Here is a 57,671-nt window from a genome sequence, read left to right as displayed (position 1 = left end):
AAGTCCATAACTCGATCATTACTGTTTAATTCTCCGAGTATCTTACCTGTATACGGATCAACAAATATGGTCAGTGATTCTTTTTGATAAGTTATGCTGACTTCACTGGAACGCGTTTTTTTTTCTCCAGGCCGATAGCTTGTAACCTCTGCTCCGGTATAGTGGTTTTTTACAATATTTAGCTGTTCAGAAGCAGGTATTCTCTCCGTTTTAATGGTTACCTCATTTAAGTCTTGATACAGTATTTGTTCAATTTGAGGTTTAAATAAGTAAACAGATCCAGTTACTGCCAATATAATTAAAAAGGGAGCAAAGATTAAGCCGGCATAAAAATGCCATCTCCATACAGTTTTATAGAGGTATGCTTTTGTTTGTTTTCCGTTTGTTTCTTCCAATTGTTGTTCAGATGTTTCAGACTCCACTTTTTCCTCCTAGTATACAAATGTTATTAGGTCAATCTCTTGCTTATATCGGCTATTTTTATAGTTTGATAAACTATGTTAATGGAGAAGTGTTTACAAGAATTTACAAAATCTTAAAACAATCAGTAGTCTTTTCCGTTTATAATGAATATAGTTCCTAATTTCAGCATGTCTTGTTCGACCTTCCATTGAACAAACAATAGTAGAAAACCACCGGGCTAGTGTCCGGTGGTTTTTTTTCTAAGAGGCATTATTAGTTTTTTCAAGCAGGTTATAAATAAATCCGTCACGTACAGATTGCGTACAGTATAGGAAATAAGGAGATTGTGTCATCTCCATTAAGATAGAGATAATCTGCACTGCTGGTATGATTATATCTTTTCTCTTCTTGGATAGTCCCTTAATATTGGCACGCTCTGTTACACTTAATGAGGATAACTCTTCATATACAAGATGAATATCCTGTATGGACATATTTAATGAATTTTTCTTGCATTTAGCTTTATGTATGCGTGATAAATTTTTAGCACTTCCGCCAATCCCGATAACAGGAAGTCCTGCTTTGGACAACCATGGGAGAGTTTGAAGCTGTTCGACAAGATACGCTTGAAGCCGCTCCGTTTGCTGTGCTGTCACATTTTCACCTTTTGTGAATTGGTCGTTTAAGTTGACTGCGCCAAAAGGGAAGCTGTGGTATTCGACCATTTGGCGGTTTCGGAACAGAGTAATTTCGGTGCTTCCGCCGCCAATATCAATGGTAATGCCATCTTGCAAATCTGTTGCTTGAATGATGCCAAGAAATCCAAAATACGCCTCTTCATAGCCGCTTAGAATCGAAAAAGGTATACCTGTTTCCTGTTGAATCTCTGCTAAGACATCCTCTTTGTTGGCTGCATTGCGGATGACAGCTGTCGCAAAACCAATAATTCGGTTCACTCCACTTTCCTCGCCATGTTTCTTAAACTCTTTTAAAATTTGCAAGGTAAAGTCTATTCCTTCTCGTGTAATGTTACCTTGACTATTTACGTAGCTGATGAGACGTGCAGCCACTTTGACGCGCTTTGCTTCTTCCGTTTTTACTAAGTTGTTTTCAATTTGATAGATAGCAAATTGAATGGAATTTGAGCCGAGATCAATGATGGCAATTGAGTTATCTTTCAATTATCGAATCCTCCCTTTGTAATTGTTAATATGTATATCTTATAAGAAAATGTAAAGAAAAAATATTAAGCTTTTGTAAAGTACGCCTATCCATTGTACCCCTAAGAATCCGATAATAATCTTACATTCTGGAAATCTTGCATATATCTACAAATATTTACAAAAATTTTACAAAGTAACCTGATATTCATCTGAATATTCGTGGTATTCTAATTATAGAATATTAGCAATAATTGTTAAGGGGATGTAAAAATGCAAACTCATCATGAGCAATGGAGCACCACTAATTTAGATAAACCTTCCTATTACAATAATCGAGAGTTGAGCTGGCTGGATTTTAACAGCCGAGTGCTGGAAGAAGCTGTGGATGACCAGAATGCTTTATTGGAAAGATATAAATTTTTATCGATTTTTAGTTCAAATCTGGATGAGTTTTTCATGGTGCGTGTCGCAGGACTGATCGATCAAGTAAAGGCTGGGTTTAACAAACCCGAAAATAAGGCGGGACTTACCCCAAAAGAACAGCTATGTGCTATTTCTCAAAAAGCCCATTTACTAGTAAAAAAACAAGATGAAGTATATCGAGATTTATCAAGAATTTTAGACAATGAACAGGTGAGCATCATTACAATTGATCATGCTGCACCACAGGAATTGGATATTCTGGAGGATTTTTTTGATGAACAAGTGTACCCTGTTCTGACGCCAATGGCGATTGACGCTTATCGTCCATTTCCAATGCTGTTAAATAAATCTCTAAATCTAGCAGTAATAATTGAAGAGAAGTCGCTGGAAAAGCGGAAGGAGCAGGAGCTGAACGGCAACTTAGTGATTGTGCAAGTTCCGGCTGTTATGGACCGCTTAGTTGAAATAACGCAAAAAGGAAAGCAAAGAAAGTTTGTCCTTTTGGAAGAAGTGATTTCCCGTTTTATTTATAAATTGTTTACAGGCTATAAAGTGGAATCTGTCACTTCCTTTCGAATTACCCGAAATGCAGACTTAACTATACATGAGGACGAAGCAGAAGATTTATTACTGGAAATTGAAGAAGAGCTGAAAAAACGAAAACGGGGAGCTGCTGTCCGTCTAGAATACCAAATGTCTCAAAGCAATCAAGGGGTTATAGATTATCTTAGAAAAGTGCTTGAGATACATTCAAAGGATGTTTATGTTGTCCAAGCTCCTTTAGACTTGACGTTCTTATTTTCATTTTATAAGAAAGTCGCAGCCACTCATGAACATTTAACAGCAAGAACCTTTATTCCTCAGCCTTCTGTTGATTTAGAAGGAGAAGGAGACATGTTTGAAAAGATTGCTGACCATGATGTTTTACTGCATCATCCTTATGAGTCTTTCGAACCAGTTGTGGAGTTTATGTCACAGGCAGCAGATGATAAGAATGTATTGGCAATAAAGCAAACCTTATACCGTGTCAGTGGAGATTCGCCGATTATTGAAAGTCTTAAACGAGCAGCGGAAAATGGAAAACAAGTAACTGTCCTAGTGGAGCTCAAGGCCCGTTTTGATGAGGAAAACAATGTTCAGTGGGCTAAGGAATTAGAACAAGCCGGCTGTCATGTTATATATGGAATGACGCATTTAAAAACCCACAGTAAGATAACTCTTGTTATCCGCAGGGAAAAAGGTAAAATTCAACGTTATGTTCATTTGGGAACAGGAAATTATAATGATGCCACAGCCAGAATTTATACTGATATGGGGCTTCTGACAAGCAATGATAAAATAGGCATTGATGCCATCAATTTCTTTAATTATTTAAGCGGATATATGGAAAAGCCATCTTATCATCATTTATCTGTTTCACCTTATGGTATTCGGGATACGTTCATTGAGCTGATTGACAGAGAAATTGCCTATCATAATGAATATCAAAATGGCAGAATTATTGCAAAAATGAACTCTTTAACAGATAAAATAATTATTAAGAAATTGTATGAAGCATCGATTGCTGGTGTAAAAATTGACCTCATCATAAGAGGAGTATGCTGCCTGCGTCCCGGTATTGAAGGAGTCAGTGAAAATATTAAGGTTCGAAGTATCGTAGGAGAATTTCTCGAACATACGAGAATTTTTTATTTCCATCAAAATGGGAATGAAAAGGTATATTTGTCATCAGCTGATTGGATGACGCGCAATATGGAAAACCGAGTAGAGATACTATTCCCAATTTTAGAGAATCATTTAAAAGAGAGAATCCATGAATGCCTGCTTCTGATGCTTCAAGACAATTGCAAGGCTCGCGAGCAAGATCGCAATGGCAAGTATAAATATGTGCCAAGAACCAATGGAGAAAGGCATATAAACAGCCAGAGGATCTTTTGTGAAGAAGCCATTCAATATAGGACCAAAATTAAAACAGCAAACTTGGAAACTATGAAGAATCGCACAAAGTTTTCAAGTTTAACAGACTCCTATTTTTTTCGTCTTAAAGAAATTGTTCCATTACTAAAGAGATAATCTACAGAGCATTCCTTATTTAAGAGGAATGCTCTTTTTATTGAAATGAAATGGTTGTTTATCAATAATAATAAATTAAAAAACAATATTATTTTATTGTAAAACGATAAATATTGTGGTAAATTAAAAACACATTAATTAGTGAGGTGTTTTTTGGTGAACAAAGTGTCAACGCTGTTTTTAAAAATAGCTGTAATTTTTATTGGACTTCCAATTCTTGCTTTATGTATCTTTGCGGTTCCAGCTATCGGGAGATTTGCTGAAGAGCTGCTGCCGGATATTTCCTTTATAAAATTTCTTGTTATCGCCTTTTTTTATGTTTCGGCAATTCCTTTTTATATCGCTCTATACGAGGCATTTAAATTATTAACTTATATTGATAAAAACAAAGCCTTCTCAAAAATATCAGTGAAATCCTTAAAGGTAATTAAATTTTGTGCCATTACAATAAGTGGCTTATTTGTACTAGGATTGCCGCTCTTTTATTTCGTTGCAGATGCTGACGACGCACCAGGAATAATAATTATTGGCTTAGTTATTATATTTGCCTCTTTGATCATTGCGGTCTTCGCCGCTGTTCTGCAAAGGCTTCTTCAAGAAGCTATCGAGATAAAATCAGAAAATGATCTAACGGTCTGAGGTGAAAAAAATGGCGATTATTATAAATATTGATGTAATGCTAGCAAAAAGGAAAATGAGTGTTACCGAACTTTCAGAGAAGGTTGGAATAACGATGGCTAACCTGTCTATATTGAAAAATGGAAAAGCGAAAGCGATTCGATTGTCAACGTTAGAGGGGATTTGTAAGGCATTAGATTGTCAGCCTGGAGACATTTTAGAATACAAAAGTGATGAAGATACAGAGTAGATAATAATTTTTAGCAGGAGGCTGCTCATGAATGTAACAATTGAAAAATGGAGACAAAGATCAGCGTTGAAGCAATTGCTACTTTTTGGTTGGGAGCAGGCTCTGTCATGCTTGTTTCCAGTCGTTATCTTTGCCTCCTTGGCAGTTACACAATATTTTCCGCTTCCCTTTCTGCCAAGGTATGACTGGCTGCTGTTAATCTGCCTGTTTATGCAGTGGATGATGGTACGGTCTGGAATGGAAACAAAGGATGAGCTAAAGGTTATAACCTTATTCCATATTATCGGTCTTGCCCTTGAACTGTTTAAGGTGCATATGGGCTCGTGGTCTTATCCTGAAGAAGGATATTCTAAGATTTTTGGAGTTCCGTTATACAGCGGCTTTATGTATGCAAGTGTAGCGAGTTTTCTGTGTCAGGCCTGGAGAAGGCTTAAGGTGGAGCTTATTAAATGGCCGCCATTTTGGGCAGTGGTTCCACTCGCATTTGCGATTTACTTAAATTTTTTCACCCATCATTATTGGATCGATCTGCGTTGGTGGTTATCTGGATTAGTTTTAATTGTTTTTTGGAAATCATGGGTAGTCTACGTGGTGGATGGAATTCGTTACCGCATGCCACTATCACTGTCCTTTGTACTGATTGGTTTTTTTATATGGATAGCCGAAAATATTGCCACTTTCTTTGGAGCTTGGCAATATCCAAATCAAAGAGAAGCATGGAGCCTTGTTCATCTTGGCAAGGTAAGCTCATGGCTGTTATTAGTGATAGTAAGCTTTTTAATTGTTGCAACACTCAAGCAGGTTAAAGGGAAGAGTACAGAATAAAAGTGGAAAAGGCAGCATATTTTGCTGCCTTCAGCTTGTCGCTAAAGTTATGAGATTGGTTGGAGCGGTAGGGGGGAGACTGTGCGTGAACAGAGAAAAAGCGGCTCGGCGCATTAACCACTGCATCAAAAAACTAATCATCCTGTTGTAACAGGACAGGAGATATCTACTGCCTAATAGGCTGAAGACAATTATCAAGATTAAGTGCAGTCTATTTTATTCTATTTCAGAAAGTACTTTTTTTAGTAATGCTGGCGGTAAGTCATAACTTAATCGTCCATTAAGACTGCTATGAAGTTCAATGGTAATTTGCCTTGAATCTTTATTAGCCTTTTTAACTCTCAGTACCATTCGTGGGTCTGTATATATTTCAACTGTATTTTCCCTTTGTTTTATTGTATGTTCCCCATATTTTTTTATCATGGAACTTCCTCCTATTAGACTGCAGCGATTGCAGTCTTCTTTTATCAGCATTCTTTTTATATTATACATAAACTACCATCAGTTGAAGGCTGTGGAATTAAATTTCATTATTTGGAAAAATTCCATTATCGCTTTATGAAATCTTAGTAAAACGGAAATAATAACACTATATAAATATAAAGAGTCTTGGTCAGAATGTGATGGTGTTCATAATGAATTTCCAGAAATATATATTGTTAGCTGTTATTTTATTATCCGCTGCAGGGTGTTTGGCAATTATCCGATTTGACTGGAAGCGATACGGTCTTATTTATTTAATTAGTGCAGTTACAGGGAACTTGTTATGCTTTTCTTTAACGTATATAGGATTTTATACTTTTTTTAACTATTTGCTTGAAGATTATTCGATAACTCCAGTGCTGCTCGTTTCCACACTTTTTCCATTGATTGCTTTATTTGCAATAAGGTATAGTCCAAAACTATGGATTTGGAAAATACCTTTTTATTGGGGAATTATCCACTTAGGTTTAGTTGGGGAAGTTATCTTAAAAAACTCTGTTATCTTTAAATTTGAAGCGGAATGGGATTTGTGGGACAGTTATACGCTTTGGTGGATAAATTATTTGTTATTTGAGTTATTAGGCGGAAAGATCGTACCATCAGAAAAAAGAAAACCATTGAATGCTGAGTCCTTGCGATATGGTGCATGGGCTTGGATTTTACTGCATTTTATATTCATCACAACGATATTTTTAGCAGGTATATATGTGGGAGTAACTGTCTTTAAATAATAGAAATCATAAAAAATGATTGTCAAGATTTTTAGAGCATGATACTATTAGTTGAAATTAAATCCCTTTAATCTGGTCCAGAGAGTCCAAAAAGGCGAAAAGTGAACTCATACATATTCTTTCATGATGTCTATGACTACCCTTTTGTCCTTTGGATGAAAGGGTATTTTTTATAACTATACTTTAATTAAGTCCTGTGAGGCTTGAAAGGAGAACGACAAAATTGGATTATCGCAAAAAAACAGTAGTCGCATCAGTAGCCGGATTGACATTAGAGGGCATGGATATTATGTTTATTTCCTTTGCAATGTCAATGATTATCGCAGATTTTCATATTGATATGGCTGCAGGCGGACTAATTTCCTCAATTACTAACATAGGTATGCTTGCTGGAGGAGTTATCTTCGGCATATTGGCTGATAAATTCGGGAGAGTCAGGGTCTTTACGTACACTATTCTTCTATTTGCAATCGGGACAGCATTAACAGGTCTGGCGCAGAATATTGAACAAGTATATATCTTTAGGTTTATTGCAGGTCTTGGTGCAGGCGGAGAATATGGTATTGGCATGGCACTTGTGGCGGAAGCTTGGCCAAAGAATAAACAAGGGCGCGCTTCTTCTTATGTAAGTGTAGGTGCCCAGTACGGTGTTATTTTAGCAGCCTTGCTTAGTGCGATGATTCTTCCTGCATGGGGATGGAGAGGGTTGTTCTTCGTTGGTTTGGCACCAGTAATCTTTGCCTTTATTGTTCGCAAAAAGCTGGATGAATCACCAGAATGGCTGGCTTCACAACAGAAAAAGCAAGCTGTGAAAAAGGAAGGGAAACTAAAGCAATTATTTGCTAGCCCTAGAATTACTGCAACAACCATTGCATTAGCTGTGATGGCAACTGTGCAAATTGCCGGATATAACGGTCTGATGATATGGCTGCCATCCATGCTGCAGCAATCTCAAGGACTTTCTGTTTCAAGCTCTGCCCTTTGGACAATCAGCACAGCAGCTGGAATGATTGCTGGGATGCTGACATTTGGACAATTTATTGATCGTCTTGGCATGAAGCTCTCATACGGAATCTTCTTATTCGCTTCGGCAATTGCGGTATTTCTTTACTCCTTTGCATCAGGCAGTATCGGTCTATTAGTAGGCGGCGCGATTGTAGGCTTCTTCTCGAATGGAATGTTTGCAGGGTACGGCGCATTAATCAGCAAGTATTATCCAGTAGAAATACGCAGTACAGCAACAAACACAATTTTTAATTTCGGAAGAGCTTTAGGGGGATTATCTCCAATACTAGTAGGTTATATACTACAGCATGCCAACGTTACAGCGGCAATGGGATATTTGGCCCTGCTTTACTGCATTTCCTTCATTGCGATGCTTAGCTTGCATAAAAGAGCAGGAAGTGAAAGTAAACTTAAACCTTTAGCAAAAACAGTTTAATATGGAAACAAGCCATTCTCCGCATTAGAGAATGGCTTGTTTATTTTTTCAGAGAAGAAATCAGCTGTGGCCGACTATTGCATGCGGAACGTAAGGCTCTTCAAGGAAGGTGATGTCTTCAGGAGTTAGTTTAACATTCAAGGCACCAGCAGCATCCTCAAGATGGGACAGCTTTGTAGCACCGATAATAGGTGCTGCCACTTGTTCTTTTTGCAATATCCATGCAAGTGCAATGTGAGTGCGAGGAACACTATATTTTTCTGCCAACGATGCGACACGCTCAATAACTAAGCGGTCTGCACTCGATGTAGCATCGTATTTAGACTTCTGAATCTGGTCTGTCTCTGAGCGATGTGTTGTAACAGACAAGTCACGGGTTAATCTTCCAGAGGCGAGCGGGCTGTATGGAGTAATCGCTATTTTTTCTTCCTTGCATAGTGGCAGCATTTCTCGTTCTTCTTCACGGTAAATAAGATTTAGATGGTTTTGCATGGACACAAATTTAGTCCAGCCATGTTTTTCCGCTGTATGCAATGCTTTTTGGAACTGCCAGGCAAACATGGCAGACGCGCCAATATATCTTGCTTTTCCTGCCTTTACAACATCATGCAAAGCTTCCATCGTTTCTTCAATAGGGGTATGATAATCCCAACGATGAATGATATACAGATCCACATAATCTGTTTCTAATCTTTGCAAACTTTTATCCAATTCACTCATAATTGCTTTTCGAGATAACCCAGAACCATTAGGTCCTTGGTGCATTTGACCGTGTACTTTCGTCGCGATAACAACCTCATCACGATTAGCATAATCCTTTAAAGCGCGCCCAAGAATTTCTTCACTGGAACCAAGTGAATATACATTGGCTGTATCAAAAAAATTAATTCCTAAATCAAGGGCCTTCTTAATAACAGGGCGGGAGTTCTCCTCATTTAAGACCCATTGATGCAGCCACTTGCTGGCATCACCAAACCCCATACATCCAAGACATAATCTAGATACATCTAATCCTGTATTACCAAGCTTTACATACTCCATTTGCTTCTTCCTCCCTGTCTTTATGTGATATAGGATTATTATCGCATAAAGCAGGTGAGGTCTTTAGCCCAATACTATCAAGTGTTTGCCTAATCCTCTCATAAAACTAAATGAACAGCAGAAATGTTTCTGCTGTTCATGTTTTCATTATTCTAAAATCCGCATATGCAAATTAGTCAAAGATTGACCTGTTGCAGAAGCGGTTAAGTTTGCTTCTAAGTCAAAGCCTTCAACCGGTTCTATGCGGGAAAATTTAAGCAAAAAAGTCTCTAGCACAATTCTCATTTCCAGGCGGGCAAGCGGTGCTCCTAAACAGAAATGAGGTCCATTGCCAAAGGTAAGGTGTTTTTTGTTGTTTGACCGGTGAATATTTAGCGTGAAGGGATTTTCGAACATATTTTCATCCATATTGCATGCACTCATCCAGGCAATCACGACATCCCCTTTTTTCAGCTCTACACCTAATAGATTGTTATTCTGTTTAACAGTCCTGTCTCTTCTTGACAAGTGAAACCGATAACGGAGCATTTCCTCGACTGCATTTGGGACGAGCTCGAGATTGCTCCGCAGCTCTTCGTATAAGGCTTCATCATCATACAGCAATGAATAGAAGGTATTAGCAATGGCATGACTCGTAGTTTCAACGCCTGCACCTAACAGCACCATTGTAGCTTGGACAATTTCTTCATCAGTAAACCTGTCTCCATCCACTTCGGCACGGATGAGGTCGGAGATAATATCATTTGTTAAATTTGTCCGTTTTTGAACAACAATCGGATAGAGGAATTGAAAGTATTCCTTGGCAGCCTGTTGCTTCTCGAGTTCAATATCCGTTAGCCGCTGTCTGTCGTACGGCTGGAAGAGAATATCCACCCATTTTTTGAACTGATCACGATTGTTAACTGGCACACCAAATAAATCAGCGATAACAAGACTAGGGAAAGGGGCAGCTAGAGCTTCAACAATATTAACAACATCGTTCGCTTTTATATCATCAACCAGTTCTGCGGCAATCTGCCTGATTCTAGGTTCCCATTCTTTTAAGCTCCGAGGAGTAAAAGCAGAGGCTAACAGCGACCTGCTTTTTCTATGCTGCGGAGGATCAAGATTGGTGATGTTTATTGGTGATGGTTTATCGGAATTACTTTCGTTCTTGGCTCCAACAAAAATCGTTGTTCTAGTACCGGCGCTGGAAAAATACTCATGGTTGCTTAACACTTCTTTGACATGCTCATATTGAAACACATTCCATGTATTGGTTTCCTTATGAAAAAAAATAGGATGCTCCTTTAGCATTTTTTGGTACCAGGCAATCGGAAAAAATTCGTCTGTACGTGATTGGAAATTGGTGATTTCTTTAATGGGGATTACTTCTTTTATCATTTTGCAGTTTCTCCTCCTTTAAATAGATCAAATGTTTTTATATAATCATGTCCGTTTAGCATCTGTAACTGCTAACAGCATGTCATTCACGTTGTTGTGCGAGAAAAGCATGTGCGCCTATTTCTACTATACTCTAATTTGAGTAGTAAAAAGTAGCGATTACGATGAAAATTAACAAAAATAGGTAAAAAATCCTGAAATCTTAAACTAGCAAACTTGTTATTGTAAGCGTGTTCTTTTATAATCAGGAAAAGATGTTAGAAAAAACTAACTTGGTTATTTTTAGGAGTGATTTAGTGGATTTAAATAAGTATATATCCGGAAAAATTTCTCTAAATGATTATGTTCATCGTATAAACCAGGGTGGAGCTGCTTTTCATGTTCATTATTGGGGAGTTATGCCTAAGCATTATGATAATCAGCTGCATAAGCATTCTTTTTTCGAAGTATGCTTTGTTGTCGAGGGAGAAGGCTTTTATATCGATGAACAGTGCAGTTATCCGCTCCAAGGTAACACCATCTTTTTATCAAGACCAGAAGTGCCACATCAAATAAAAAGCGAGCAGGGGCTATCACTCTTGTATGTAGCCTTTGAACTAATGGAATCAGAGTCGACAGAAAGCTGGGTTAATATAATGAATTCAGCTAAAAAATGCGCACCGGTGCTTTTACATAATAGTGATACAGAGACCGGCTATTTGTGGAAATCTCTGCTTATTCAGGCTACAAAGCATAAGCATGAATTCTTTGAAGAGATGCTAGTTACTATTGCCGGTTCGCTTATCATTTCGATTCTTCAGGATTTTGTTCCTGATTTGAATAAAAGCAGTCAGAAAGAAGAGCCAGATCAGCATTCTGATCTTCTTACACAGGCACGCCTGTATATTCATGATAATTTATCTAATTGCTTAAAGCTGACAGAAGTAGCAAGGCATCTGCATATATCTGGAAGACACTTGTCTAGGGTTTTTGTTTCTGAATTAGGTATGAGCTTCTCGAAGTATGTGCAAGATGAAAGGATTAAGAAAGCGAGCATGCTGTTAAAAAAGACAAATTTATCATTAAAGGAAATTGCTGAAGAGACAGGATTTATGAATGTCCAATATTTTACGAGAGTTTTCACCTCGATGATGCAAACCTCACCAGGGCGGTTTAGATCAATGTTTATCAATATACATACAACAACATATTCTGATACTTGACCTCCATGAAAAGGGAGGTCATTATTTTTTCTGAGTGGAAAGATGTCTTAAAAGTATAAAAACATGTCTTCAAAATTTAAATACTATTCATTAAATCTTTACTATAATTACATACGTAAACACAGTGTTAATGTATGAATGCGAACAATAGTGAAAACGTATTCAATTTGGATGAATTTAAAAAGGGAGGAAGGCATTCAATGAAATTATCTTATGTAACGGACAGTATGGCACATTTATCCTTTGAGGCAATGCTTGATGAAGTAGCTGAGCTTGGAATTGATACTATTGAAATGACGACAGGGGGCTGGTCTCCTGCACCACATTTAAATCTTAATGAACTATTGGAAAGTGAGCAAAAAAGAAACCACTTCTTGAATAATCTTGAGAAACGCAATATAAAACTATGTGCCTTGAATTGTTCTGGCAACCCTTTGGATCCAGGCGAATTAGGAAAGCAGCATCGAGAAATCACCGATAAAACGATGGAATTGGCAGAGCTATTAGGAGTTAAAAAGGTCATTATGATGAGCGGCCTGCCTGCTGGAGGTCCGGAAGATAAAGTTCCTAATTGGATTACCTATACAGTCAGCTGGCCGCCGGTATTAAAAGAAATACTAGATTACCAGTGGAATGAAGTTGCGATTCCTTATTGGAAGGAGCTTGTGAAAAAAGCAGAATCATGTGGTGTTGAAAAAATTGCACTTGAAAATTTCAGCTCACAATTAGTCTATAATCCTGAAACATTATTTAAACTCCGCAATGAAGTTGGTCCAATTGTTGGTTTAAATCTTGATCCTAGCCATCTTATCTGGATGGGTGCAGACCCAATTCTAGCTGCCCGAGAACTAGGAGTGGCGATACATCATGTTCACGGCAAAGATGTGCGAATCGAAAGACATCTATCTGCTGTTAATGGCATTTTGGAAACAAAGGAAATAACAGATGTAGCCAATCGGGCTTGGAATTATGTAGCTGTCGGCTGCGGGCAAGACTTGCAGTGGTGGAAAGAGTTTTTCTCTGTTGTGAAGATGATGGGATATGACGATGAAGTTTCTTTAGAAATGGAAGATTTGACGATGTCCGTAGAGGCTGGAATAAAAACATCAATTGATGCTCTCCAGCAAACGCTGAGTTTTTAATAATCATACCAATTTATATCTGAATATTCAAAATAAAGGAGTGGTTAAAAATGTTAAATGGGGAGAAAAAAATAGCAAGACCGATACGTTGGGCAATGGTAGGAGGAGGCCGACTTGGACAGGTTGGTTATAAGCATAGAATAGGTGCATTGAGGGACAATACGGCATTTGAATTGGTCGCTGGCGCCTTTGATATTGAGCCAGCAAGAGGGAAGGAGTTCGGCATAAATTTAGGGGTGGCGGGAAATCGCTGCTATCCTGATTATAAAACTATGTTTGAAGAGGAAGCCATGCGAGAGGATGGAATTGAGGCTGTTTCCATTGCCACCCCAAATGGAACACATTATGAAATATGCCGTGCTGCGCTCGAAGCAGGGTTGCATGTTATTTGTGAAAAGCCGTTGTTTTTTTCATCAGCAGAGGGTGAAGAGATTAAGAGACTTGCAGAGAAAACAGGCAAAATTGTCGGGGTGACATATGGCTTCTCTGGAAATCAAATGCTGCTGCAGATGCGAGCAATGATTGAACAAGGAAAAATCGGTGATATTCGAGTTGTTGATTTGCAGTATACACATGGTTTTAATTCAAATGATAAATCAGATAAAACGAGTGCTGCTCAAAAATGGCGTATTGATCCTAAGGTAGCAGGACCAAGCTTCGTTTTAGGAGATTTATCCACACATACGTATTATATGTCCCAGTTGATTATGCCCGACATGAAAATAAAAAGGCTGCTTTGTGATCGTCAAAGCTTTATTGAAAGCCGTGCTCCACTTGAGGATAATGCTTTTGTACTCATGCAGTACGAAAACGGAGCAGTTGGCAGGCTGTGGACATCCTCCATTAATGCCGGCTGTATGGATGGTCACAGAATCCGGATAGTAGGGACGAAGGCAAGCTTAGAATGGTGGGACAGCAAACCAAATGAATTGAGATATGAAGTTCAAGGAGAACCTATTCAGACTTTAATTCGAGCAATGCCTTACTTGGATGACGCTTGCAATGCTGATGAGAGATTAGGTGCACTCCATCAGGAAGGCTTATCAGAATCCTGGGCAAATATTTACTTGAAGTTCGCAATTGCCATAGATGCGAAAAACCGCAATGATGAAGAAATATTAAATAGTCTAGTGTATCCGGATATTGAAGCTGGTATTGCAGGCATTCGCTGGATTGAAAATTGTGTTCGTTCTGCAAATAACGGTGCCGTTTGGGTAGAATATGAAAATCAACAAAAGCTTTCGTCCACACATTAATTGGGTTCTTAGGCAGGGGGGAGCAGTTAATCAGACTGCTTCCCAACAATCCCTATCATCAGCAGCAGGTTATAAATGTAAGCGCTTTATATAGTTTGGAGATAAACCTCTCAACCGTAATTCCAATATTGTATAAAGGAGTAATCAGTATGACAAATATAGAGATGTCTGAACAAATCGTTCAAGCAAAGCCTCCCAAGCAAAAAGATCCGAAAAAATTTCTGAAGCGCATAACAATTGTGTCTACATTTGGAGGACTTTTATTTGGATATGATACAGGGGTCATAAACGGGGCACTCCCCTTTATGGCAGACAAGGATCAATTAAATTTATCTTCTTTTACAGAAGGGCTTGTAGCAAGCTCATTAGTATTAGGAGCAGCCTTTGGGTCCATTTTTGGCGGCCGCCTGGCAGATACGAAGGGCCGTCGCAGGATTATCTTATATCTTGCTGTGCTGTTTTTCTTTTCTGCAGCTGGCTGTGTTATCGCACCAAACACAGCTGTTATGGTTGGTTTCCGTTTTCTGCTCGGGCTAGCAGTCGGCGGGTCTTCTGTTGTAATTCCCTCTTACTTGGCTGAGATGGCTCCCTCTGACAGACGTGGAATGCTCGTTACCCAAAATGAATTAATGATCGTTACAGGTCAATTTTTAGCATATATATTTAATGCTCTAATTGGAAATATATTTGGAGATACAGGGCATGTATGGCGATATATGCTAGTTATTGCGACATTACCCGCAGTTGCCTTGTGGATTGGTGTGCTCATCCTGCCTGAAAGTCCTAGGTGGCTGGCTTCAAGGGGCAGATGGGCAGAAGCGCTAAAAATCCTTAACAGAATTCGTACAGAAAGCATTGCCGAGCAGGAAATGAAGGAGATAAAAGCAAATCTTTCTGCTGAACAGAAGCACAAAAAGCTGGGTTTTCGTGATTTAGGAACTCCATGGATTCGAAGAATTGTATGGATAGGAATTGTGCTTGGATCAGTTTCCCAGCTAGTCGGCATCAACTCTATCATGTATTACGGAACCCAAATTCTTGAAAATGCTGGGTTTGGCACTAAAACAGCTTTAATCGCCAATGTCGCAAATGGCTTGATCGCTGTGATTGCGGTTATCGTTGGCATGTCGCTGTTGAACAAAGTGAATAGAAGACCCATGCTGCTTACGGGCTTGATAGGCGTTACTGTTGCTCTCATTTCCATTGGAACTTCTGCACACTTCCTGGAGGGTTCAGCAATGCTCCCATACATCGTTTTATCAATGACAGTCTTATATTTAGCGTTTTTCCAAGGTGCAATTGCCCCATTAGTATGGCTTATCCTTGCGGAAATTTTCCCAATGCGGCTCCGTGGAATAGGGATGGGGCTGGCAGTGCTGTTCTTATGGCTTTGTAATTTTCTAGTAGGATTGTTCTTTCCTGTACTGCTTGCAGGTATTGGACTTTCTGCGACCTTCTTCTTATTTGCCTTGTTTGCCATTATAGGTGTGATTTTTGTAGCTAAAGCTGTGCCTGAGACAAGGGGACTTTCCTTGGAGGAAATTGAAGATAATTTTAAAAGCAAGGAATTTAGTTAATATAAAGAATCCCTGCTAAAGCAGGGATTCTTCACAATTACATATAGAAAAATAGTTTAATTGTCTGCTTCTTGTTGTTTGATCCAAGCATCAATATGGTCCAGATTAAATAGCATCGTATCCCCTATAAGCCGTTGATGGGGAATGGTTCTGGCCTTGATTAATCCGTTGACATCTTCCTCAGAAAGGGGATAGCTCACCGATTGCAGGTAAGCAATTAGATTTTGTATTCCAACTGCCTTTCTCAAAAAATCACCTCCCACAAATGCCTCCTTACTAATTCAAATAAAGAGACTTCAGTATGAGGTATTTTTTAAGACTCGGCTGCTAATTATATACCCAAAAAAATATTTTTGAAAACTTTTTCACCTTGGTAACAAGGGAGTTCTGACAACTGTCTAATAGACGAAGATACCTGCTAAATATAGATAATTTACAAATTTATTGAATGATATTTAGGAGAGAACTCAACATATGTTTTGCCTGTTCACTCTAACTTTTTATAAAAATCCGGTTGACATTATTTAAAATTAGCAATATAGTAAAACACATCTTAACTAACAAAAACCGAATATACCACTTCTTATCCAGAGAAACCGAGGGATCAGGCCCTATGACGTTTCGGCAACGGGTTTAATAAACACCGTGCTAACTCCTGCAAATGTGTGACAACACATTTGAAAGATGAGAATGAGGATTTATAATTAAAGCCCTCTTTTTTCTTCTGGATATAGGAAAAAAGAGGGCTTTTTGTTGTTGATTAATGCAAAGGAGAGTGAATAGATTGATTGAATTCAGTCAAGTGGCGAAAACATTTGTATTAGGCAAAAGGAAAGTGGAAGCAGTTAAAGATGTTTCCTTAACTATTCAGAAAGGAGAAATTTTCGGAATCATTGGTTTTAGCGGTGCGGGCAAAAGCACATTGCTGAGACTTGTAAATCAGTTGGAAAGCCCGTCTAATGGATCAATTAAAATTCAAGGGGAAGATTTATCAAGCTTCAGTGCAAAAGAAATACGCAAACTAAGAAGACGAATCGGCATGATTTTTCAAAACTTTAACTTGTTTACCTCTAGAACAGTAGCTGGTAACATTGCTTATCCTTTAAAGTTGGCAGGCAAGCCAAAGGCGGAAATAAAGGAAAGAGTCGATGAGCTGTTAAGATTCGTTGGGCTGACAGATAAAGCGAATGACTATCCGGAACAGCTTTCAGGTGGACAGAAGCAGCGGGTCGGCATTGCGAGGGCACTTGCTAATTCGCCGGATATCTTAATCTGTGATGAAGCTACTTCGGCATTGGATCCTGACACGACGGCAGACATTCTACGGCTTTTAAAAAAGGTAAATAAAGAGTTTGGAATCACCATTTTACTTATAACACATGAGATGAATGTCATCCAAACTATATGTGACAAGGTTGCTGTTATGGAAAACGGTGAGGTCATCGAAACTGGCAATGTGTTTGATACGTTTACAAATCCACAGCATCCGACAACAAAACGGTTTATCCAATCCGTTCAACAAGATCGTCCGTCTGATTCGCTGCTTCAGCAATGGAAACAGAGTGGCGGAAATAATCTTTATCGAGTTATTTTCAAAGGAGAACTAGCGAATACACCATTGCTTTCACAAATATCACGTAAGAACAATGTGGATGTCAATATTGTTTATGGCTCTGTTCAAGAACTGCAAGAGAAGTTTTTCGGCAATTTACTAGTTTCCTTCGAAGGGGAAGCAACAGCTATACATACAGTCGTTTCCGAATTAGAGAAGACTGTCACAATTGAGGAGGTGATTATAGAATGAAGGTCGATTGGACGACGTTTTGGCCACGAATTGTAGATTCGACAGGCGAAACCATTCTAATGGTCATTATGACTTTGATTTTTGGTTCAATTCTGGGTATTTTGATAGGTTTACTTTTATTTGTAACAAGAAAAGGAAATATTCTTGAAAATAAGCTTGTATTTCAGTTGCTGAATATACTCATTAACATTATCAGACCGATACCTTTCATTATTTTCCTAGTAGCAATAAGCCCGCTCACTCGGACAATAATAGGAACAACAATCGGTACATGGGCAGCAATTTTCCCGATGACGATTGCCGCTGCATTCGGTATAGCTAGGGTAGTTGAAAACAATCTTATCAGCATTGATCCTGGTGTCATTGAGGCAGCGAAGGCAATGGGTGCAAGCCCGCTGCAAATCATCTTCACTGTGTTAATACCAGAAGCGTTAGGACCGCTGATTCTCGGTTTAACCTTTGTGACCATCAGTTTAATAGATTTTTCCGCTATGGCAGGAACTGTTGGCGGCGGGGGATTAGGATATGTTGCCATGACGTACGGCTATCAGAGATTTGATGGCAGTGTCATGCTGGTAACAGTTATCATCCTGATTTTGCTCGTTCAGCTTGCACAATGGATTGGAAATACATTATCTAGAAAAATTATGCGCAGATAAATAAAAAAGAAGAGGGGAAAAGAACATGAAAAAATTAGTGAAACTTTTTGTTGTATTACTTGCTGTGTGGGCACTTGCAGCATGCGGAAATGAGTCAGCTTCAGGAGATTCGAAAACAGTAAAAGTAAAAATCGGGGTAACAGGCACAGATGGTGAGGTATGGCCGTTAGTTAAAGAAAAGGCGGAAAAAGAAGGGATAGAAATAGAACTAGTTGAGTTCTCAGATTATACGCTTCCGAACCAGGCGCTTGCTAACAAGGAAATTGATATCAACTCATTTCAGCATATTGCTTTCCTAAGCCAGTTCGCAAAAGAAAATAATGCTGATTTAGTACCGATTGGTGCTACAGTCATCGCTCCAATGGGAATTTACTCTGAAAAAATTAAAGATGTTAGTGAACTAAAAAAAGGTGATAAGATTGCGATCCCTGATGATCCATCAAATCAGGCTCGTGCATTAAAGCTGCTTGAATCTGCAGGATTAATCAAACTTTCAGATGACTTCGGACTGTTTGGTGACCCAACTAAAATTGTGGAAAATCCGAAAGACCTTGATATTTACCCAGTTGTGGCACAACAGACTCCACGTGTCTTACCAGATGTGGCAGCATCTGTAATTAATAACGGTGTAGCTGGCCAGGCTGGATTCGATCCGGTCAAGGATCCAATTTATTTAGAAAATGCGGATGACGAAAGTGTTCTTCCATATGTAAATGTGTTTGCAGCACGTGCTGAAGATGCTGATAATGAAACATTCCAGCGCATAGTCGAGATTTATCATGAAGAAGACGTGATAAAAGCGGTCGAAGCAGATACAAACGGCGGCTCCATTGTAGTCGACACACCGAAAGAAGACTTAGTGAAACAATTTAAAGGATTGTAGGAGGAGATAAAATGGGCAAAGTGTACAATGGCTTAGACGTGATTAATCATTCTGTTGACAGCAATAAGGATCTTTATGTAGAAACCAGTCAAGCGATTCATTCAAGACCGGAAATCGGCAATCAAGAGTTTTTTGCAAGTAAAACCTTAGTAAATTTATTGGAAGAGGCGGATTTTGCAGTAGACACAGGAGTGGCTGGCCATGAAACTTCCTTTTACGCAGTAAAGGACAGTGGGGTGTCTGGTCCGACAGTTGCTTTCCTTGCAGAATATGATGCACTACCAGGTCTTGGCCATGCTTGCGGTCATAACATTATTGGAACAACTAGTGTTGCCGCAGGAATTGCACTTGCCGAAACACTGTCAGAAACAGGCGGCCGTGTCCTTGTTCTCGGAACACCGGCAGAAGAAGGCGGACCAAATGGAAGTGCTAAAGGCAGCTTTGTGAAACATGGCTATTTAAAGGATGTCGATGTTGCCTTAATGCTCCATCCTGCTGGGAAAACTTCCTTGACGAGTGAAACACTTGCTGTTGATCCTCTAGATTTTCATTTTTACGGAAAAGCCGCACATGCTGCAGGCTCACCTGAAAAAGGCATTAATGCGCTTGATGCTGTCATCCAGTTATTCACCGGCATTAACGCATTAAGGCAGCAGCTAACTTCTGATGTGCGGATACATGGAATTATTACACATGGCGGCGATGCTCCTAATATTATTCCTGAATATGCATCTGCACGCTTCTTTATCCGCGCTGAATCGTGGAAAAAAACGGAAGAGGTTGCCGTGAAAGTTCGTGCCATTGCAGATGGCGCTGCATTAGCAACAGGTGCGACTGTAAAAGTGGAAAGATTCCAAAATGAGGTAAAGGATTTTGTCATTAATTCTGTATTAGATGATATTCTTAAAACGGAGCTAGAAGCGGTTGGCGAAGTTGTTTCTGTGGAAAAATCAACAGGCAAAGGTTCAACCGATGCTGGAAACATCAGTTATGAAGTTCCGACTGCTCACGGACATATTAAAATAGGGCCAGATGATTTGATTGCACACACAAATGAATTCAGAGAAGCGGCTCGTTCTAGTATTGGCAATGAAGCCATTACTAAAGGAGCAAAGGCACTTGCTGCAACAGGTTATCGTTTGCTGAAGGACTCTGTGCTGCTTCATCAAGTCAATAAAGCTTTTAACACAGCAAAAAAAGCGAAAAATTAATAACATCAATATATAATCTTGTTAGGAAAGACAAAAGCTCTGGGCATTTGCCGTTTCTTAAAAATCTATTATTCATATAATCATATTGAGGATATCGTCCATTCTCGTTTCAAGAAGCTTTCAATAGCGCTTGGATCCATCATCATATTATTATTTCTTTAGGTGCTCCCTATTTTGGAGCACCCTTTTTGTATATTTTATAAATATTATGTTGAAAAGAAATCGAAAATAAAATTTTTAAATTGGATGGAAGCAGGGGAAAGATATCGCCCATCTACCCAGGCTAAAGCAATAATTCGTTCGTAATCAGGAGGATCAATCGGTATTTTCACCAAGTGATTCAGGCTGGTGTCTTTCATATCAGGAAGGATGGATATCCCCAGTCCTGCTGCGACTAAGCCGGCAATCGTGTCTGGTTCATCTCCCTCAAAAGCTATTAATGGTTGAATTCCCGCTTCCTTAAACATTGCCTCTGTCAAGATTCGCATAGCGTACCCCTTTTTTAGCAGGATGAATGGTTCATTTATTAGCTGAACTAATCTTATACTGTTAGACTGTGCAAGGTTATGTGCCTTTGGTACGTAAACGAATAGCTGCTCACTAAAAAGCTTGGACCATGCAATAGGAGTGTGTATTTCAACAGGACTTATTAGACAAAAATCTAGTTCTCCTTTTTGCATATCTTCTAATAAGGAGTGCGAAGGGTTTTGCTTTAAAGCTATATTAATAGCAGGAAACTCACTGCGAAAAGCAGCGATTAAATCAGGAATTAAATTAGTGCTTAATGTGTGCAGAAAGCCAAAGGAAACAGTTCCTCTGCCAGGTTCAAGTAATTCGTGTATCTCTCTTTTTCCGAGTTCAAACTCCAGCATCATGGAGTCAACGTGCTTTAAGAACAGCCTGCCGTATTTGTTAAGCTTGATGGAACGGCCTTGCCGTTCAAATAGCGGTGCCCCTATTTCTTCTTCAAATCGTGCGATGGAGCGACTTAATGCCGGCTGTGTAATAGAGAGTGCTTCAGCAGCTTTTGTGACATGCTCCATTTGGGCGAGGGTTCGGAAGTATTCAAATTGTTGCCATTCCATTATTACAACTCCTTCTCTTATTACATATATGCATCGAAAATATGATTATTATGAATTATACATCATTATTAGCAGGTGTTAACATGAAGAGGAAAAAGTATAGAGGGAGTTGTACAAAAGAGATGGCTTACATAAATTATGGAACACCTTTATTTCGTAAAACTAGCATTGCGTTTTTTGCTGCAGGATTCAACACATTTGCCATTCTGTATTGTGTACAGCCATTAATGCAGGAATTTTCATCAGAATTTAAGTTGTCTGCTACTATGGCAAGTTTGGCTCTGTCTGTAGCAACTATTTGCTTAGCCGTAAGCATGCTCCTATTTGGATCATTATCAGAAGTATGGGGGCGAAAACCGGTTATGGTTGCCTCCATGCTGGTTGCCTCCATTTTATGTTTGCTGACTGCGTTCAGCGCCAATTATTACTATTTGCTTTTCTTACGGGCATTAACGGGAATTGTTTTGGCTGGAGTGCCTTCAGTGGCGATGGCATATCTTGGTGAGGAAATGGAATCCAAAAGTCTAGGAAAAGCGATGGGATTGTATATTAGCGGTAACGCCGTTGGTGCAATGGGAGGAAGAATTATTTCAGGTATTCTAAGTGAATTTTTCAGCTGGCATGCTGCAATCGGCGGCATAGGGGTAATAAGCATTGCTGCTACTCTTTCTTTTGCCTTAACTCTGCAGCCTTCTCGAAATTTTCAAGCGCGTAAGCTTAACATGAACGTTTTAGGCAGGTCTCTAATAAACCACTTAAAGGATCCAGGACTGCTTTGTTTATATGGTCTTGGTTTTTTATTGCTTGGAAGCAATGTAGCGCTGTTTAACTATATTGCCTATGTGCTCACAAGTAAGCCATATTCTTTGCAGCAAGGTGTAGTCAGCTGGATTTTTCTATTATTTATTATTGGCATGTTCAGTTCGATATGGATTGGCAGGCTTGTGGACCGCTACGGACGACATTATATCTTAATTGCGAATCTCTTTCTAATTATAATAGGAGCTTTGTTGACACTGCATGTGGGCTTTTGGGTCTGGAAGATAATGGGCTTAGCACTGACTACTTTTGGTTTTTTCGGTGGCCATTCGATAGCGAGCGGCTGGGTCAGCCAGAGAGCAGCTGCTAACAAAGCCCAAGCTTCTTCTTTGTATTTGTTTCTGTACTATACAGGTTCAAGCATGGGTGGAACACTTGGCGGAGTTTTATGGTCTCACCTTGGCTGGAGCGGTATCGTTATCATGGTTATTGCGTTTACTTTTATCGGCATTGTGCTCGCAGCAGCCCTTCTCAAAATCACTGGATTCACGAAACCTGCAGCCAAGTCGAAACAGCTGCATATTTTCAAATAAAGGGTGCTAGACTGGCTGCACCCTAGTCGTGTCAGTTTATTGATTGCTTTCAATTTGCTTTAGCACCCTTCCACCTAATGTTGATGAGGCATTATATAAATATTGCAGAACAGTGCTTCTAGTTTCATCCGAAACTCCTGCAAGATCATTTGCAAGATTTTGGACTAGATGGTCTTGCTGGATAGGTGGAAGGGTATGAAAATAGTGTCCAGCCTGTGTGAAATCATCTTGCTTTTTGATATCGCTCCGTTGAAGCCTGCCGCTTACCTGTCTTCCTTTGCCGCTTGTAATAAGAGAGGAAGTATCCCATTCACTTTGTTGATTTATCGGTAAATCGCGGAATCCTGGACCGAGCCGGCGCCGCTGTGAGTCCCAGTATATATTGGAACGGCCCTGCAGCATTTTATCATCAGACAATTCGGCTCCTTCTAATAAATTTGAAGGAGAAAAAGCCACTTTCTCCACTTGTTCCATATAGTTGTCTGGATTGCGGTTTAATATCATGCGGCCGACGGGGATAAGGGGATACTGCTGTTCATCCCAAACCTTCGTATCATCAAGCGGGTCATATGGAAGACTTTGCTCATCGTTTGTATTCATCAGCTGTACATAAAGGATATATTCTACCTTCTTACCTTTTGATATAGCAGAAAACAAATCCTTACCGGCAATATCAGGATCTGCACCGTTCCAATATGCTGCCTCTTTGTTATCGATAAACTTTATCCCGGAAGACGGAAGCCAATGATATTTCACATAGCGGCGCACACCTTGGGCATTTTTCCACACATATGTACTTACACTGTGGCCGGGAATATGGCGCAAACTTTTAACTGTCCCTGCATCTGAATATAACCTTACTACGAAATGGATGGATTCAGGCGCCCGTGCAACAAAGCTCCAAAACCTTTCCGGATCAATCAAATTATTTACAGGAGAGGGAAGAAAGGCTTTTATTGATTCAGGGAAGCGGATGGCATCTCGGACAGAGAAGACAGGAATATGGTTGCAAATTAGATCAAAAACCCCTTCATCTGTATAAAATTTGGTCGAAAATCCTCGCACATTCCGAGATGTGTCTGGTGTGCCTTTTGTGCTGACTGCAAGGGAAAACCGAACAGTAACAGGGACCTGCTGCCCCGGCTCCTGTAAAAAGCAAAGCTTTGTATATTCACTCATAGAATAGATGGTTTGAAAATAGCCGAAAGCCCCGTAACCTTTCACATGTACAGGTCTCTCCAATATTTTTTCATGGATAAAGTTTTCCAAAGTTTCGTGAAGAATATTATCCTGCTCAAGAACAGGGCCTCTGTCTCCGACTGTTTCTGAATGCAGCGCCCCAGGTAAATCGCCTTGCCAATCTGCAGGGCTGCGGCCGTTTTTGTTTGAGGTACTTCTTTTGTTCAAATGATTAGTATCTTTCAATATAATCCCCCCTGTTGTTCGTGAAGATAATTACCCGTTTATCGATGATATCGATACAAGTTATTCCATTTAAAGCGTCTATATGACTGATATAAATTGTCTTCTTACCTGAAAAAACGGATATTCGCACATGTCTTGAACCAAATTAATAGGTAAGTAGCTGACTTTTTTTCCCTGATTGCTAAACGAAGAAAGCATGGTATAATAGATATATTAAATTTGTATGTACAAATTTAATATATAGCTTACAATTTAATAGATATGCATAAAATGGAGGTCGACAATGAAGTTTCCACATGATTTTTTATTTGGTGCAGCATCTGCTTCTTACCAGGTGGAAGGAGCATGGAATGAAGATGGCAAAGGAAAGACAAACTGGGATGTATTCTCGAAGATACCAGGCAAGACTTTCGAGGGAACAAATGGAGACGTCGCTATTGACCATTATCACCGCTACAAAGAAGATATTAAATTAATGGCCGAAATGGGGCTGGAATCATACCGTTTCTCTGTATCATGGGCAAGAATATTGCCTACCGGGGACGGAGAGGTAAATCCTAAAGGCTTGGAATTCTATAATAATCTGATTGATGAATGTTTAAAACACGGAATTGTACCATTTGTGACACTATATCATTGGGATTTGCCAATTACTTTAGAAGAGGATGGCGGCTGGACGAACAGACGCACTGCGGATGCATTCGTTAAATATGCTGAAATCTGCTTCCGTGAATTTGGTGATCGTGTAAAGCACTGGATTACCTTCAACGAAACAGTTATGTTTACCGGATTAGGCTACTTAAAAGGTGCACATCCGCCAGGCATTACAAATGATGAAAAGAAATACTTCCAAGCAACACACTATGTGTTTTATGCCCATGCAAAAGCAGTAGAAGTGTATAAAAGCTTAAAGCAATATGGCGAAATTGGTATTACTCACGTATTTTTACCTGCCTACAGTGTAGATGAAAAGCCAGAAAATATTGCAGCTGCTCAGCATGCGAATGAATATGAAACTTTTTGGTATTATGATCCGATTTTAAAAGGAGAATATCCTGCGTATGTCGTTAAGCAACTAGAGGAAAAAGGCTGGACTCCAACCTGGACAGAAGAAGAGCTGAACACATTGAAAAGTAATGCTGAAAACAATGACTTTATCGGCTTAAATTATTACCAGCCAATTCGTGTTGAAAAAATCGCCGAAGGTTCTCTAACAGTAGAACATTCACGGGAATCATCTACTCTTGCACCAGGAAATCCTTCCTTTGACGGATATTACCGCACAGTGAAAATGGACGATAAAACATATACAAAATGGGGCTGGGAAATCTCACCGCAAGGCTTTCTTGATGGGCTGCATATGTTAAAAGGGCGTTATGGCGATATAAAAATGTATGTCACAGAAAATGGCCTTGGTGATGAGGATCCAATTATTGATGGGGAAATAGTGGATGTTCCAAGAATAAAATATATCGAAGAGCATTTAAAGGTTGTCAAACTTGCAATAAGCGAAGGCATTAACTTAAAAGGCTATTATGCATGGTCAGTCATTGATTTATTAAGCTGGCTAAACGGATACAAGAAGCAGTATGGCTTTATTTATGTGGACCATTCTGACAATCTGAACAGAAAGAAAAAGCTCTCGTTTCATTGGTACAAGCATATTATTGAAACGAGGGGAGAAGAGCTGTAAGAAATAGGACGAACGAAACCTCCTAATTATGTTAGGAGGTTTTTTTCTACATGCTTAAACTCCAATTTATTACATTTTCATTTTAATCAAGGAGGTTATTGTTTACAATAGAACCATAACCAATTATTACATATTTTTTAAAGGAGATAATATGGCAGTCAAATATAGAGAGATAGCAGATTCTTTAGAAAAGGATATTAGAGAAGGCATATTTGATGCATCTAATAAGCTGCCGACTGAGGAAGAGTTGGCAAAACAATTTGAGGTAAGCAGAAGCACGGTCAGGAAAGCTGTTACCCAGCTAGTCAATCGGGGATATATTTATCAGGTGCAGGGGAGCGGCATGTTTTTAAGGAAAAAGTCGGAAACAGATTATATTAATCTAGGCAGTCTGCGGGGACTGACAAAGGATTTGTCAGCGAAAACAATCGAAACGAAAATACTGGAGCTTCGTGTTATAGAAGCAGAAGAAGAGGTTGCAAATAGGATGCAATGCGAACCTGGCACAAAATTGTATTATACAAAACGCATCCGAATAGTAAATGAAGAACCTTTCTCGATTGAACTCAGCTACTTTAAAAAAGACATCGTTCCTTATTTAAATAAGGATATTGCCATCCAATCTATCTATACCTATTTAATTGATGACTTAAGACTGAACATCGGGTTTGCCGACAAAGTTATCAATTGTGAATTAATGGATGAGGAAACCGCCTTTTTGCTTAACCTGAACGCGGGAGACCCTGGGTTAATTATAGAAAATACCGTATCGCTTACGAACGGCAATATATTTGAGTTGTCTAAATCTATCTTTCATTATCAAAAAGCAAAAATCCTGGATAGGGTTAGTTTTAAGTGAATACCTTTAAATAGCAAAAAAGTACATCCATTACAACAGGATGTACTTTTTTACGGTTAAATGTGGACTGCTTCCTTGTTAGAAGTTACAGTGAAGCTTCCTTTAGACAGCTTTACAACAACATCTGATTTTTGGGCAATATTCTGATCATGTGTGACGACAACCACACATTTTCCTTCATTATGGGCAAGATCCTTCAGGATTCCAACAATTTCTTGAGCGGTTGTTTCATCCAGATTCCCTGTAGGCTCGTCTGCCACAATAAGGTCTGCATCGCAGCAAAGCGCTCTGGCAATAGAGACACGCTGCTGCTGACCGCCGCTTAATGTTAGAACCTTTTGACCGGCTTGTTCAGCAGTAATACCCATTTTTGTAAGCATTTCTAGGGCATATTCTTTTTTGTTTTTATGACTTGATCCTGTAATTTCCATAGCTGTTGTCACATTTTGCAAGGCTGTCATATAAGGCAAAAGATTATACGATTGGAAAACAATTGAGACATACTTATTGCGAAACTTGGTGAGTCCGATTTTTTTTATGTCTTTTCCTTCATACAGAACTGCACCTTCCTTAGGCACATCAAGGGCGCTTGCAAGGGCAAGGAAAGTAGTCTTTCCTGAGCCTGAAGGGCCAATAATCGTATAGAAAATCCCTCTGTCAAATGCTACATTTATATTCTTTAAAATATCGACTTTCTTGTTTTCATGTTTATACCAGTAACTGATATTCTGTAATTCTAATAATGAACTCATTACTCCATCTCCCATCAATCAATGTTAATCCTGTTTGCTTAAGATAGTTTTAGGCTGCAGCCTCAGTACGGACAAGGATGGCAGCAAGGCTGAAATAACGGCAATTAATGCACCAATCATCGCTAATAATCCTAGGTCCTGACCTGTTGCGCTGACATCCAGCTCATCAATCGTTTCAACGCCAGCTGTTGAAGCTGCAGTCGATGTCATGACTTTGCCGAAACCGCCGCCGCCTCTGAAGGATTCTGGTGTGGTACTTGTCTCACTTGAAGCAATTTCTTGGCTCAGCAGTTGATCACTGACTTTGCCAGCAACGGCATTCCCGCTTACTGTTGCAATGCCAAGTGACAGAACGGCCACTAAAAGAATTTCGACGATAAATTGACCTGCTAGCTTCCAGCGCTGTTCACCTAGTGCAAGCAGCACACCCATTTCGTATTTTCTCTCCCTAATGGACATCATTACAATCAACCCTAAGATGATGGCGCCGGCAATGGAAACTAGATAAACAATATTTTTCGAGAAACTTGCAACATTTTCAATTGGACCTACCATTTGTTGATAAAGGTCATCGTTTGCATCCAGTTTGAATGAATCAAAATCAATGCTGCTTTCCGATTTAGCTTGAGCAACGAATGCTTCCATGTCAGCTGGATCATCAATATAATAAACAGCATTATCAATCGTACCTTCATAATCCGCGCCTTTCAGGTCAGATGCAGCTGTATATGGAACATAAATTTTGTTATAAGGAATCATGGCAGTAAAGTCCATTGCTTGGTCAGAGCCAGTGGAAGTGGTAGCGTAAATACCTTTGATTTCTAGCTCAATAGAAATGGAATCATCTTGCGGGTTTGTGACAGTTAGCGTATCACCGACCTGCAGATCATTTTCTTCCGCAAGAGTCTGCTCGATTACGGCTACATTTTTGCCGACATCTTCATCTGTAAGATGCTCTCCATCTATAATTTCAGACGTGCTGTCCATAAAATCAGTATAGGAATCAGTAAAGGTTACACCTTGCAGACTGACATCTCCCTGCATACCGCCGCCCATTCTGACAACACCTTCTCCTGTTTCTGTTTCTTCCTCCGTTTCAGTACTTGTACTATTTTCAATCGGATCAAAGCTAGAAGCTAAACCAGTAGTTGATGAATAGAAATTATAGCCTTTAATTTGGTTATATGTTGTTAGTTCTTCTGCTGCTTTGACTTCAATTGGCGTAGACTGGAATCTAACTCGTTCACCATCCTCAGAAGATTGTGACTGCATCTGCTCACGCAATTTCTCCATGTCCACTTGTAAAGTTACATCGGCACCGAGCTGCTTTCTCGCGAGATCACTTGATTTTTTTGCCGCCGTTTGAATAGATAAACCTGCCAGTACGAGTACACAAATAACCGAAAATACAAAAATCTGCAGCAGGCTTTTCCCCTTTCTAGCTTTAACACTTAAAAATGCTCGTTTTAAAAAATTCATGTTTTCTCTCCTTTATCTGTTTTTCACAAACACCACTATATATAGAAATGGTGAAAACTTGGTGAAAAGGAAAAAGACAGGCGATAACCTGTCTTAGAAGGGAAGTTTGCTAGATTATGATACAGAATTACTTTCCTCTAATGTAACTTCCGATTGCTTATGGAATCGTGCTTTCCATAAGATGAAGAAGGATAGCAACACTAACAGCAGACAAACTAGATTAACAAAGCGAAATCCTATATAAGTAGCAATAAATCCTCCACCTAAATTTCCGACTAATCTCCCAATGGTAGAGCCATTAGAATAAATAGTTGCTGATATTCCAGGAGAAGAGGGCAGCAATTCTGTGAAATAACTTAGCCCATTTCCCATAACAATTGCTACAAAAACAGCTTGGAGGAGCTGTGCGGCTATTAAAATCCACGAATGAGACGCAGTTGCTAAAATAATGTAGTAAGCACCGGCTATGAAACAGCTAATAATCATTAACGAATGATTGGATATTTTTTTTCCTAAAGCACCGAGGCCAATCATAATGGGAATTTCTAAACCTGCACAAACACTGACCACAATTCCGACAACTGCGTGACTTCCGTGCAGCTCGTTCACAATGAACAGTGGTGTGTTAATTACGTTTATAGCATTTACTGCAAAAAGAAGGATGAAGGCGATAAAGGGGTATCTTATTTGTTTGTTTTTTAGAGAAGATGCGGGAACCGGCAATTTATTATGTCTTTTCGTATAAACAGTGTTCCTTTGATTGCTCAGAAAAAAGAATACTAGAGATGCAATAATTAGAAAGATAACAGAGGTTCCAAGAAATAACCCTTTATAACCAGCCAATCCTAAAATAATCGTCCCGCCTAGGGGCCCAATAAGAAAACCTAATGAAACAAGGGAACGCAAAGTAGACAGTGCAAATGTTTTATCATCACTCTTGCTTGCATTTGCCGACTCCTGTGCGAAAGCAAAGATTTGCGGCATCGCAGCAGCACCTAATCCGTTAAATACAGTAACCACTAATAACAGCAGAAAATAGTTATGAAATAGAAGGTAAGACACATAACCTAAAGCGGATGAAAGCATAGCTATGATTATCACCAATTTTCGGTTGAGCCCGCTATCTGACCGTTTTGCAATGAAAGAGTTTATTAATACACCACTCAGCGAGCTTACAGCCATAAAGACCCCAAATGCCCCTGCGCTCATTCCTAGTTCCTCAGTAGAATACAGAGATAAGTACGGCATCGTAATGGAAATTCCTGTACCGACAAGCAGCATACAAACCATGAAAAGACAATACCCTTTGATTGTGAATAGTTTTTTTATACGTATCAGCATTTCTTTTCCCCACCTTTACATAACTACAGAAAAATTAGCAGCACTTAATCATTTAAAATATACTTTTCAAAAGCATAAGCCACCCCATTTTCATCATTTGATAGTGTGGTAATATCACTATGCTTTTTTACTTCTTCTTCGGCATTTCCCATGGCAATCGCCAGCCCAGCTGCCTGAAACATAGGTATATCATTTATTTCATCTCCGATAGCTACTGTATTTTCGATTGGAATATTAAAAAAGCGTGCCATTGCTTTTAAGCCATTTCCTTTATTTCCGTTAATATGTGTAACTTCAAGATTGAATGGCGAAGAAGAGGCTACATAAATTTCTTCAATTAACTCTAATTGGGATCTCAACCGATCTTTTTGAATCGGATCAAGTCCTAGGATAAGAAACTTTATAACCGTAGATTCATTATTTAGTATTTCTTCAGGGTTATGAAAGAATGACTGACCGTAAACATGTGGAGGTGTTGTGAACATTTTGTAATCCTTGTGATCAAGATACTCATTTGGGACAAGACCAGATGCCAAAACTTTTTCATATCGATCAAGCCAGTCTTTATGGGCAAATGTACGAATATTTGTACAGACTTTATATGGCATTGATTCTTTTTCTAGTTCTAACATAATTTTTTGACATTGAGGAAGGGGAAGAGAGGTTAGTTCTATTAATTGGCCATTAGCATATATTTCCGTGCCGTTATTTCCACCAACATGTAAATCTAAATCATATTTAGCAAGTTCAGATATAACCGGTGTAGCTGATCGGCCTGTTAAAGCCATAACGATATGGCCTTGTTCCTGTGCTTTTCTGATTGCTTGTATCGTTTCGTTACTCATTTCTTTTTTTGAATTCAACGTAGTACCGTCCAAATCAAGTGCAATAAGCTTCATATAATTCTCTCCCTGCGTTGTGAAATTGTAATAGCAATAAAGTAAGCGTTATCATTAAAATATTGATTTATATAGACCAATATGACTTGGTAATTCATTATCATTTTTTTACCGTGAATCGTCAATACGAGTTACTGAACAATTTCTGTCAAAATGTTTAATAATAAACAAATTCAGTGAAATTAACAATTGATACAATTTTACACATGTTTTATTAAGTTACATGCAGCTTCCATGTCATGCTAGTAATGCAAAAATGGGTAACCACCAGGTTACCCATTTTTGCTCTTAAAGATTTCTATCTAATAAGATCCCCACTTGCAATGCCATTTCCTCTGGTGATATTGGCATGTCATTTATAACCCACCACTCCACTAAACCCGCGTACGATGTCACAATAAATTGAAGCAGAACATCTTCATTTAATTCCTTATTTTTAGCAATAGCTGTATCAACTTCATCCTTAAATTCTTCTATAAGAAATTCATGAAATTGACTGCGAAAATAAGGAGCACCTTTGCTTTTAAGCATAGTAGAAATAAACAAATAATGGCTCTCGAGGTATTTAAACCAAGGTAGATTAGCTTCACTGTATTCCGAATCTGCCGTGGCTTCACATAATTCCCGAAGATTATTAATATGTTCTTCAATAAGCTTTTCCAGCAAATCATATTTATCTAAGTAATGAAGATAAATAGTCCCCCTGCTTACATTTGCTCTGTCAGAAATATCTTGGATGGTAACATCATCAAACTTCTTTTCAGACATTAACTCTATAAGAGCTTTTTTTATTGCTTCTTGTGATTTCAGTATTCTTCTATCTATTTTAGCCAAAATTACCTCACCACTCTAAAATATTCTCTCTATGATTATATGATAAATTAAATGGTTGGATAAGTACTATTTAGGTTTAAAAATGTCAATAACCTTAAATACACTTGTTTCAGTCTTACTTTTATGGAGCAAAGTCAGCCGCTGTTCTCAAGATGAAAATACTATAATCATTAGAACAGGAATAATGGAACAAACGGAAAAGTCATTTGTCTTTCCTGCAGTAAAATGGAATAGCTAGAAGTTTAGAATTACTGCAGCGCATGTTGATTCTGTTGAAGATATAATAGGAGAAATACAAAACTTTTCTTCAGAAGAACAATTCCCAACACCTATAATTATTCCAACTATTTTAACAAAGGTATAACCTAGTGGGAAATAAAGGATATAAATACCTCTGAGGCGATTTCCATTAAATCTGGGATACGTACATAAAAGCTATACCTGAATAAATACTGAAAAAGCGAATTTGACATTCATGAGTCAAGTCCGCTTTTTCTATGAAGTCTGTGTTTTCAAATAAACACTCTACATAATAAGCAGCAATTTAGTAAAAATTACTTTATATATCACTATTTGGAGGAATATTTGGATGGCGGAAACCTTAAAGAAAATAAGTGTTAATAATATAAAGAAATCTTTAGGAGATCCAGCTGACTTAATAATACGCTCCATTACATTAAATCTAAACGATAAAAAGCTGAATTGTTCTCTTGTATTTATTGCAGGTATTGTAAATGAAAGTGATATAGAAAATTTCATTATCAGACCTTTACAGCGGGTTTCTCCAACTACACAAGTAATTAACTTAATGGCAGTTATGGAAAAAGAAATGATTCAGGTAAAGTCGGTAGCGGTTATCCAGTTATATAAAGACGCGCTAAAAGACTTACTGAATGGAAAGACTTTGATTTTATTGGAAGACATAGAGGATGTGCTTGTTGTTGACACTTCTAGCTGGAAGGAACGTTCTTTAACGGAAGCAGAGGGACAACGTGTTGCGAAAGGGCCTTTAATTGGCTTTAATGAAAACTTAGCAACAAATATAGCAATCATGAGAAAAGCTCTTAAAAACGAACAGCTGCGATTAGAAAATTATACATTTGGCAGCGAAACGAATACTGATATCTGTGTTATCTATTTAGACAATATCGTCGATAAAGAGATATTGGCCGAATTAAATAATAGATTGGCAAAAATAGAAACGAGTAAGATATTGGATGCGAATTATATAGAAGAATATATACGGGACCAGTTTCTCACGCCGTTTCCGCTAGTGTTGACAACGGACCGGCCTGATGTAGTAACAGGTGAAATTACCGATGGGAAAATTGGCATTCTGATTGAGGGGTCACCGTATGCGTTAGTAGTACCGGCATTATTTCTGCAATTTCTGCAGTCGCCTGATGATTATTATTTTGTTAATGGCGGTGTCACAAGACTGCTTCGAATACTCGCCTTGGCAATGGCTATATATCTGCCAGCATACTACTTGGCATTTGTTACATATCATCCTGGCCTGCTGCCATTTGATTTAGTATTGAGTCTAGCTTCTCAAAGGGAAGGTAAGCCATTGCCCTTAGTGGTGGAATTACTGCTGTTCATGTTTCTGTTTCAAATTATTATTGAAGGAGCATTGCGTTTACCGAAAGGCTTAGTTTCGGTTGTATCAATTGTTGGAACCATAATAATTGGTCAATCTGCTGTTGAAGCTGGCTTAGTACAGCCAGCTACATTACTGGTTGTCAGCATGTCCTATATATTTAGTTTTGTAGCTCCAATAATTACATTGGCTACTGCAGTGCGGACATTAAGGTACGGATTTATCATCATAGCTGCTTTTTTAGGTTTATATGGAATCATTCTTGCTACTTTAGCATTAACTTTTCATTTAAATCATTTGCGTTCATTTGGTGTACCTTATTTTGCTCCACTGTTTCCTTTTAACTTAAAGGATCAGAAGGATGCGATTTATCGTTTTCCATTAGATAAACTTTCTAACAAGCATCAATTTCAGCATGAGGAATTTGTTAGAAAAAAAAGAGACTAATAAAGGACAGGAAGCATGATGAAAACATTAGGTATTATTATATTCCTTTCGTTGTTTGCGGTACTTTCTCTTGGCAACATAAATCGTAATGAGTTAAATGAAATAGCGCTCGTCTATGCAGTAGGAATAGACATGGAATCAGATAATTATGCTGTTTCCTTGCAAGTAATCAATCCGCAGCCTCCTATTAGTCAAACAGATAAAATGCCGGTCATTGTATACGAGGCTAAAGCGAAAAGCATAGGAAAAGCAATTGAAATGGTTTCAAAAAAAATTTCCAGACAGTTAAGTCCTGCACAAGTCCAGTTAATTGTAATCGGGGAAGAATTAGCTGAAACGAAAGGTATAAATAATGTGCTCAATTATATATTACGTGAGCCTGGATTAACTTCCATATTAGATATTCTAATTACAAAAGACATAAGTGCCTATGATGTATTGAAAGTGGTTTCATTTATGGAAGATATCCCTGGAAATGAAATTGTAAAAGCTCTTAGAAATACGGAGGAAAACTGGGGCTCACATCAAAGAGTATATCCAACCCAAGTAAAGGCAGACATTCTTTCAAGAGGAAAGGAGGCCATTATTCCTACCATTTCTTTATATGGGAAGGAACATTTAGCCGAAGAAAAAGCCCTCTTAGAATCAACGGCACCAAAATCATATCTAGAATTTTCAGGATTAACGCTTTTAAATGAAGACAAAAAGGTTGGCTGGTTAAATGATAACCAAAGTAGAGCGTATTACTTAATAAAAGATAGGTTAAAACATAGTTATTTCAGCTCTTATTGTCCTAATGATGACAATAAGGAGGAGTTTGGGTTAACCATTATTCACTCCAAAACAGCTATCCATGGAAAGATAACGAAGGGAAAACCGAAATTTACGATTAAAGTAGAGGTAACAGGGGATTTAGACGAATTAAATTGCGATCTGGACATTTCAAAACCAGCAGGAATAAAAAAAGTGGAAGATCTGATGGAAAAACAAATAGAAGAAGGTTTAAAGGACTTACTTGTTCAATCACAAGCCATGAATGCCGACTTTATCGGTTTTGGGGATGTACTTCGTATTGACGATAAGGATAGTTGGAAGGAAATTGAAGATAGTTGGCAAAGTGAAATATATGCCACTTCAACATTTGCTATTGAGACAAAGGTAATCGTCCGGAACTTTGGAGATCTTAATATAGCTAATTAACTAAAGGGCAAAAGAGGTGGATGATATGGAGATCAAAAGAATAGGATCATTAGAATTAGCATCCATGATTATTTTGTTTCAGTTGGGAAGTTCTATAGTATTAGGCATGGGAATGGAAGCGGGGAAAGATGCCTGGATTGCAATCGGGATAAGCACGCTGATTGGGATAGCCATCCATTTCTGTTATATAGCTTTATATAGAGCAGGCGGTGCAAGCAAAACCTTCACAAGTATTTTACAGGAAGCTTTTAGTCGTCCGTTGGGCATTTTTTTAGCTGGATTATACTATCTGTATTTTTTATATTTAGCTGCTAGGGTGACAGCTGATTTTGCTTTTTTTATTAATGAAGTGCTTTTGTGGAGTGTTAGAGCTTGGGTTATTAAATTATCCATCCTTTTGTTAGTGGCATATGTTTGCTATTTAGGAATAGAGACATTGGGGAGATCTTCGGAAGCTTTAACTTTAATGATGATTTCTTTTCTACTGTTGGTTATCGTCTCCATGTTTTTCCTTGAAGAATTCGACTTAAACAATTTAAGGCCCATCTTAGAAAATGGTTATAGCCCAATCATAAAAGCTGTATTTCCGACCTTAATCACTTTTCCATTTGGTGAAGTAATCGTTTTCCTTTGTTATTATCAGTATGTAAAGTCCTTTCCTTCCTTCCAAAAGCACGGCTGGCTGGCGGTCCTTATTTCTGGATTCATTCTTATGGTCATATCTATTTTAAATATTGGCTTCTTAACGGCAGAATTAGCTAAATTCTTTATCTTTCCTTTTATGAAAACAATAGAGCATATTAATTTTTTGAATTTTATTAGGCATTTGGAATTATTAGCTGTGTTAATTTTTACAATCGGCGGCCTTATAAAAATCAGTATTTTTTCATTTGCGGGAATACAGGGGCTTGCAGGGATATTTAAAATAAAAAAAGACCAGAAGATGATTATTCCATTCTTACTGACTGTTTATATCATTAGTGTTGTATTTATGAAAAACTTCAGTATTCATCTTTTTATTGGCTTAAAGATTGTTCCGTTATATATTCATCTTTTTTTTCAGCTGTTTATGCCAATTTTATGTTTATTCCTATTAGTAATAAAATTACTTTGGAGAAAGAGAAAAAGACTGAGGCAGACTCACAGTTAGGATGAAGTTTTTCAAAAACATTACCGTCAGTGTGAAGGAAATATACTGGCTTTGCAGAATCTAAACAAATCAGAAACTTTAATCAAGGAGGAATACATGATGAGAATTATTGTAAATAGTATCTTTGTCCAGGATCAAGACAAGGCATTAACGTTTTATACAGAAAAGCTTGGTTTTGTAAAAAAGGAGGATGTGCCGGTCGGAGAGTTCAGGTGGATCACCCTTGTGTCACCTGAAGACCAAGATGGTACAGAGTTGTTACTCGAACCCAATAACCATCCAGCGGCAAAAGAGTATCAACAGAAAATATACGCAGAAGGCATTCCTGCCACAATGTTCGGCGTTCCGGATATACATAAAGAGTATCTGCGATTACTTGGCGGTGGCATAGAATTTACTATGGAACCAACAGTAATGGGAGAATTCACAATAGCTGTTTTTAATGATACATGCGGTAACCTTATTCAGATAATAGAGAAGTAACTGCCATTTACTTAGCCCTGTTCTAAACAGTAGTTGGTGAAATAAACAGCATCGATAAATAGAAATATTTAATCGGGAGTCTTCCTTAAATGGGAGACTCCCGATTATGTTTCAGTGACTTTGAGATTTAATTGGCAAACATTAACAGATGCAAATATCTTTCTATCTGCCTTTGTTACCATTTATAATGAGTCTAAAGTAATGTTTTTAGGACTATAGTAGGAGTGTGGTGATGGTTAATTTAATATTGTATTTAATCGTATGCTGTATTATTTGTGTTACTTTGTTGACTTTAAATATGTATGTAACAACAACAGTTACCGGGAAGAAAATGCATGAAGCAATATATACTTTGTTTTTAGCCATTTTATGCGGCTTTATTATTTCTATTATTCCATACATATGTCTGTTAAGTATAAGCGTGATTGAATTATCACCTGAAAGTTTAAAGCTAACATTGAAAAATACTTTATATACCTTTTTATTCTGTTTTGTGAGTTTTTGGCTCATGAGTTTAATCGGAAAAATTGCCATTAAACCATCTAGATTTAACACAAATAAAAAGAAAGGAGTCATTCCTTATCTAGTATTAAGTGTTGTAGTTGCTGCTTTTATCGTAATTTACATAGTTTATTTATTAGAAAGAGTTTATTCCATTCCTTTGTACTTAAATAATGTAAATGTTCTTTATACAGCTGCACTATTAACTACATCTATTTATAATATTGCGAGAATTATTGAGCATCTTCATATTGACCAATTAATGATTAACAGAAGTATAACTTATACGAAGAGTACTACCTTTTATACGGTATTTAGTATTTCCTTTGGTTCAATCATTTATATGTTTATCCAAAGTCTCTTCCAAGTTGCAGATTTTTCTATCGTTATGATTTCTATTCTCAGCGTGCTTATCTTATTTATCATCACGATTAATTATATTGAAAATCAATTGATCTACCAGAATGGAATGGTAGAGAATCAGAATATGAAACTTAAAATAAATGAACAGCAATATAGATCTTTATTTCAATATAATCCAAATGCAATTTTTATATTAGATTTAAAAGGGAATTTTAAAGAAGTTAATCCGTCCGTTTTACCATTAACGGGGTACACATTAAGTGAAATTCTTCAGTCGAAAATAACCGACCTAGTGTTGAAAGAAGAAACTGAGAGATTAAAAGCATTTTTTTATGAGGTAATTAAAGGGAACAGTATTAGCGTTGAAACCTTTATTCTTACTAAAAATAAGCAAGTAGTAAATCTGAATATAACAGCATCTCAAATCAAAATAGATAATTCTTTAACAGGTATTTATGTTATTGCCCAGGATATAACAGAGCAAAATCAAGTCCAAGAAAAGGTAAACTTCTTAGCTTATCATGATGAGCTTACTGGACTGCTAAATCGGCGCGGTATTTATAAACAAGTAGATGAGCAAATTAATCAGGGCACTAGTTTTGCGACTATTTTAATTGATGTGGATATGTTCAAGGATATTAATGATCATCTCGGTCATGCAGCTGGAGACTCATTACTTAAGCTTATTACATTGAGATTGCAGAAAACCATCAAAGGGAAAGGGGTAATTGGCAGACTTGGTGGAGATGAATTTCTTATCTGCTTAACTGAAATTAAGAACTCAGCAGAAGTTAAAAGATTAATAAAAGACATTCAAACAGAAATGAAGCAGCCTTTTCAAATAGAAGGTGGACAAAAAGACATTACGTTGAGTATCGGTATCTCCTACTATCCAAATGATGGGAATAATTGTGATGCATTAATCAAACATGCTGATATGGCAATGTATGCTGCCAAAAAAGCTGGACGTAATAATTATTCCGAATATGAAGCAAGCTTGGAAAAAGACATGCTTTCTAAAATTACGATGTATGAAGAATTAAAAAATGCTATTGAGGAACAACAATTTGAACTCTATTACCAACCTAAACATAGTATTAAAGATGAAAAAATAGTAGGTGTCGAAGCGCTTATACGCTGGCATCACCCTCAGCAAGGCTTTGTCAGCCCTGGAGACTTTATTCCGATAGCAGAGGAAACAAATTTAATTATTCCGCTAGGGAATTGGATTATTAGAAGAGCATTATCGCAATTTAGAGAATGGGGGATAAGGTTTCCGATGGACTTTCAATTATCAATAAATATTTCACCAAAGCAGTTCATTGCTGAGAATTTTATCCCAGTCTTATTGGATAGTATAGAAGAGTTTTCCGTGCCTCCAGAACAAATAGATTTAGAAATTACGGAGAGCTTAGCGATAGAAAATACAGAATTAACGAGAGAAAAAATTAATCTACTAAAAGGCATTGGCTTTAAAATTACCATGGATGATTTTGGTACTGGATATACGTCATTAACTTATCTATCTAAATTTCCTTTAGATAGAATTAAGATAGATCAATCCTTTATTAAGGATATTCCCAGCAATAAGAACCATGCTGCCATTGTTCAATCTTTAGTGTCGGTTGCTAAAAATCTTGATATCAAAGTAACAGCAGAAGGTGTAGAAACAAAGCAACAATTACAAGTCTTGCAAGATTGGGATTGTGATGAGATTCAAGGGTATTTTTACAGTAAACCATTACATTCGCGAGTATTTAGCGATTATTGGGATAAATATGAAAACAAAATAAAATAGAAGCAAATAAAACCACACCAACATTCATCATAATAATAGGGTGTGGTTTTTACATTATATTGAAATTGTTAGCTCTTTTTTAGCAAGTTTATTCTATGGTGTGAGATTTTCTAGAGGTGTTAGAAAATGTAAAGTAACAACCTCATGCTTTACTCCCTAGACAGTAGAGATTTTTTATTTTACAAAAATGCTAATAACTATTATAGTTATTAAAGAGTCTTTATGTCTTTAATTAATAATTATGAGCATAGTATATGAAAAAGGAGCGCGAAATATAATGGAATTCTGGGAATCCAGCTTTATTGAAAAACAAATGATGTGGGGATACGAACCGACAGATTCAGCGATTTTAACAAAGGATTTTTTCCTTGAAAAGAATGTAAAGGATGTACTTATACCAGGGATTGGCTATGGTAGGAATGCGAAGGTTTTCCTTGAAAATGAAATCAATGTTACAGGTATTGAGATTTCCCAAACAGCCATTGACTTGGCGAAGCAAAATGGAGTTAATTGCAAAATTTTTCATGGATCTGTTAGTGACATGCCTTATGATAATAAGCAATACGACGGTATATTTTCTCATGCTCTGCTTCACTTGTTAAATAGGGAAGAGAGAAAGAAGTTTATTAGTGATTGCTACAACCAGTTAAAACCGAATGGGTACATGGTCTTTACCACTGTTTCCAAAAAAGCCCCAATGTTTGGTAAGGGTAAACAGTTAGCGGAAGACTATTTCGAAATTATGGAAGGTGTGAAAATGTTTTTTTATGATTCTGCTTCAATAGATGAAGACTTTAAAAACTTTGGATTGGTAGAGGCGATAGAAGTGGATGAACCAAATAAACATAGTGAAAATAAATCATCTATAAATTTTCTCATGGTAAAATGTCAGAAAAAATGATGTGTTGTAGGTATTTCTTGCAGCTCGCTAGTCAAAAAAGTGAGGGAGGCACCAATTTGGTGCTTCTCTTTTTTTTCTACTTCTAACTATAACCCATTTCTATTTTATACTATGAAGAATATCAACTAAAAATCTATATAATAGTTTATTCTCATCAAAAAAATTATAAAAAAAATGCTTGAAATTCTGAAAAAATTTTTGATATAGTTAAAAACAGACCGGTTGGTATGTGGAGGTGTGCTACGGAAATGGATACTAAATCGCTGATAATCGAGATCGCGACTAATCTTTTTCAACAGAAAGGCTATAAGGGGGTAGGAGTTAACGAAATACTGAAGGAATGCAATCTTACAAAGGGTGGTCTTTATCACCATTTCCCTGGCGGAAAGGAAGAGCTGCTTATTGCTTGTCTGCAATCGATGAACAAGGCGATAACAGAGGATATTGAAGTAATATTTAATCAATATCCAACAACAATTGAAGCAACACAAGCGATGATTAGTAAATTGATTGCTGTATTTGATCAAGAGGGCACGATTGCCGGCTATACGTTTAACAGTATTGTCAGTGAAATGGCATCATTAAGTGAGCCTGTCCGCAATGCTTGTTCTTCTTTATATACAAAGATTCAAGGCATTTACGCAGCCAAGCTGATAGATGATGGCTTTTCAGACGTAAAGGCTAAGTCGATTGCACTAATGATGACGGCATCAATTGAAGGTGGGATGATGCTTTGCCTAACAGAAAAGGCAAGCGAACCACTAAAAACAATCTCAAGTGTGTTGCCGAATATATTAAAGGAGACTTAGTAATGGATCAACAAATAAATGCAGGGCCTAATGTAGGCTCTGCAGCAGAGCAACAGATCAAAACCGGACCGATAATGGCTGCGCTTTTAGTCGCAGGCTTTGTCGGGCTTTTTAGTGAAACAGCGTTAAATATTGCTTTAGGAGAATTAAGCAGCCTTTTCCAAACAAATGCGACAACGATTCAATGGCTGGCAACAGGTTATTTTCTAACATTAGGAATATTAGTTCCTGTTACAGGGATAATGATGCAAAAGTTTACAACAAGGCAAATGTTTCTAACATCTATCTTTTTGACATTGGCTGGAACGATTTTAGCAGCCTCCGCGCCTGTATTTGGAGTCTTGCTGGCAGGGCGTGTTATTCAAGCCGCAGGGCTTGCGATTAATTTGCCTTTAACACAAAATGTCATCTTTACGATTTTTCCTCCTAATAAACGAGGTGGTGCCATGGGGATTATGGGGCTTGTGATGCTTGCAGGACCAGCGCTTGGTCCGACGATAGCTGGTCTGATTTTGGACACGTTATCATGGAATTGGATATTTTGGGTTACAATACCGTTCTTATTGTTCTCCCTGATTTTCGGATTTATTTATTTGCCTAATGTCAATGAGCTGCGTAAAGTTTCAATAGACGCACTGTCTGTCACCCTGTCGACAATTGGCTTCGGTGGGATTGTTTACGGAGTAAGTGTGGGCGGTGAGCATGATGGCTGGACGAGTCCGACTGTCATTATATCAATCATCATCGGTTTAATCGCACTTGTGCTGTTTGCAGTCCGGCAAACGAAGATGGAACATCCTATGCTGAATTTAAAAGCATTTTCGTATCCGCTGTTTGTTCTTGGCGTATTCATGAGCTTTATTACTTTCTTTAACATGCTTTCTATGCTTATCATCCTGCCGATGTATATGCAGATGGCACTTATGCTTGCTGCCTTTACATCAGGACTTATTTTGCTGCCAGGAAGCTTGCTAAACTGTGTGTTAGCACCGATTATTGGCAAGCTGTTTGATAAATATGGACCTAGAGCGGTCATAACACCAGGTACTTTACTTGTAGCTATCGGGTATATTATTTATTCACAATTTGGCACTGATACAGCACTATGGATGATTGCCTTAACGCATATTATTATGATGCTTGGAATTGGAGCGGTGCTTGCATCTGTCCAAACAAATACACTGAATTCCTTGCCAAAACAGTACTATCCAGACGGTATTGCTTTGACGCAAACGATTCAGCAAGTATCTGGCGCCATAGGAATTGCAGTGATGGTATCCTTATTATCAGCGAATCAGACAAGCTATCTTGAAGGCGTTGCTAATGCTCCTGCAGAGGCAGCAGCATCTGGTTCATCCTTTGTCTTTACGATTAGTTTAGTGTTGGCAGTCGTTAATTTTGTACTGTCACTATTTATGAAAAAGCCAAACTAACCATTTTTAAAAACCAAGTCCATTTTATAACTTCGTAAAAGTTCACTTTTGCGAAGTTTATTACATGTAATTATCACCCTTTAACGCTTCGCTATGTTATTTTCTTATTTTCTTAAAAATAGGTATGACCATTGGGGAGAAGCGGTTTCTGACAACAGCTCGCATTAATATATTATATGGTATTAAGAAATTTCTTAAGGAAGTGAGGGACAAGCATTTTTTTTGGAAGTAATATTACTTGGGAGGAAAAAGCACTATACACTAAGTATTCGGGAACATAGATGGTGGAATTAGTCTTTGGCAGAGCATTATGAATGTTCAATAGAAATAAAAATATGATGATGTAGCTAAGTAAAGAATTTTGTTGTTCATTAAGTATGTTATAAGCAGGACGATGAAAAAAATAAAGAAATAAACCTTTTGTTTCCTTAGGTATTGCACAGTTTTACTAAGTTAAGTATCAGGCTGCATAGAAATAAGCTGCCCAAATAAATGATGTAAACTCTCATAATGTGCAGTGTCTTCAAAGACTAATGCTCGTTTCTTATTAAGTAATTATTCTTCTGACAAAACATTTGTACTCAAAAATCTTTAAGAGATTCTTAGTATAATTCCCCTAGCATACCATTAAAACCTCCCTTTTCACTTACTTTGAAAGGTGCACTATTTTATAAGTGCACCTCTTTTTCTTGTTTTAAATATTCTTGCAAACAGCTGTATTAATGTCCTTCATGCATTTTCATCATTTTCTTGTCAGGTCTTATAAATAGGTAAATGAGCGGTAACAGAAGGGGACAAGCGGCAATATATTATTAGGGAAGTAAATAATATTTTGATGGAAGGGGATAACATTATGCATCTTCATTTAGATTTTGTTTTATTTGAAAAGCATAAGAAAAAAAAGGACGGAGAGAAAAAACATCATCATCATGATGATTGTAAATGCAAGCATAAGCATGATCACAAATGTGACAACAAATGTGCAGAAGGTATTAAAGAAGAATTGAAAAGACTTCGAGGCCGCCTTGTTAAAGTAATAGTAGATGGTGGATATTTCATAGGTTTAGTTGGCAATGTAGACTGTGATAAATTGATTTTAGGTCCTGCTCCTTTCTATTATCCTGTAACTATTTCACTTTGTGAAATTAATGGAGTAGTAGAATTGCCATACTATCCTTATTTCAATGGAACAGAAGAATTATCTGTTGCTGATCAACTAGCAATGAACTTTGCTGGTGCTCCAGAAGTAGAAGAAGAAGAATAATATATGCAAAAAGCAAGGATGTACTCTTATGAGTGCACCCTTGCTTTTTTTTGTTACCCTATCAAGTGAAGGCAAAACTCCAAGTCAGCCTGCAAATGATCTTTCATCAGTTGTTCTGCTTTTTGCCCATCTCTAAGCTTTATTGCTTCAAATATCTGTTCATGCTCATCGATGAGATGAGGCCGGTTATAAAACACAACCGTTTTTCTAAAAAGATAGATGGTAGACTGCATACGATCGATAATATCAATCATGACAGGATTATTGCTTGATTGAACGATGATTTCATGAAAACGCTCATTTGCTTTCATGATTTCGTCCACTGTTCCGTTTCTTCCAATCTCGACACATTCTAATAATTCTTCCAGCTCTTTTTCTTTTATGTACGATGCAGCACACTGGGCAGAATAGCCTTCAAGCAAAATGCGGACTTGAAACATGTTGCGCAGGTCCTTTTCAGTCGGCTTCACGACACGTTTATTGACGATTAATCCTTCATGCTCTAATTTACGGATAGACTCCCTGATTGGTGTTCTGCTAACTCCTAATTCGGCGGCAATCTTTTCTTCCACAATTTTTGTGCCACCAGATAATTCACCGTTTAATATCTTGTCCCGCAGTATCTCATATGATTGATGATAAGCAGGCCGTGAACGGTTATTTCCAAACATAGCTTCACCCTCCAAGAACAACTACTATTTACAAGTATCTTACCAAACAATAGAAAAAATTAATACTTAGATAATATTTTTGTATACAAAAACATAAAAATTGTATACATTTTTTATGTAATCGTGTACAATAGGGTTGTAAATAACTGAAAACGATTGCAGTAGTTGTAAAATTCACACTGCATTCATAATAAAAAATGCAAATGCTTACAGTATAGAGGAGGAATAAATATGGAACGAAAAGTTGGTTTTATTGGATTAGGAATAATGGGGAAACCAATGTCGTTGAATCTTATAGAGAAAGGTCATACGCTTACGGTTTTTGATCTTAATCAGGATGCTGTTGCACAATTGCAAGCAGCCGGTGCATATGCCGCAACTACCGCTAAAGAGGTTGCTGAAAAGTCAGATGTTATTATTACAATGCTTCCTGCGTCTAAACATGTAAAAGAAGTAATACTTGGAGAAAATGGTATTTTGGAAGGTGCAAAACCCGGTTCTGTCATCGTTGATATGAGCTCTATCACACCAAATGTCTCACGTGAACTTGCAGCAGAAGCTGCCAAACTTGGGGTGGAAATGCTGGATGCGCCTGTTAGCGGCGGTGAACCAAAGGCGATTGATGGAACATTGTCCATTATGGTTGGCGGTAAGTCAGATGTATTTGAAAGCGTTAAACCTATCTTGAATGGTATGGGAAAGGATATTGTCTTAGTGGGAGACAATGGCTGTGGTGTAACAGCCAAGCTTGCTAATCAAATAATTGTAAACCTTAACATTGCAGCAATGTCCGAGGCTTTAGTACTGGCTGCAAAAGCAGGTATTGATATTGAAAAGATGTATGAAGCAATTCGCGGAGGACTTGCAGGAAGTACGGTTCTTGATGCTAAGGTGCCTATGATTCTTGAAAGGAATTTTGCACCAGGCGGCAGCATTGCAATCAATATGAAAGATATTACAAATGTTATGGATACAGCCCATGAAATTGGTGTGCCACTGCCTCTTTCAAGTCAATTGCTGGAAATATTCCATGCATTAAAAACAGACGGAAAAGTGAATGATGACCATGCCAGCATTGTCCGCTATTATGAAAAGCTAGCTAATACTGAAGTAAAGAAGGTTGAGAAATAATGGAGAGCTTGCGCTTGAATGCAGAATACCTTAACCAACTTCCAGCAGTAGACAAAAAGGCGGCAGACCAATTAGCAGCAGCGGCATTAAAGGAACTAAACAAAAAAATCATTGTTCTCGATGATGATCCGACAGGTGTCCAAACAGTAAATAATATTTCTGTTTTTACTGATTGGTCTAAAGAAGCGATAGAGGCAGGGTTTCAAGAAGATTCATCCATGTTTTTTATTCTAACAAACTCACGCGGATTGACAGTAAAAGAAACAGAAGAAGTTCATCGTGAAATTGCTGAAAATATCCTTTCGGTTGCATCCAAACTGAATAAGGAATTTATAATTATCAGCAGAGGGGATTCGACATTACGCGGTCATTATCCCCTTGAAACAGCTGTTATCCGCAAGACACTTGAAGCGGGCTCCAGCTTAAAGATAGACGGAGAAGTAATCCTTCCCTATTTTAAAGAAGGCGGACGCTTTACGATAAATAATATTCATTATGTGCAAACAGGAACAGAGCTGATTCCTGCTGGTGAAACGGAATTCGCTAAAGACCGTACATTTGGCTATTCCAGTTCTCATCTTGGAGAATGGGTAGAGGAAAAGTCAAATGGGGAGTTTCCAGCAAAGAACACATTATATATTTCCATTGAGCAGCTTCGCGCACAGGAAGTTGATAATATTGCGGAACAGTTAACTGCTGTGACTGATTTCAACAAGATAGTTGTCAATGCAGCTGACGAAGCAGATGTAAAGATATTTACTGCAGCACTCGTTAAAGCAATTCAGGCAGGAAAGAATTTTCTGTTTAGAAGTGCAGCTGCTCTGCCTAAAGTAATCGGCGGTGTGCAAGACAGGGGCCTTTTGACAAGAGGCGAACTAGTCAAGGAAGAAACAACTAATGGCGGTTTAATAATAGTCGGCTCTCATGTAAAGAAAACGACAGAGCAATTGGATAAATTAAAAGAGCTAACATCGATTGAATTTATTGAATTTCAAACAAACTTAGTGCTTGAGCCAGATAAGTTTCAAGCAGAGTGTGAGCGTGTGATTGAAACAGTCGAAAGCTTGATTACTGCAGGTAAAACGGTAGCAGTTTATACGAGCAGGAAAAGGCTGGACCTTGGGGAAAACAAAAAAGAAGAAGAATTGAAGCTTTCTGTGTCTATTTCAGATGCAGTGACGTCCATTGTCACAAAGCTGAAGGTAAGACCTAATTTCCTTGTTGCCAAAGGCGGCATTACCTCCAGTGATGTAGGAACAAAGGGTCTCGGGGTGAAAAGAGCAACAGTTGCCGGACAAATCAGACCGGGAATTCCAGTATGGATTACTGGAGAAGAAAGTAAATATCCGGGGATGTCTTATGTAATATTCCCAGGGAATGTCGGTACAGTCGATGATCTAAAGACTGTTGTCCAAATATTAGGCACACAAGCATAAATCACATATAATCATGGAATGCCGATTACGGCATTCCAAAATTACAGAGGGAATCGAGGGAGAAATATGCCGATCGTATATATATGTATAGGGGTAGCGCTTTTGCTCTTATTAATGGTTGTCTTTAAGTTAAACGCTTTCATATCGCTGGTGATTGTTTCGCTGCTTGTAGGGGTTATGGAAGGCATGGCGCCAATCGAAGCAATGGAATCTATTACAAATGGTCTTGGAAGCACCTTAGGGCATCTTGTTTTAGTTATCTGTTTCGGAGGTATGCTAGGTAAACTGATGGCTGATTCAGGCGGTGCTCAGCGAATTGCCACAACCTTGATAAATTCGTTTGGGAAAAAGCGGGTTCAGCTCGCAGCAGTTTTAACTGCAGGTATAGTCGGTATCGCACTGTTCTTTGAAACAGGTGTAGTGGTGTTAATTCCGCTAGTGTTTACGATTGCTGCACAAGCAGGTGTCCCAATTCTTTATATCGGAATGCCGGTCATATCTGCACTGATTACGATGCACGGCTTTGTACCGCCACACCCTGGGCCAACAGCTGTTGCAGCAGTATATGATGCAAATATCGGAAAGACATTATTATATGGTGTGCTAATTGCAATACCAGCGATTTATTTAAGTGGTCCACTTTATGTGAAGACATTTAAGAAAGCAGATTTAGAAGTAGAAATCCCAAAAGGATTATTTACTCCGAAGCATTATAAAGAAAGTGAACTGCCGAGCTTCGGTATCAGTGTGTTTACAGCATTAATTCCAGTAATACTTATTGCTTTCCAAGCAGTGGTGGAAATTGCTATGCCGAATTCCTCCTTACTGCCAGTCGCCCAGTTTTTAGGAGATCCTGGTTTTGCCTTATTAATTGCAGTTATTGTGGCTATCTTTACTTTTGGCTTAAACCGTGGAAAAAAGATGCCGGAAATCATGAACTCGATTTCTGAATCAGTAAGCAGCATTGCTATGATTCTATTGGTAATCGCAGGGGGCGGAGCATTTAAACAAGTGCTGATTGACACACATGTCGATCAGTATGTGGCAAACCTGATGGAAGGCTCAACGATGTCTCCGTTAATTTTAGCTTGGCTGATTGCTGCGATTCTTCGTGTTGTCCTTGGTTCAGCAACAGTTGCAGGACTAACAGCTGCAGGTATTGCCGCACCTTTAGTTGGTGCTGCCCATGTTAGTCCAGAGCTAATGGTACTGGCGACTGGAGCTGGTAGTATGACATTCTCCCATGTGAACGATGCAGGCTTTTGGATTTATAAGGAGTATTTCAACCTTTCAATCGGAAAAACCATCCGTACATGGTCTGTTATGGTTACCATTGCATCCTTAGTTGGGCTTGCAGGTGTGTTAATTATCAACATGTTTATTAGTTAACGTGTTTCTACTATTTAAAAGTTGATAAGCTTATAAATTGATAGAGCTGCAATTTAGGAATTTCTAAATTGCAGTTTTTTTTGTTGCAAAATACAGGTCCTATTAGCAAAAGCTGTCTAATTAGGATTCTATTCCTATATAAATCCTCCATAATCCTTATTATAATTCTTGGTAGATAGGCTAATATACCTAAGAGGAGGGATGATTAAATTGGGAAATAGAAATACTGCTATAACGTACCATGATGAAGAGACCTTCCATTACAGGCGGAAATCTTCCAGAGAATTAATTAGCCATGTGGCATCAGCATGTGATATTCGTGATCAAAAAATTATGGGCCATCTAAGCAGAGTGCAGGAATTGACTAAGATGCTCATAAAGGCTTATAACAGAAACAGAGAAGTACTTAATAAGGATTATTATAATAGCATTGCTGACTCAAGCATCCTACATGACATAGGAAAGGCGCGAATTCCGGTGGAAATACTGTATAAAACAGGTGAATTAGATCATTCGGAAAGAAATATGATGAATATGCATCCGATAATTGGCGCAGCCATGTTTAAAGAAAAGACCTTTAGAGTGCTGTATTGTGACAATCTAGTATTAAAGGTAGCGGAGAACATCATACTATATCATCATGAAAGATGGGATGGCACAGGGTACCCATATAATTTGAAGGGTTATGAAATACCGTTGGAGGCTAGGATAGTAGCTATTGCAGATAGCTATGATGCATTAACGAATGAAAGATCCTATAAGAAAGCTTGGTCAAAGGAAAAGACACTACAATATATATATGAACAAAAAGGGAAGCAATTTGATCCAGACATTACAGAAGTATTTTTGGAAGTCATTTAATAGTAGCTATAAGTTCCCCGCTGTAAACTCCAGTTTAACGCGCAGCTTACATCATTATTATTCTGCAGAAAAAAACTCTGATATATATTAATCCATGAATGAGAGGCTGGTAAAGAACCAGCCTTATTTTTGCAGCCAATTTTACATAAATAGAGGGTTCATTGGAATAATAACTTCTAATGATTTTAAATATTAGGAGGATATTATTGGCGAACTTAAGAGAAGAACTGCCAGCACTTATGATTTTGGATGTACAGAAAGGCTTTGACGACCCGTACTGGGGAAAGCGGAACAATCAGCAAGCTGAAAAAAATATAGCACGCCTTCTAACTGAATGGAGAAACAGAAAAGGGCATATTATTTATTCGCAGCATATGTCTGTGCAGCCGGATTCTCCCCTTCATTATAAAAATAAGGTGGGAACACAGTTTAAAGACAGTATACAGCCACTGCAACTGGAAACTATCTTTCAAAAAAATGTAAACAGTGCCTTTATCGGTACAGGTTTAGAAACATATCTTAAAGATCAGCAAATAAAATCTGTAGTTATCACTGGACTGTCCACACAGCATTGTATTTCTACGACAACACGAATGAGTGGAAATTTAGGATATCAAACTTTCCTAGTGTCTGATGCCACAGCAGCATTCGAAACGACCGATCAAAAAGGTAATTATTATGATGCAGACTCTATCCATAATTATGAGCTTGCCATGCTCCAGAACGAATTTGCGACAATTCTTACGACAGAGGAGATTTTGAGTGAATGGAATAGTTAACAAAAATCCCTTAAATAGTTATGGGATTTTTGTTATGCGCGAATCCTGTATGGTTTGCTTATCTTCGCCCAGCTTAGCCATGTAATCTATTAAGAAATGGAGGATAATAAGGGGAATAATCGAGCCAAGGCCAGCATATAAGATCGAAAAAACTAAGCCAACAATTGCTGTCCGCAATACACCTGACAATAGCCCCTGATACGTATGAGCAAGTCCGAATAAAAGAGATGCAAAGATGGCAACAAACCAAATGGACAGGCTTGGAAATAAGTAAGAAAAAGCAAAGAGTAAAAAGCCGCGGTATATTATCTCTTCGGTAACACCTGCCGTAATAGAAACGTAATTCCAAAGCTTTTTCTCCTTCTTACTTACAGGCATTATTGCAAGAAACTCGGACTTCTCCTTTTGTTTGTTTTTTGCTTCGGTTAGATTTGTCCGAATATTACTACTGACATGGTATCCAATCATATAATAGAGAATAGCCATAATATAGACGCCAGTTAAGGCAAAGACGATATAGGTAATAACAGGACCAAATACATCTGTGTTAATAGAAGGTAAGGTAAATCCGATTTGATTAAAGGTAACTTCGGTGAAAAGGACTAAGAGGATAATATAAAGAGTAGGGACCCACAAGCCAACAATAGTATGAATATAATACTTCTCTCTGGCATGTGCAATGGTTGTGACATTTACCTTGAATTTCTGAAAATCAAAATATCCAAAAATAGGCTCATACACAAACAAAAAAACAATCATTATCCAAAGGAATATTTCCATGTAAACCTCCTAATTTTTGTTTTCCACTTTATTTTTATTCAAGAAGGAATGTGATATTCCTGCTTTTCATACAGCTGTATTATTTTAAAGTATTGAAATTCAGCAAACTGTGCTGATTAGACCAGTTTTTTAGATAAGCATTGAATTAAGATTAAAGACCTTTAAGTAAGATGTAGAGTGATGCTTGTATTGTGATAGATATTTATTTATGCTATAGTATCACCATGCTTTTTTAACTGCTTTAAAAAGGTTTATGGTGGTGAATGGAATGAATGAATTATCAGCAACTCCAAAATCGATGAAAAAAATGATCCTAACTGGAATTCGCAAAGCCCTTCTTGAAGCAGGAAGTGCAACGAAAGTGGAACTTAGTAATACATTAGGTATCAGTTTTCCGACTATCAGTAAATTCCTAGCGCAAATGGAAAAGGACGGGGAAATAAACTTAGTCGGATTAGATGATTCAAGTGGGGGAAGAAGAGCTAAACGCTATTCGTATAACCCAGAATATATGTTAGGCTTGGCGATCTTTCTAGAAGGATCAGAAACCAATTACACGATTTTTAATTGTATTGGAGAAATAAAGGAAAACGGAACTACTCCAAGTGTGCTAAAAGAGGATGGACTCACCTCTCTAAATATATATATTGAAAGCATGATGGAGAAGCATCCGAAAATAAGATCGCTTGCTGTCGGGGTGCCAGGTTCTGTTGATAATGGACGGATTTTTTATATACCAGGCTATGAATCCTTTCAAAACTTTGATTTAAAAGGTTATTATGAAGAACGGTTTGACATTCCTGTTGTAGTGGAAAATGATATGAATGCTGCTGTTCTTGGTTATCACGCAAATATGGGGATGACAGACAAGCATTCCTTAGTATATTTGTATTTTGGTCAAAACGGACCAGGAGCAGGTATTATGATAAATGGCGATGTAGTTAGAGGAAACACCTTTTTTTCAGGTGAAATCTCGTTTGTTCCCCAATATAATGATAAGAATTTTCAGCAGGCGATAGAAAGTGAAGCTAGAAGCAAGGTAATGATAGTGGAGGACCATCAAATCGATGCAACAAGCAGACTAATTGCCTCGTTTGTATCAATTCTTAATCCGCATACAATTATATTTTATAATGATGAAGTGGATAAAGAGAGCTTAGAACACATAGCAACATGCAGCGCAAAATATGTTCCTTCCGAACATCTGCCGGAACTTACAGTTAGTGATTGGAAAAAAGATTATTTATATGGGCTCCAAAGTCTTGCATTGGATCAACTTATGAAAGATTAACAATAAACGGTGTTGTCAATTAAACTCACTCTTTAATAGGAGCAGGTTTTATAGACAGCACCTTCTTTCAGTTGGGGCAAAAACTTATTCGTTTGTAATAAATTTCAAGTGCCAAGGCAATAGAAAACCGAATGCAAATACATAGACAATAATGGAGATATATCCGTTCCAGCCTTTAAATGTCATATAGCCAAGCTGAACCATTCCAAATTGAATTAAAAAGGCTGCCAGAGTAAACCAGGAAGTTAACATCCATTTGTTTTTCGAATGGAGGAAATTCAAAAAAAGAATCGAAAGGGAGGTTGGAATTAACGTATAGCTCAAAATATCACCGAGACCTGCTTTTTTAGGATTGCCTATATCAAATAAGTCGAATGCCCTTGCGAGAATCCCGTCACTGAGCCAAGTAGCAAATCCAACTACCCCGAATGTAATATAAATATCTCTCCATGAAATCTTCTTAGGTATAATAAGTACAGAAAGAACCAATACGATGCTTACAGTAACTGGGAACCATAAGCCCTTTGAACTTAAATCTAGATTATCAATAATTTCATGCATGCTGTAACCACCCTTAAGATTTGCCTTTATTTTCTGCAGATGGTCTTAGGAATATACAATTTTTATGGAAAAGGAAAAGCACAGTTATCAATTGATAACTATGCTGCTTTTTTATTGTTTTTTAGAATTTGATAATGAAATCCCTGTGAATCCATAAAAAATCGTAATGAGCGGACATAATAGACAAAACAGTGCAAATAGAGCATAGTCTGCAACAGAAACGCCAAGTACAGAAGACAAAAATACGCCACAGACGCCCCATGGAACGAGGGGATTAACGACTGTTCCCGCATCCTCAAGCACCCTCGAAAGATGCTTAGGCTGCAAGCCGGCTTTTTTGAAATTTTCTTTAAAGGCATTACCAGGCAGCAGGATAGATAAGTATTGCTCTCCAAGAATAAAGTTAACGGCAATTGCTGTTCCTGCTGCAGAGCATACTAGTAAGGAAACACGGTGCAGCATATTTTGGACTACAGATAATAAGGCAGGTACAATTCCAAGTCTGAATAACAATCCGCCCATACTTAAAGCAAGCAAAATGATGGATATGCTGAACATCATACTTTCAATTCCGCCTCTTGACAGCATAGAATCTACTTCTGCAATGCCGCTTGTTGACTTGTAGCCAGAGTATAGTAAATCAAGTATTGCATGAAAACCTAAGCCATTATTGACCCAAAAAGAAATAATTAACGCAGAAATTGTTCCAGCGAACAATGTGGCAATTACAGATACTTTTTTGAGTGCCAGAATAGCTAGTAAAATTAGCGGAATTAGTGAGTACCAATGTACAAGGTTTAGATTCAATAAAGTATCTTTAATTTCATCTATCTTTTGAATGCTGTCTCCAGTTTTACCTGGTGAAATCAATAAATATACAAGGAACGAAATGATAAATGCAGGAACTGTTGTCCATGCCATATCTTTAATATGTTCAAATAAGTCTGTATCTGCAACGCTTGCTGCAAGTGTTGTTGTATCAGATAAAGGTGACATCTTATCACCGAAAAACGCTCCGGAAATTACAGCGCCAGCAGTGATGGCAGGCGATATATCTAAAGCCGTGCTTGCTCCGATAAAGCCTACTCCAATTGTAGCCGCTGTAGTAAGGGAACTGCCGATACAAATACCGATAATAGCTGTAACAACGAAAACAATCGCAAAATAGAATTTACCTGAAACTAATTCAACTGCTAGAAAAATAAATGTCGGAATTGTTCCGCTTGCCATCCAGCTGCTGATTAGCATTCCTATAAAGAAGAAAATCATAATAGCACCGAGACCAGGTTTAACACCTTCTACCATTGCCTGTTCCAAATCGCGAAAGCTAACTTTTTTAATCGCTCCATAAACTAACAATAAAGCGATACCTGTCATGATAGCAATATGTGGGACAACCTCTACCCCAATTATCAGGTAACCAAGGGCCCCCATTAGTAATATCGTAATAAACACTGCCTCCAACGGACGGATCAACAGTGTATTTTTCTCAAAATCCATACCTATTCCTCCAAAACTCTTTAAAACTTGCTGCTTATGATTTATTAAAGTCAGCTATCTAGTAAAATAGTAACTTTCTTATTTAAACGCTTTTAAGCGTTAAAGCGAACATGCATTACGATACACCATATTTGTCGCTATGTCAAAATAATTTTTTCGTTGTTTGAGGATGATAGTGTGAGAAGTGCGAACGCTAAGTCTCTACGCAATATGCATAAAATGCATCTCAAATCAGAATAATTAGTAGAATGATTTCATGAAAAAGGGAAAAACTAACTGGAAATAGAGCAGAATGGTGGAAGAATACATGTCTGAGTATTTGGAGGTAACAGCTAGAACAATAGGCTGTTTTTTTCTATTGTATATAGGCACAAGGATCTTAGGGAAACAGCTGATTTCACAAATGACAAATATCCATTTTATTGCTTCTATCTCCATGGGTACGATTGCAGCAAATTTAACGTTCAATACTCCTATTAAAGTCGCTAATTTTATTCTGGCATTTGTTATTATCGTTATGATTGCTTTAGCAGGGGTTACAATGTCTGCAAGAAGCAAAGAGGCACGGAGGTTTTTTGGCGGGTGTCCCACACCTGTTATAAAGGATGGGCAAGTTTTAGAAGAGAACATGATAAACCTCCATTTTACAATAGACTATGTAAATCAGCTGCTGCGAGAGAAAGACATTTTCAATATCGAGGAAGTTCAGGATGCAATAGTAGAGGCAAGTGGAAAATTGTCTGTCTTAAAAAAGCCTCTATATAGGGAAGTTACAAAACAGGATATAAAGATTGCTGAAGCAGAGCAGACAAATCGCCCAGTTGAGTTAATTGTCAGAGGAGCAGTGTTGGAAGCAAATCTTATGCAACACAATCTTTCCTTGCTGCAACTCGAGCTGGACAAACAGAAACTGCTCTTGAATGAAGTTGATTATGCAGTAATAGGTTCTAATGGGAAGGTGTATATATTAAGCAATAAGGATTCTAAACAGTAAAAAGCAAGAGTTCCATTCGAACTCTTGCTTTTTACTGTTTAATGGCTTGTATTAGGGCTCTCTGCCATCGCTAAATCGTTTTGATAGGCAGTTAGAGCCAATTCATATCTGATTTTTTTGCTGGCTTCCACGAAATCTGTTTCATTTACAAGGCCAGATATAGAATATTTATGCCCCATGAAACCAACATTCAGCTCCGTAATTTCATTGAATTGAAATGGTTCGACAGGAATGCCGAATTCATCCTTCAATAAATAGTGACGATATTTATCATTGCAGGTTTTTGCTAAATCCTCCATCACTTTAAAGGCAGCATCTGGGTTTTGTCTATAGTTGAGGATGAGGCTTTCGTTAACCCTCCGCCTTCCCCTCGTTCCATTCTGCAGCTCGGTAATGTTGCTGTAGGAAACGGTATAGAGGTAACCGTCATACTGGCGGATTTTCAGGTGGCGAATGCTAATTTCTTCAATTTTCCCTTGTTTATCTCCATTGATAATAACATAGTCCCCGTGATGCAGCTGACGTTCAAATAAATATGTCAGTCCCATAATATAATCGCGAATAATATGCTGTAGAATCAATGCCAAGGCACTCGCTAATACAACTGACCCGGTTATCAGTCTATCCAGTTCAAAGAAATGGCTGAGCAAGTAAATAAGGAAGAATACCAGTCCTATAACCTTTGTCACCTGATTGGTGAAATGCATCAAAGTTTCTTCCCGCTTTTCATCTAAAAAGCTTGTTTTGTCAAAAAATATTTTTATGAACTTTCTAATTAAAAAAACTGTAAGTATAATGAGCAGTGCTACTGCTGTCAGTCTAACTGGAAATTTCTCGAATAGTTCTAAGATAAACATAAACTCACCCTTTTGCTTAAACTAATAAAGGAGAGAAAAATTCTTTCCTAACAAAAATTAACGATAGCATGTTTTCATAAAAAATAGAAGCGATATTCATTAATGGTGTTAAGTTAATTATAATGAAAGGGATAGGAAGATAAAAGCTGCTAATAGAAGGGGATTGTTCCGTGTTTTCAAAGTTTATTGATCATTATGCATTATCTGCATTACATAAAAAGAAAAGCTCAACCACACAATTTGCCATACCAGTCTTACCAACTGAAATAAACAGACAGGATTTCTACCAACCAGACAATCCTAGTTTTCAGACAGAAGTAACTGCAGATTATCAATCTAATACATATAGCTTTACCTCCTTCATTGCCACAGAATACCCTAATAATGATTTTATTAAAGGGGAAATGTTTTTGCAAAATAATAAGGGGGTAACACCAAATATAATCTTGATTCATGGCTGGAGAATGAACTCATACAGTAAATTAAAAAGTATTTACCATGATAAGATGTCAAGCTTAGGTTGGAACCTGTACTATTTTCCATTAGCCTATCACATGGAAAGAACTCCTCCTCCATCTCTGTATAGCGGGGAATTTATGATAAGTGCAAACTTGGACAGAACGGTGCATGCAACTAAACAATCGATTGTTGATTTAAGAACATTGATTCACTGGATTAAACAAACACAAGAGGGGCCGATTGTGTTAGTTGGTGTTAGCTTAGGAGGATGGATAGCGAATCTTGCAGCAACACAGGAGGCTGAAATTGATGGAGTTATTTCCGTCTTTTATGCCAATAGACTATCTCATTCTATCTGGAATACAATTCCTGGGAAATACATTAAGGCTGATTTCCTGAACAATGGAATAGGCTTTAAAGAACTGATTGAGCACTGGGGAATTACCGATCCAAGCGGGTCGCTTCCTAAAATAAAGAAAGAGAACATCTTATTAATTTCAGGAAAACACGATCAATATATCTCACTAGAAGACGCTGATCACTTGTGGCAAAGCTGGGGCAAACCGGCAAGACATGTATATAATTGCGGCCACTCAGGAATTGTCTTAAATAAAAAGAGAATAGCAAAAGATACTATTTCCTTTATTCAAGAGCAAGTTTTAAAGACCTTTAATAAGGAAGATTAATATATTAAGAAAATAATAGTAAATATAAAAGACTGCCTTTT

Annotated in this window: 52 protein-coding genes and 1 riboswitch (1 of these 53 running past the window's edge); of the genes, 34 read left to right on the top strand and 18 right to left on the bottom strand. The window is 37.9% G+C overall.

The annotated features are described in order from the left end of the window. A protein-coding gene (locus LXM54_RS24010; protein WP_442780539.1) for a PepSY-associated TM helix domain-containing protein crosses the window boundary here: on the bottom strand, positions 1 to 422 show its 5' portion. The gene continues 958 nt to the left of window position 1, outside the view; the window shows 422 of its 1,380 coding nt (coding positions 1-422); its start codon is at positions 420 to 422; its stop codon lies off the left edge, out of view. A gap of 240 nt (positions 423 to 662) precedes the next feature. Continuing rightward, positions 663 to 1,583 carry a Ppx/GppA phosphatase family protein gene (locus tag LXM54_RS24005; RefSeq protein WP_233318225.1) on the bottom strand — a complete coding sequence of 307 codons (921 nt, stop codon included), beginning with the start codon at positions 1,581 to 1,583 and terminating at the stop codon, positions 663 to 665. 252 nt (positions 1,584 to 1,835) lie between these two features. Here LXM54_RS24005 and LXM54_RS24000 point away from each other — a divergent pair, with 252 nt between their 5' ends. The 4 genes from LXM54_RS24000 (at position 1,836) to LXM54_RS23985 (ending at position 5,754) form a co-directional block, all read left to right on the top strand. Beyond that, complete coding sequence (locus tag LXM54_RS24000) at positions 1,836 to 4,061, top strand: RNA degradosome polyphosphate kinase (protein ID WP_233318223.1); 2,226 nt, start codon at positions 1,836 to 1,838, stop codon at positions 4,059 to 4,061. Between the two features lie 156 nt (positions 4,062 to 4,217). Continuing rightward, the gene (locus LXM54_RS23995; protein WP_233318220.1) at positions 4,218 to 4,700 is read left to right on the top strand and encodes a DUF2975 domain-containing protein; all 483 of its coding nucleotides are present in this window, start codon (positions 4,218 to 4,220) and stop codon (positions 4,698 to 4,700) included. A 10-nt stretch (positions 4,701 to 4,710) separates the two neighbouring features. Further along, positions 4,711 to 4,929, top strand: coding sequence for a helix-turn-helix domain-containing protein (locus LXM54_RS23990; protein ID WP_233318218.1), 219 nt, complete (start codon positions 4,711 to 4,713; stop codon positions 4,927 to 4,929). A gap of 27 nt (positions 4,930 to 4,956) precedes the next feature. Next, positions 4,957 to 5,754 carry a DUF817 domain-containing protein gene (locus tag LXM54_RS23985; RefSeq protein ID WP_233318215.1) on the top strand — a complete coding sequence of 266 codons (798 nt, stop codon included), beginning with the start codon at positions 4,957 to 4,959 and terminating at the stop codon, positions 5,752 to 5,754. Between the two features lie 216 nt (positions 5,755 to 5,970). Here LXM54_RS23985 and LXM54_RS23980 read toward each other — a convergent pair whose 3' ends face one another. Next, positions 5,971 to 6,177 (bottom strand): hypothetical protein, encoded by a 207-nt coding sequence (locus LXM54_RS23980; protein ID WP_233318212.1) that lies wholly within the window; start codon positions 6,175 to 6,177, stop codon positions 5,971 to 5,973. 212 nt (positions 6,178 to 6,389) lie between these two features. On the opposite strand from LXM54_RS23980, the gene LXM54_RS23975 reads away from it, so the two are divergent. Then, positions 6,390 to 6,968, top strand: a complete 579-nt coding sequence (locus LXM54_RS23975; protein WP_233318210.1) for a CBO0543 family protein — start codon at positions 6,390 to 6,392, stop codon at positions 6,966 to 6,968. Positions 6,969 to 7,191: 223 nt separating this feature from the next. Beyond that, positions 7,192 to 8,409 carry an MFS transporter gene (locus LXM54_RS23970; protein WP_233318208.1) on the top strand — a complete coding sequence of 406 codons (1,218 nt, stop codon included), beginning with the start codon at positions 7,192 to 7,194 and terminating at the stop codon, positions 8,407 to 8,409. Positions 8,410 to 8,469: 60 nt separating this feature from the next. Here LXM54_RS23970 and LXM54_RS23965 read toward each other — a convergent pair whose 3' ends face one another. After that, complete coding sequence (locus LXM54_RS23965; protein ID WP_233318207.1) at positions 8,470 to 9,450, bottom strand: aldo/keto reductase; 981 nt, start codon at positions 9,448 to 9,450, stop codon at positions 8,470 to 8,472. Positions 9,451 to 9,597: 147 nt separating this feature from the next. Beyond that, positions 9,598 to 10,833 (bottom strand): cytochrome P450, encoded by a 1,236-nt coding sequence (locus LXM54_RS23960; protein WP_233318204.1) that lies wholly within the window; start codon positions 10,831 to 10,833, stop codon positions 9,598 to 9,600. Between the two features lie 296 nt (positions 10,834 to 11,129). Here LXM54_RS23960 and LXM54_RS23955 point away from each other — a divergent pair, with 296 nt between their 5' ends. From LXM54_RS23955 to LXM54_RS23940, 4 genes are all read left to right on the top strand, one after another. Next, on the top strand, positions 11,130 to 12,035 hold the full coding sequence (locus LXM54_RS23955; RefSeq protein WP_233318203.1) for an AraC family transcriptional regulator: 906 nt from the start codon (positions 11,130 to 11,132) through the stop codon (positions 12,033 to 12,035). A gap of 200 nt (positions 12,036 to 12,235) precedes the next feature. After that, the gene (locus LXM54_RS23950; protein ID WP_233318200.1) at positions 12,236 to 13,177 is read left to right on the top strand and encodes a sugar phosphate isomerase/epimerase family protein; all 942 of its coding nucleotides are present in this window, start codon (positions 12,236 to 12,238) and stop codon (positions 13,175 to 13,177) included. Between the two features lie 50 nt (positions 13,178 to 13,227). Beyond that, positions 13,228 to 14,433 carry a Gfo/Idh/MocA family protein gene (locus LXM54_RS23945; RefSeq protein ID WP_233318197.1) on the top strand — a complete coding sequence of 402 codons (1,206 nt, stop codon included), beginning with the start codon at positions 13,228 to 13,230 and terminating at the stop codon, positions 14,431 to 14,433. A 149-nt stretch (positions 14,434 to 14,582) separates the two neighbouring features. Further along, the gene (locus tag LXM54_RS23940; protein ID WP_267913476.1) at positions 14,583 to 16,010 is read left to right on the top strand and encodes a sugar porter family MFS transporter; all 1,428 of its coding nucleotides are present in this window, start codon (positions 14,583 to 14,585) and stop codon (positions 16,008 to 16,010) included. Positions 16,011 to 16,066: 56 nt separating this feature from the next. Here the strand turns inward: LXM54_RS23940 and LXM54_RS23935 are convergent, their stop codons facing one another. After that, positions 16,067 to 16,258 (bottom strand): hypothetical protein, encoded by a 192-nt coding sequence (locus tag LXM54_RS23935; RefSeq protein ID WP_233318195.1) that lies wholly within the window; start codon positions 16,256 to 16,258, stop codon positions 16,067 to 16,069. Between the two features lie 332 nt (positions 16,259 to 16,590). Continuing rightward, positions 16,591 to 16,701: riboswitch (SAM riboswitch) on the top strand. 93 nt (positions 16,702 to 16,794) lie between these two features. Here LXM54_RS23935 and LXM54_RS23930 point away from each other — a divergent pair. Genes LXM54_RS23930 through LXM54_RS23915 form a run of 4 tightly spaced genes read left to right on the top strand, consistent with a single transcriptional unit; the run spans position 16,795 to position 20,567 of the window. Then, positions 16,795 to 17,814: a methionine ABC transporter ATP-binding protein gene (locus tag LXM54_RS23930; protein WP_233318194.1), complete on the top strand. Its 1,020-nt coding sequence runs from the start codon at positions 16,795 to 16,797 to the stop codon at positions 17,812 to 17,814. Continuing rightward, on the top strand, positions 17,811 to 18,473 hold the full coding sequence (locus LXM54_RS23925; protein ID WP_233318192.1) for a methionine ABC transporter permease: 663 nt from the start codon (positions 17,811 to 17,813) through the stop codon (positions 18,471 to 18,473). Before LXM54_RS23930 ends, LXM54_RS23925 begins: the two co-directional genes overlap by 4 nt. 25 nt (positions 18,474 to 18,498) lie before the next feature. Beyond that, a complete protein-coding gene (locus LXM54_RS23920) occupies positions 18,499 to 19,356 on the top strand; it encodes a MetQ/NlpA family ABC transporter substrate-binding protein (RefSeq protein ID WP_233318190.1) in 858 nt (285 codons plus the stop codon). 11 nt (positions 19,357 to 19,367) lie between these two features. Next, on the top strand, positions 19,368 to 20,567 hold the full coding sequence (locus tag LXM54_RS23915) for a M20 family metallopeptidase (protein ID WP_233318189.1): 1,200 nt from the start codon (positions 19,368 to 19,370) through the stop codon (positions 20,565 to 20,567). A gap of 206 nt (positions 20,568 to 20,773) precedes the next feature. Here the strand turns inward: LXM54_RS23915 and LXM54_RS23910 are convergent, their stop codons facing one another. Then, positions 20,774 to 21,652 carry a LysR family transcriptional regulator gene (locus tag LXM54_RS23910; RefSeq protein WP_233318187.1) on the bottom strand — a complete coding sequence of 293 codons (879 nt, stop codon included), beginning with the start codon at positions 21,650 to 21,652 and terminating at the stop codon, positions 20,774 to 20,776. Between the two features lie 122 nt (positions 21,653 to 21,774). Here LXM54_RS23910 and LXM54_RS23905 point away from each other — a divergent pair, with 122 nt between their 5' ends. Continuing rightward, positions 21,775 to 23,004, top strand: a complete 1,230-nt coding sequence (locus tag LXM54_RS23905; protein ID WP_233318185.1) for an MFS transporter — start codon at positions 21,775 to 21,777, stop codon at positions 23,002 to 23,004. Between the two features lie 36 nt (positions 23,005 to 23,040). Here the strand turns inward: LXM54_RS23905 and LXM54_RS23900 are convergent, their stop codons facing one another. After that, positions 23,041 to 24,429, bottom strand: a complete 1,389-nt coding sequence (locus tag LXM54_RS23900) for a catalase (RefSeq protein WP_442780538.1) — start codon at positions 24,427 to 24,429, stop codon at positions 23,041 to 23,043. A gap of 283 nt (positions 24,430 to 24,712) precedes the next feature. Here LXM54_RS23900 and LXM54_RS23895 point away from each other — a divergent pair, with 283 nt between their 5' ends. Both LXM54_RS23895 and LXM54_RS23890 read left to right on the top strand, forming a co-directional pair. Further along, entirely contained in the window at positions 24,713 to 26,122 is a 1,410-nt protein-coding gene (locus LXM54_RS23895) for a GH1 family beta-glucosidase (RefSeq protein ID WP_233318183.1), read from the top strand. 151 nt (positions 26,123 to 26,273) lie between these two features. After that, on the top strand, positions 26,274 to 26,981 hold the full coding sequence (locus LXM54_RS23890; RefSeq protein ID WP_233318181.1) for a GntR family transcriptional regulator: 708 nt from the start codon (positions 26,274 to 26,276) through the stop codon (positions 26,979 to 26,981). Positions 26,982 to 27,037: 56 nt separating this feature from the next. Here the strand turns inward: LXM54_RS23890 and LXM54_RS23885 are convergent, their stop codons facing one another. The 5 genes from LXM54_RS23885 to LXM54_RS23865 form a co-directional block, all read right to left on the bottom strand. Continuing rightward, positions 27,038 to 27,733, bottom strand: coding sequence for an ABC transporter ATP-binding protein (locus LXM54_RS23885; RefSeq protein ID WP_233318179.1), 696 nt, complete (start codon positions 27,731 to 27,733; stop codon positions 27,038 to 27,040). Positions 27,734 to 27,757: 24 nt separating this feature from the next. After that, entirely contained in the window at positions 27,758 to 29,212 is a 1,455-nt protein-coding gene (locus tag LXM54_RS23880; RefSeq protein ID WP_233318178.1) for an ABC transporter permease, read from the bottom strand. Positions 29,213 to 29,326: 114 nt separating this feature from the next. Beyond that, positions 29,327 to 30,553, bottom strand: coding sequence for a sugar efflux transporter (locus LXM54_RS23875; protein ID WP_233318176.1), 1,227 nt, complete (start codon positions 30,551 to 30,553; stop codon positions 29,327 to 29,329). 44 nt (positions 30,554 to 30,597) lie between these two features. Continuing rightward, positions 30,598 to 31,452 carry a Cof-type HAD-IIB family hydrolase gene (locus tag LXM54_RS23870; protein ID WP_233318174.1) on the bottom strand — a complete coding sequence of 285 codons (855 nt, stop codon included), beginning with the start codon at positions 31,450 to 31,452 and terminating at the stop codon, positions 30,598 to 30,600. A 288-nt stretch (positions 31,453 to 31,740) separates the two neighbouring features. After that, positions 31,741 to 32,286, bottom strand: coding sequence for a TetR/AcrR family transcriptional regulator (locus LXM54_RS23865; RefSeq protein WP_233318172.1), 546 nt, complete (start codon positions 32,284 to 32,286; stop codon positions 31,741 to 31,743). Between the two features lie 589 nt (positions 32,287 to 32,875). On the opposite strand from LXM54_RS23865, the gene LXM54_RS23860 reads away from it, so the two are divergent. From LXM54_RS23860 to LXM54_RS23820, 9 genes are all read left to right on the top strand, one after another. After that, a complete protein-coding gene (locus LXM54_RS23860) occupies positions 32,876 to 34,333 on the top strand; it encodes a spore germination protein (RefSeq protein ID WP_233318171.1) in 1,458 nt (485 codons plus the stop codon). A gap of 15 nt (positions 34,334 to 34,348) precedes the next feature. After that, positions 34,349 to 35,533, top strand: a complete 1,185-nt coding sequence (locus LXM54_RS23855) for a Ger(x)C family spore germination protein (protein ID WP_233318168.1) — start codon at positions 34,349 to 34,351, stop codon at positions 35,531 to 35,533. A 25-nt stretch (positions 35,534 to 35,558) separates the two neighbouring features. Continuing rightward, positions 35,559 to 36,683: a GerAB/ArcD/ProY family transporter gene (locus LXM54_RS23850; protein ID WP_233318166.1), complete on the top strand. Its 1,125-nt coding sequence runs from the start codon at positions 35,559 to 35,561 to the stop codon at positions 36,681 to 36,683. A gap of 99 nt (positions 36,684 to 36,782) precedes the next feature. Then, positions 36,783 to 37,166, top strand: coding sequence for a VOC family protein (locus tag LXM54_RS23845; RefSeq protein ID WP_233318256.1), 384 nt, complete (start codon positions 36,783 to 36,785; stop codon positions 37,164 to 37,166). Between the two features lie 232 nt (positions 37,167 to 37,398). Next, entirely contained in the window at positions 37,399 to 39,828 is a 2,430-nt protein-coding gene (locus tag LXM54_RS23840) for an EAL domain-containing protein (protein ID WP_233318164.1), read from the top strand. 277 nt (positions 39,829 to 40,105) lie between these two features. After that, positions 40,106 to 40,729 carry a class I SAM-dependent methyltransferase gene (locus LXM54_RS23835; RefSeq protein WP_233318162.1) on the top strand — a complete coding sequence of 208 codons (624 nt, stop codon included), beginning with the start codon at positions 40,106 to 40,108 and terminating at the stop codon, positions 40,727 to 40,729. Between the two features lie 248 nt (positions 40,730 to 40,977). Further along, the gene (locus tag LXM54_RS23830) at positions 40,978 to 41,538 is read left to right on the top strand and encodes a TetR/AcrR family transcriptional regulator (RefSeq protein ID WP_233318161.1); all 561 of its coding nucleotides are present in this window, start codon (positions 40,978 to 40,980) and stop codon (positions 41,536 to 41,538) included. 2 nt (positions 41,539 to 41,540) lie between these two features. Further along, positions 41,541 to 42,971, top strand: coding sequence for a DHA2 family efflux MFS transporter permease subunit (locus LXM54_RS23825; protein ID WP_233318158.1), 1,431 nt, complete (start codon positions 41,541 to 41,543; stop codon positions 42,969 to 42,971). An 853-nt stretch (positions 42,972 to 43,824) separates the two neighbouring features. Then, positions 43,825 to 44,235 (top strand): hypothetical protein, encoded by a 411-nt coding sequence (locus tag LXM54_RS23820; protein ID WP_233318156.1) that lies wholly within the window; start codon positions 43,825 to 43,827, stop codon positions 44,233 to 44,235. A 53-nt stretch (positions 44,236 to 44,288) separates the two neighbouring features. Here the strand turns inward: LXM54_RS23820 and LXM54_RS23815 are convergent, their stop codons facing one another. Next, the gene (locus tag LXM54_RS23815; RefSeq protein ID WP_233318154.1) at positions 44,289 to 44,906 is read right to left on the bottom strand and encodes a GntR family transcriptional regulator; all 618 of its coding nucleotides are present in this window, start codon (positions 44,904 to 44,906) and stop codon (positions 44,289 to 44,291) included. A 231-nt stretch (positions 44,907 to 45,137) separates the two neighbouring features. Here LXM54_RS23815 and garR point away from each other — a divergent pair, with 231 nt between their 5' ends. The 5 genes from garR to LXM54_RS23790 all read left to right on the top strand — a co-directional run bounded on the left by garR (position 45,138) and on the right by LXM54_RS23790 (position 50,502). Continuing rightward, positions 45,138 to 46,037: a 2-hydroxy-3-oxopropionate reductase gene (gene garR, locus LXM54_RS23810; protein WP_233318152.1), complete on the top strand. Its 900-nt coding sequence runs from the start codon at positions 45,138 to 45,140 to the stop codon at positions 46,035 to 46,037. Between the two features lie 8 nt (positions 46,038 to 46,045). Further along, positions 46,046 to 47,473 carry a four-carbon acid sugar kinase family protein gene (locus LXM54_RS23805; protein WP_442780541.1) on the top strand — a complete coding sequence of 476 codons (1,428 nt, stop codon included), beginning with the start codon at positions 46,046 to 46,048 and terminating at the stop codon, positions 47,471 to 47,473. A 66-nt stretch (positions 47,474 to 47,539) separates the two neighbouring features. After that, a complete protein-coding gene (locus LXM54_RS23800) occupies positions 47,540 to 48,862 on the top strand; it encodes a gluconate:H+ symporter (RefSeq protein ID WP_233318148.1) in 1,323 nt (440 codons plus the stop codon). A 210-nt stretch (positions 48,863 to 49,072) separates the two neighbouring features. Continuing rightward, complete coding sequence (locus LXM54_RS23795; protein ID WP_233318145.1) at positions 49,073 to 49,723, top strand: HD-GYP domain-containing protein; 651 nt, start codon at positions 49,073 to 49,075, stop codon at positions 49,721 to 49,723. 239 nt (positions 49,724 to 49,962) lie between these two features. Further along, complete coding sequence (locus LXM54_RS23790; RefSeq protein WP_233318255.1) at positions 49,963 to 50,502, top strand: cysteine hydrolase family protein; 540 nt, start codon at positions 49,963 to 49,965, stop codon at positions 50,500 to 50,502. Positions 50,503 to 50,520: 18 nt separating this feature from the next. Here LXM54_RS23790 and LXM54_RS23785 read toward each other — a convergent pair whose 3' ends face one another. Beyond that, positions 50,521 to 51,282 (bottom strand): CPBP family intramembrane glutamic endopeptidase, encoded by a 762-nt coding sequence (locus LXM54_RS23785; protein WP_233318144.1) that lies wholly within the window; start codon positions 51,280 to 51,282, stop codon positions 50,521 to 50,523. Between the two features lie 268 nt (positions 51,283 to 51,550). Here LXM54_RS23785 and LXM54_RS23780 point away from each other — a divergent pair, with 268 nt between their 5' ends. Then, complete coding sequence (locus LXM54_RS23780; protein ID WP_233318142.1) at positions 51,551 to 52,573, top strand: ROK family transcriptional regulator; 1,023 nt, start codon at positions 51,551 to 51,553, stop codon at positions 52,571 to 52,573. A gap of 84 nt (positions 52,574 to 52,657) precedes the next feature. Here LXM54_RS23780 and LXM54_RS23775 read toward each other — a convergent pair whose 3' ends face one another. Together LXM54_RS23775 and nhaC are read right to left on the bottom strand one after the other, a co-directional pair. Continuing rightward, positions 52,658 to 53,134 carry a hypothetical protein gene (locus tag LXM54_RS23775; protein ID WP_233318140.1) on the bottom strand — a complete coding sequence of 159 codons (477 nt, stop codon included), beginning with the start codon at positions 53,132 to 53,134 and terminating at the stop codon, positions 52,658 to 52,660. Between the two features lie 111 nt (positions 53,135 to 53,245). Then, a complete protein-coding gene (nhaC, locus tag LXM54_RS23770) occupies positions 53,246 to 54,634 on the bottom strand; it encodes a Na+/H+ antiporter NhaC (protein WP_233318138.1) in 1,389 nt (462 codons plus the stop codon). Between the two features lie 307 nt (positions 54,635 to 54,941). On the opposite strand from nhaC, the gene LXM54_RS23765 reads away from it, so the two are divergent. Continuing rightward, a complete protein-coding gene (locus tag LXM54_RS23765; RefSeq protein WP_233318136.1) occupies positions 54,942 to 55,628 on the top strand; it encodes a DUF421 domain-containing protein in 687 nt (228 codons plus the stop codon). 38 nt (positions 55,629 to 55,666) lie between these two features. On the opposite strand, the gene LXM54_RS23760 is transcribed toward LXM54_RS23765, so the two are convergent. Then, positions 55,667 to 56,485: a mechanosensitive ion channel family protein gene (locus tag LXM54_RS23760; protein WP_233318134.1), complete on the bottom strand. Its 819-nt coding sequence runs from the start codon at positions 56,483 to 56,485 to the stop codon at positions 55,667 to 55,669. Positions 56,486 to 56,655: 170 nt separating this feature from the next. Between LXM54_RS23760 and LXM54_RS23755 the strand changes: the two genes are divergently transcribed. Continuing rightward, a complete protein-coding gene (locus LXM54_RS23755) occupies positions 56,656 to 57,630 on the top strand; it encodes an alpha/beta hydrolase (RefSeq protein ID WP_233318132.1) in 975 nt (324 codons plus the stop codon). Positions 57,631 to 57,671: the final 41 nt, after the last annotated feature.

Source organism: Bacillus sp. Au-Bac7 (assembly GCF_021341655.1).
Classification (GTDB): domain Bacteria; phylum Bacillota; class Bacilli; order Bacillales; family Cytobacillaceae; genus Niallia.
This window is presented reverse-complemented; position numbering and strand designations above follow the sequence as displayed.

Bases quoted from the DNA above. Each gene is read 5' to 3' on its own strand.
- LXM54_RS23830 (WP_233318161.1), top strand. From the start codon at position 40,978: ATGGATACTAAATCGCTGATAATCGAGATCGCGACTAATCTTTTTCAA.
- LXM54_RS23895 (WP_233318183.1), top strand. From the start codon at position 24,713: ATGAAGTTTCCACATGATTTTTTATTTGGTGCAGCATCTGCTTCTTAC.
- LXM54_RS23990 (WP_233318218.1), top strand. From the start codon at position 4,711: ATGGCGATTATTATAAATATTGATGTAATGCTAGCAAAAAGGAAAATG.
- LXM54_RS23940 (WP_267913476.1), top strand. From the start codon at position 14,583: ATGACAAATATAGAGATGTCTGAACAAATCGTTCAAGCAAAGCCTCCC.
- LXM54_RS23825 (WP_233318158.1), top strand. From the start codon at position 41,541: ATGGATCAACAAATAAATGCAGGGCCTAATGTAGGCTCTGCAGCAGAG.
- LXM54_RS23980 (WP_233318212.1), bottom strand. From the start codon at position 6,177: ATGATAAAAAAATATGGGGAACATACAATAAAACAAAGGGAAAATACA.
- LXM54_RS23950 (WP_233318200.1), top strand. From the start codon at position 12,236: ATGAAATTATCTTATGTAACGGACAGTATGGCACATTTATCCTTTGAG.
- LXM54_RS23820 (WP_233318156.1), top strand. From the start codon at position 43,825: ATGCATCTTCATTTAGATTTTGTTTTATTTGAAAAGCATAAGAAAAAA.
- LXM54_RS23985 (WP_233318215.1), top strand. From the start codon at position 4,957: ATGAATGTAACAATTGAAAAATGGAGACAAAGATCAGCGTTGAAGCAA.
- LXM54_RS23875 (WP_233318176.1), bottom strand. From the start codon at position 30,553: ATGCTGATACGTATAAAAAAACTATTCACAATCAAAGGGTATTGTCTT.
- LXM54_RS23765 (WP_233318136.1), top strand. From the start codon at position 54,942: ATGTCTGAGTATTTGGAGGTAACAGCTAGAACAATAGGCTGTTTTTTT.
- LXM54_RS23855 (WP_233318168.1), top strand. From the start codon at position 34,349: ATGATGAAAACATTAGGTATTATTATATTCCTTTCGTTGTTTGCGGTA.
- LXM54_RS23890 (WP_233318181.1), top strand. From the start codon at position 26,274: ATGGCAGTCAAATATAGAGAGATAGCAGATTCTTTAGAAAAGGATATT.
- LXM54_RS23945 (WP_233318197.1), top strand. From the start codon at position 13,228: ATGTTAAATGGGGAGAAAAAAATAGCAAGACCGATACGTTGGGCAATG.
- LXM54_RS23775 (WP_233318140.1), bottom strand. From the start codon at position 53,134: ATGCATGAAATTATTGATAATCTAGATTTAAGTTCAAAGGGCTTATGG.
- LXM54_RS23925 (WP_233318192.1), top strand. From the start codon at position 17,811: ATGAAGGTCGATTGGACGACGTTTTGGCCACGAATTGTAGATTCGACA.
- LXM54_RS23840 (WP_233318164.1), top strand. From the start codon at position 37,399: ATGGTTAATTTAATATTGTATTTAATCGTATGCTGTATTATTTGTGTT.
- LXM54_RS23845 (WP_233318256.1), top strand. From the start codon at position 36,783: ATGAGAATTATTGTAAATAGTATCTTTGTCCAGGATCAAGACAAGGCA.
- LXM54_RS23885 (WP_233318179.1), bottom strand. From the start codon at position 27,733: ATGAGTTCATTATTAGAATTACAGAATATCAGTTACTGGTATAAACAT.
- LXM54_RS23915 (WP_233318189.1), top strand. From the start codon at position 19,368: ATGGGCAAAGTGTACAATGGCTTAGACGTGATTAATCATTCTGTTGAC.
- LXM54_RS23815 (WP_233318154.1), bottom strand. From the start codon at position 44,906: ATGTTTGGAAATAACCGTTCACGGCCTGCTTATCATCAATCATATGAG.
- LXM54_RS23785 (WP_233318144.1), bottom strand. From the start codon at position 51,282: ATGGAAATATTCCTTTGGATAATGATTGTTTTTTTGTTTGTGTATGAG.
- LXM54_RS23910 (WP_233318187.1), bottom strand. From the start codon at position 21,652: ATGGAATGGCAACAATTTGAATACTTCCGAACCCTCGCCCAAATGGAG.
- LXM54_RS23870 (WP_233318174.1), bottom strand. From the start codon at position 31,452: ATGAAGCTTATTGCACTTGATTTGGACGGTACTACGTTGAATTCAAAA.
- LXM54_RS23800 (WP_233318148.1), top strand. From the start codon at position 47,540: ATGCCGATCGTATATATATGTATAGGGGTAGCGCTTTTGCTCTTATTA.
- LXM54_RS23780 (WP_233318142.1), top strand. From the start codon at position 51,551: ATGAATGAATTATCAGCAACTCCAAAATCGATGAAAAAAATGATCCTA.
- LXM54_RS24000 (WP_233318223.1), top strand. From the start codon at position 1,836: ATGCAAACTCATCATGAGCAATGGAGCACCACTAATTTAGATAAACCT.
- nhaC (WP_233318138.1), bottom strand. From the start codon at position 54,634: ATGGATTTTGAGAAAAATACACTGTTGATCCGTCCGTTGGAGGCAGTG.
- LXM54_RS23835 (WP_233318162.1), top strand. From the start codon at position 40,106: ATGGAATTCTGGGAATCCAGCTTTATTGAAAAACAAATGATGTGGGGA.
- LXM54_RS23850 (WP_233318166.1), top strand. From the start codon at position 35,559: ATGGAGATCAAAAGAATAGGATCATTAGAATTAGCATCCATGATTATT.
- LXM54_RS23760 (WP_233318134.1), bottom strand. From the start codon at position 56,485: ATGTTTATCTTAGAACTATTCGAGAAATTTCCAGTTAGACTGACAGCA.
- LXM54_RS23965 (WP_233318207.1), bottom strand. From the start codon at position 9,450: ATGGAGTATGTAAAGCTTGGTAATACAGGATTAGATGTATCTAGATTA.
- garR (WP_233318152.1), top strand. From the start codon at position 45,138: ATGGAACGAAAAGTTGGTTTTATTGGATTAGGAATAATGGGGAAACCA.
- LXM54_RS23975 (WP_233318210.1), top strand. From the start codon at position 6,390: ATGAATTTCCAGAAATATATATTGTTAGCTGTTATTTTATTATCCGCT.
- LXM54_RS23880 (WP_233318178.1), bottom strand. From the start codon at position 29,212: ATGAATTTTTTAAAACGAGCATTTTTAAGTGTTAAAGCTAGAAAGGGG.
- LXM54_RS23860 (WP_233318171.1), top strand. From the start codon at position 32,876: ATGGCGGAAACCTTAAAGAAAATAAGTGTTAATAATATAAAGAAATCT.
- LXM54_RS23790 (WP_233318255.1), top strand. From the start codon at position 49,963: ATGATTTTGGATGTACAGAAAGGCTTTGACGACCCGTACTGGGGAAAG.
- LXM54_RS23920 (WP_233318190.1), top strand. From the start codon at position 18,499: ATGAAAAAATTAGTGAAACTTTTTGTTGTATTACTTGCTGTGTGGGCA.
- LXM54_RS23905 (WP_233318185.1), top strand. From the start codon at position 21,775: ATGGCTTACATAAATTATGGAACACCTTTATTTCGTAAAACTAGCATT.
- LXM54_RS23960 (WP_233318204.1), bottom strand. From the start codon at position 10,833: ATGATAAAAGAAGTAATCCCCATTAAAGAAATCACCAATTTCCAATCA.